Here is a 55742-nt window from a genome sequence, read left to right as displayed (position 1 = left end):
ATCAGAACTGTGTCAAGGAGGGCGTGGAGTTCTTCAACGAGTTCTACGTCCTGGACCAGCTGATCACCGAGGTCGACGGCGTCAAGAAGTCCGCCGGTGTGGTGGCCTACGAGCTGGCGACCGGCGAGATCCACGTCTTCCAGGCGAAGTCCGTGATCTACGCCTCCGGCGGCACCGGCAAGTTCTTCAAGGTGACCTCCAACGCGCACACGCTCACCGGCGACGGCCAGGCGGCCGTGTACCGGCGCGGGCTGCCGCTGGAGGACATGGAGTTCTTCCAGTTCCACCCGACCGGCATCTGGCGCATGGGCATCCTGCTGACGGAGGGCGCCCGCGGTGAGGGCGGCATCCTCCGCAACAAGGACGGCGAGCGCTTCATGGAGAAGTACGCGCCGGTCATGAAGGACCTCGCCTCCCGCGACGTCGTCTCGCGCTCCATCTACACGGAGATCCGCGAGGGCCGCGGCTGCGGTCCCGAGGGCGACCACGTCTACCTGGACCTCACCCACCTCCCGCCGGAGCAGCTGGACGCCAAGCTGCCCGACATCACGGAGTTCGCGCGGACCTACCTCGGTATCGAGCCCTACACGGACCCGATCCCGATCCAGCCGACCGCGCACTACGCCATGGGCGGCATCCCGACCAACGTCGAGGGTGAGGTCCTCGCGGACAACACCACCGTCGTGCCGGGCCTGTACGCGGCCGGCGAGGTGGCCTGCGTGTCGGTGCACGGCGCCAACCGCCTGGGCACCAACTCGCTGCTCGACATCAACGTCTTCGGCCGCCGCGCGGGCATCGCCGCCGCGGAGTACGCCCAGAAGGCGGACTTCGTCGAGCTGCCCGAGGACCCGGAGTCCCTGGTCGTCGAGCAGATCGAGCGGCTGCGCTCGTCCACCGGCACCGAGCGGGTGGCGGCGATCCGCCGCGAGCTGCAGGAGTGCATGGACGCCAACGTCATGGTGTTCCGCACCGAGCAGACGATCAAGACGGCCGTCGAGAAGATCGCCGAGCTGCGCGCCCGCTACAAGAACGTGTCGATCCAGGACAAGGGCCGGCGTTTCAACACCGACCTGCTGGAGGCCGTCGAGCTGGGCAACCTGCTGGACCTGGCCGAGGTGATGGCGGTGTCCGCCCTCGCCCGCAAGGAGTCGCGCGGCGGTCACTACCGCGAGGACTTCCCCAACCGCGACGACGTCAACTTCATGCGCCACACCATGGCGTACCGCGAGGTGGGCGACGACGGCGCCGAGTCCATCCGGCTCGACTACAAGCCGGTCGTCCAGACCCGCTACCAGCCGATGGAGCGTAAGTACTGATGGCTACCCCTGTCATGGAGAAGAACGGCTCGGCCCCCGAGCCCGGGTTCGCCGACTCCCCGTACATCACGGTCACCTTCCGCGTCCGGCGGTTCAACCCGGAGGTCGCGGCCGAGGCGACCTGGGAAGACTTCCAGCTGGAGATCGACCCGAAGGAGCGTGTCCTCGACGCGCTGCACAAGATCAAGTGGGACCTGGACGGAAGCCTGACCTTCCGCCGTTCCTGCGCGCACGGCATCTGCGGCTCGGACGCCATGCGGATCAACGGCAAGAACCGCCTCGCCTGCAAGACGCTGATCAAGGACCTCAGCCCCGAGAAGCCGATCACGGTCGAGCCCATCAAGGGCCTGACGGTCCTCAAGGACCTGGTCGTCGACATGGAGCCGTTCTTCCAGGCGTACCGGGACGTGATGCCCTTCCTGATCACGAAGGACACCAACGAGCCGACGCGTGAGCGCCTCCAGACCGCCGAGGACCGCGAGCGCTTCGACGACACGACCAAGTGCATCCTGTGCGCCGCCTGCACGTCCTCGTGCCCGGTGTTCTGGAACGACGGCCAGTACTTCGGCCCGGCCGCGATCGTCAACGCCCACCGCTTCATCTTCGACTCGCGCGACGAGGCCGGCGAGCAGCGGCTGGAGATCCTGAACGACCGCGACGGCGTCTGGCGCTGCCGCACGACCTTCAACTGCACGGACGCCTGCCCGCGCGGCATCGAGGTCACCAAGGCCATCGCGGAGGTGAAGCGAGCGCTGATCACGCGCCGCTTCTGACGTCCGCACGGCCGTAGGCCGCCGCAGGGCCCCGTTTCCGCTGGAGACGGGGCCCTGCGGCGTTCCTGCGGCCGGACGGCGTAAGCCGGCCGCGGGGTCGGACCGGCAATCAGCCGTTCCGGGCGACGATCGTCCTAGCCTGACGGCATGTCAGATGACGAGTCGTACGAACTGCTCGGGTTCGACAACGTGCTGCTGCCCGTCGGGGACCTCGGTGAGGCCGTCGGGTTCTACGAGCGGGCCGGTTTCCCGGTCGCCTACCGGCTCGACGAGGCCGGGATCGCGCTGCTGAAGGTGGGCGTGGAGACGCCGGGGCTGCTGCTGCGGGTGGAGGAGGAGTTCGGCCGGCAGCCGCCGATGTGGCCCTCCGCGCGGGTGTGGCTGGAGGTGACCGACGCCCGCGTGGCCGCCCGGTCGCTGCGCGAGGCGGGGGTGCCGCCGCTGGACGAGCCGTTCCCCGTGGCCACCGGCTGGACCGTCGAGTTCGCCGACCCGTGGGGCAACGTCATCGGCCTCACCGACTACTCCAAGCGCCCGGAGCTGGGCCGTCGCCCTTGAACGCAACTCTCGCTTGAACGTGTTCAAAAACAGGTCTACAGTCACTCCTGTCAGCGTTTTGAACGCGTTCAAGAAGGGGTGGGGCATGGACCGCACCGTCATCGCCTACGTCATCTACCTGGTCGTCAGCATCGGTCTGACCGTCTGGGTGGCCCGCACGCTCAGCCGCAACGGGCGGGTCTTCCTCGCCGACGTCCTGCACGGCAACGAGAAGCTCGCCGACGCCGTCAACCACCTCCTGGTGGTCGGCTTCTACCTGGTCAACCTCGGCTTCGTCGCCCTCTACCTGAGCGGCGACGACACCATCGCCGACACCCGGGGCATCTTCGAGGCGCTCTCGACCAAGCTGGGCGTGGTGCTGCTGGTGCTCGGCGTGATGCACCTGGGCAACGTGTACGTGCTCAACAAGATCCGGCGGCGCGGCCTGATGGAGCGCGAGCAGCTGCCCCCGGTCCCGCCGCAGGGCTGGGTGGCCCCGACGGCCGGGGCCTGAGCCGATGGCTCCCGCTCCCGGGACGACGGCCGGCGCCCCCGTGCGCCGGCTCACCGTCCTCTACGACGCCGAATGCGCCCTGTGCACGCATGTACGGGACTGGCTGCTGCGCCAGCCCCGCCTGGTGCCGCTGGAGCTGGTCCCGGCCGCGTCGGAGGAGGCGCGCAGGCGCTTCCCCGGGCTCGACCACGGGGCCACCCTGGACGAGGTCACCGCCGTGGGCGACGCCGGGCAGGTCTACCGGGGCGCCGCCGCCTGGGTCGTCGTCCTGTGGGCGCTGCGCCGGTACCGCAGGCTCGCCCACCGGCTCAGCACGCCCAAGGGCGCCCTGCTGGCCCGGGGAGCCGTCCTGGCCGCCGCCAAGTGGCGTGCCGGACAGCGCCAGTGGGGCGGCAACGGGTACCGGCGGGCCGACGGCTGGGTGTACGAGCCGGGCCTCGGGTGGATCTACGCGGGGCCGGGCTGTGCCGACGGCGCCTGCGCCACTGGATAGGCTCTGGACCCGTGCCTGCGACCCACGACGGCGCCGACGACGGTGCCCACCTCAGCAAGTCCGAGCAGACCCGCGCGCTGATCCTGGAGACGGCCATGCGGCTGTTCCAGGAACGCGGCTACGACCGGACCACGATGCGGGCCATCGCCCAGGAGGCCGGTGTCTCCGTCGGCAACGCGTACTACTACTTCGCCGGCAAGGAACACCTGATCCAGGGCTTCTACGACCGGATCGCCGCCGAGCACCGGGCGGCGGTCCGCGAGGTGCTGGCCGAGGAGACCGACCTGGAGGCCCGGCTGGCGGGTGTGCTGAAGGTCTGGCTGGACATCGCCACGCCGTACCACGAGTTCGCGGTGCAGTTCTTCAAGAACGCCGCCGACCCGGACAGCCCGCTCAGTCCCTTCTCACCGGAGTCGGAGCACGCGCGCGTGGAGGCCATCGGCATCCACCGCGCGGTGCTCGCCGGGGCGAAGACCAAGGTGCCCGAGGAGCTGCGGGACATCCTGCCCGAGCTGATGTGGCTCGCCCAGATGGGTCTCGTCCTGTACTGGATCTTCGACCGCACCGAGGGCCGCGAGCGCAGCTACCGCCTCGCCGAGCGCGGCGCCCGGCTCACCGCGCGCGGCGTCGTGCTGGCCCGGTTCCGGGTGCTGCGCCCGCTGGTGCGCGAGGTGCACGAGCTGTTCACTGACTTCCTGCCGGGCATGACGAAGGTGATGCCGGACCCCGCGAAGAAGCCGACGCGGGATTCCGGCACTCAGGCCTGACGGGACGCCAGCTCGATCACCGTGATGTCCGAGGGCGCCCCCACACGCGTAGGCGGGCCCCAGGCGCCCGCGCCGCGGCTGACGTAGAGCTGGGTGTCGCCGTAGCGGTCCAGGCCCGCCAGCGTCGGATTGGCGGCGCCCGCGACGAGGTTGCCGGGCCAGAGCTGGCCGCCGTGGGTGTGGCCGGAGAGCTGGAGGTCGACGCCGTGGTCGACGGCGTCGTGGATCTGCACCGGCTGGTGGGCGAGGAGCACGCAGGCGCGGGAGCGGTCCCGGTCGCCGAGGGCCCTGTCGTAGTCGGGGCCCTGGCCCTCGTCCTCGCCCGCGATGTCGTTCACGCCGGCCAGGTCGAAGTGGGGCAGCTCGGTGCGGGCGTTCTCCAGCGGGAGCAGCCCGAGCCGCCGCACCTCGGCGACCCACTGCTCGGCGCCGGAGAAGTACTCGTGGTTGCCGGTGACGAAGTACGCGCCGTGCCGTGCCTTCAGCCGGGCCAGCGGGGCGGCGGCCGGGCCGAGGTCCTTCACGCTGCCGTCGACCAGGTCGCCGACGACGGCGATCAGGTCGGGCTGCGTGGAGTTGATGGTGTCGACGACCGTCTGCGCGAAGCCCCGGCCGAGCACCGGACCCAGGTGGATGTCGCTGACGACGGCGATGCGGAAACCGTGCGCCGCGCGCGGGAGCTTGGCGAGCGGGACGGTGACCCGCTTCACCTTCGGGCCGCTCAGCACGCCGTACGTGCCGTAGCCGACCGTGCCGACGGCCGCCGCGGCGGCGGCACCCGCGACGACGCGGGAGACGAGCAGGCGGCGGGAGGGGACGGCCAGGGGGCCCGGTGACGTGCTGCCGGCACCGCTGCCCGGCGCTCCGGGCGCCTCGGGCGCCTCACGCGTCCCGGGCACCTCGGGCGTCCCGGGCACCTCGGGCGCCTCGGGCGTCTCGGGCGTCATCGGCGGGGCCGTGCCGGCCGGTATGCGCTTCGGGTCCTCGGCCGGGGCGGCCGACGCCTCCGCGCCCACCGTCCGCCGCGCGGCAGCCCGGCGCTCCAGGACCCACCGCAGCAGCGGCCGGACGACCTCGCCCGCGAGGACCGCGAGCAGCAGGTAGATCGACAGGGCCAGCCACAGGAAGCCCGGCCAGGCGAGGACCCGCTGGAGCCAGAACGGGGCGCCCGCGCGCTCGGCGACCAGCGCGCCGACGGCCAGCAGCCAGCCCCCGGCGATCACCGCCGCGCCGATCCGGCGCACGGGGCCCGGAGCGCTGGTCGTGTCGCGGAACAGGCGCCGCCACATGTACCAGTTGGCCGTCACGAGGACGCCCACCATCAGCAACGCGACCAGCACGAAGACGACCACCATGCCGTCGTATCCCCTCGGTTGTGACGTCCTCGACGCCTATGACGTTCGGCGCAGTGCGCGTACGCCGCGCAACCCGATGACCCCGACGACCGTCCCCAATACGAAGGAGACGATCGCGAGCAGCAGGTGCACCCAGAAGTACGCCGTGGGGTCGCCGTCCTCGAAGGCGAGCCCGCTGCCGTCCTTGACCAGGTTTTTGACGAAAGTGATCCAGATGATCCAGCTCCACACCCCGAAAGCGAGCAGGAACCAGGAGACGGGGCGGCTGAGCTTCATGGTTTCAGTATCGCCGCACGCTGTCCGGATCCGTGCGCGGGGTGGGGAGGGGGCTGGGCCCGACGCGATCACTGGGGGTACGTTTCCGCTCGTGCCCGCTCCCAAGAAGGCCCTCAGGCGATCCCTGACGGTCACCTCCGCCGTCCTGACCGCGCTCGCCCTGCTCTCCCCCGCCGCGCTCGCCGCCCCGAGCCCGTCCACGAGTCCGTCGGCCAGTCCGTCGGCCACTCCGCCGGCGTCGATGTCGATCGTGGGCGGCGCGAGGCTGGGGAAGCCCGGAACGCAGGTGGACCTGGCGGGCGGGGCGCCGGTGCTGCCGAAGGACCTCACGGCCCGTTCCTGGATCGTCGCGGACGCCGAGTCGGGCGACGTGCTGGCCGCGCACAACGCGCACTGGCGGCTGGCCCCGGCGAGCACCCTGAAGATGCTGTTCGCGGACACGCTGCTGCCGAAGTGGCCGAAGACCACGAAGCACAAGGTCGAGGTGTCCGACCTCGCGGGCATCGGCGCCGGGTCCAGCATGGTCGGCGTCAAGGAGGAGGAGACGTACACCGTCCACGACCTGTGGCTCGGGGTCTTCCTGCGCTCCGGCAACGACGCGGTGCACGTGCTGTCCGCGATGAACGACGGTGTCGACAAGACCGTCGCGGACATGAACGCGCACGCCGAGGAGTTGCAGGCCCTCGACACCACCGTGGTCAGCCCCGACGGCTACGACATGCCGGGGCAGGTGTCGTCCGCGTACGACCTGACGCTGTTCGCCCGGTCGGGGTTGCAGAAGAAGGACTTCCGCGAGTATGCGTCGACCGTCCGGGCGAAGTTCCCGGGTGAGACCAAGAAGGACAAGAAGGGGAAGACGACCCGTAAGCCCTTCGAGATCCAGAACACCAACCGGCTGCTGGCCGGCGACTACGACGTCGAGGTCTACCCCGGCATCGCGGGCGTCAAGAACGGCTACACCACCAACGCCGGCAACACCTTCACGGGCGTGGCCGAGCGGGGCGGCAAGGTGCTGCTCGTCACCGTGATGCACCCGGCCAAGGACGAGCACAACGCGGTCTACAAGGAGACCGCCCGCCTCTTCGACTGGGGTTTCGAGGCGGCCGGCAAGGCGCGGCCGGTGGGGCAGCTGGTGGGCCCGAGGAGCGCCGCTCAGGCGAGCCCCTCGGCCGGGGCCTCCGGTGAGGCCGGCGGCACCGGGAAGGGCGCGGCCGGCACGAAGCCGGTGGCGGGCGCCCCGGCCGCGGACGGCTCCGGCGGGGTCGGGATCGCGGCCGGTATCACTGCCGGGGTGCTGGTGCTGCTGGCCGGCGGCGCGTTCCTGATCAACCGGAAGTGGCCGCTGCCGGACCTGGTCCGCCGCCGGACCCGTCCGTGACGTCCTCGTCGCCCGGCTCCCCCAGTTCCTGCTCCTTGCTGCCCGTCGCCGTCCAGGAGGCGCAGAACAGCACCAGCTTGGCGGTGAAGTTGATCCACAGCAGCAGGGCGACGGGCACGCCGAAGGCGCCGTACATGCTCTTCGCGGCGACGCCCTGGATGTAGCCGCTGAGCAGCAGCTTCAGCAGTTCGAAGCCGACCGCGCCGATCAGCGCGGCCACCACCAGGCGGCGGCGCTCGGGGTGGACGCCGGGGAGCAGGGTCAGGACGTAGAGGAGCAGCAGGAAGTCGGCGAGGACGGCGACGGCGAAGGCGGCGACGTAGAGCAGGACGCCGCCGACCCCGCCCTCGGCGAGGCCGATCGTGCGGATGATCCAGCCCACCAACGCCGAGGCGACGGTGGAGATGCCGACGGTGACCAGCAGCGCGCCGCCGAGGCCGACGAGGACGCCCGCGTCCTTGACCCGGTGCAGGATCGGGTTGTCCTCCTCGTCGGGCAGCTCCCACACGGCGCGCAGGCAGCCCCTGGTGGCCTCGACCCAGCCCATGCCGGTGAAGAGCAGCAGGAGGGCGGCGATGAGGCCGACGGTGCCGGCGTTGTCGACGAGGCCCTGGATGTTCAGCTGGTCGGAGATGCCGGGGATCTGCTCGGCGAGCGTGTCCTGGAGCTTGTCCTGCTGCTCCTTGTTCAGCGTGGCGGCGGCGACGGCGGCCGCCAGGCTCAGCAGCGGGAAGAGCGCGACGAAGCTGGTGAAGGTCATGGCGGCGGCCAGCCGGGACCACTTCACCCGGTCGAGGCGTTCGTACGAGCGCCACGCGTGCGTGGTCATCAGGCGCGCGATCCAGGGCCCCACGACGGGGAGCTTCTTCAGCCAGTCCATGATCCGACCCTGCCCCCGCTCGTCCCGTTCCATGATCCCGTCCGGCCGCCCGGTCCGTCGCCGGACCGGAAGACCAGTGTCCTTGTGCCCCAGAAGCGCAGGATCGTGCCCAGGAGCATGCCGACGCCGGCTCCGGAGACCGTGTCGGCGCGCTGCGAGGTGAGACCGAGGCCGTAGTGGCTGACGGCCAGACAGAGCAGCTGCACGGCGGCGCCGGCGGCGTTCACGGCGAGGAACACGGCGCAGGGGCGCAGGCCCCGGGGGCGGCCGAGGTGGCGGTAGGTGCCGAGCGCGTTGCCCGCGTAGGCGACCGAGCAGCCCGCGACGAAGGAGAGGGCCTTGGCGGTGAGCGGGTCGAGTCCGGCCGGGCCGCGCAGGCAGGTGAAGAGGGCGAGGTCGACGGCGTAGGCGAGCAGCCCGGCGGAGGCGAAGCCCAGCAGTTCGCGGCGGTCGGCTACCAATTGGCCACCGCCAGCCCGTACATGGCGAGCCAGACCGCACCGATCAGCGCGAGGGCGCGGTCGCGCAGGACGACGTCCTCGGGTTCGCCGGCGGTGCCGCGGTCGGCGAAGACCGCGTAGCGCAGGACGGCGAGGACGAAGGGGATCACGGAGAGCTGGCGCCAGGGCAGCACGCTGGTGTGCGGGACGCCGCCCTCCTCCATGGCCCACAGGCAGTAGCCGAGTACGGCGGCCCCGGCGGCGAGCTGCCAGACGAAGCGGAGGTAGCCGGTGGTGTACTCGGTGAGCAGCGCGCGCGTGGCGCCGTCCTTTCCGGCCATCCGCACGGCTTCGGAGTAGCGCTTGGCGGCGACCATGAACAGGGCGCCGAAGCCGGTGGTGATGAGGAACCAGCGCGACAGCGGGATGCCGAGCGCGAGTCCGCCGATCATCGCCCGCATCAGGAAGCCGGTGGTGACGACGGCGAGGTCGACGACCAGGACGTGCTTGAGGCTGACGCAGTACGCCAGTTGCATCACCAGGTAGGCGGTGAGCAGGGCCGCGACGGGCGGGGGGCACAGCCAGGCCGCGGCGACGGGCGCGAGGACGCCGAGGACGCCGCCGACGGCGTGGGCGAGCGGGACCGGGACCTGTCCGGCGGCGACCGGGCGGTGCCGTTTGACGGGGTGGGCGCGGTCGGCCTCGGCGTCGCGGGCGTCGTTGACGAGGTAGACGGCGGCGGCGCAGAGGGTGAACAGGACGAAGACCAGCGCGAGCCGGCCCGCGGCGTGGACGGAGAACAGCTCACCGGCGGCGGCCGGGGCGGCGACGACCAGGACGTTCTTGGTCCACTGGCGGGGGCGTGCGGTGCGCAGCAGCCCGGCGAGGACCCCTCCCGGGCGGGGCGGTGCGGGCTCCTGCCCCGGTCCCGGGGAGCGTGGGGTCAGGAGGGCGGTGTCGGTGACGGCCGTGTCGGTCAACGGGTGCCTCCGCGCATCCAGTCGGCGCCGAGACGCGCCGTGAGCGCGCCGAGGGCGGCGCCCGCCGCGACGTCGGTGGGGTAGTGGACGCCGACGACCAGCCGGGAGGCGCACACGGCGGCGGCGAGCGGCCAGGCGGCCCGCACCCCGAGTGCCCCGAAGACGACGGCGGCCGCGGTGGCCGACGTGGCGTGGGAGCTGGGGAAGGAGTGCCGGCCCGCGGTGCGCACCAGCGGGACGACGTGCGCGGGGCGGGGGCGGCGCACGACCCGCTTCACGCCCATGCTGACGACGTGGGCGCCGGCGGTGAGCGCGGTGCCGCGCAGCCAGGCGGTGCGCCGGGGCGCGTCCACGGCGGCCGCGGTGAGGCCCGCCACGAGCCACAGCGCGCCGTGCTCCCCGGCCCAGGACAGGGCGCGCGCCGCGCCCGCGACGCGCGGGTCGCTGCCGCAGGCCCTGAGCGCGGTGACGATCCGGTGGTCCATGTCGTCGAGGTCGTCCATGTGGACTCACTGTCCACGCCCGTGGCACGAGAAGGCGGGCACACCGGGGCGACATACCATTAATCACCCGTTTCAGGGATGCGGTGAATGTTTTGGAACTAATCGTTCACTCAGGAACGGACGGGGCGATACGGTCACCGCCATGTCTGCCGACACCGCTCCCGACGCCGCCCGGGACCCCGACGCCGACTGGGACACCGTCACCGGCTGGGGCCGCACGGCGCCCACCGGGGCGCTCGTCGTCCGTCCCCGGACGTACGAGGAGGCGGCCGTCGCCGTCCGGGACTGCGGGGTGCGCGGCGGCATCGCGCGGGGTCTGGGACGGGCGTACGGGGACGCGGCGCAGAACGCCGGGGGTGCCGTGCTGGACATGACCGCCCTGGACCGGGTGCACGCCGTCGACGTCGCCGGCGGCACCGTGCTGTGCGACGCGGGGGTCTCCCTGCACCGGCTGATGGAGGTGCTGCTGCCGCTGGGCTGGTTCGTGCCGGTGACGCCCGGCACCCGGTACGTGACGGTCGGCGGGGCGATCGGCGCGGACATCCACGGCAAGAACCACCACGTGTCGGGGTCCTTCTCGCGGCACGTGCTCTCCCTAGAGCTGCTCACCGCCGACGGCCGGGTCCGCACCGTCGCGCCGGGCACGCCCCTGTTCGACGCGACCGCGGGCGGCATGGGCCTGACCGGGGTGATCCTCACCGCGACGCTGCGGCTCCAGCCGGTCGGGACGGCGCTGATGTCGGTCGACACCGAGCGCGCCGCCGACCTGGACGACCTGATGGCCCGGCTGACCGCCACCGACCACCGCTACCGCTACTCGGTCGCCTGGATCGACCTCCTCGCACGCGGCCGGGCGACCGGCCGCGCGGTGCTCACCCGGGGCGACCACGCACCGCTGGAGGCACTGGACGCGCTGCCCGCCCGCTCGCGCGCCCGACGCGAGCCGCTGGCCTTCCGCACCTCCCGCCTCCCCGCGCCCCCCGACTTCCTGCCGGGCGGACTGCTCAGCCGGACGACGGTGGGGCTCTTCAACGAACTCTGGTACCGCAAGGCGCCCCGGGAGAGCCGGGGCCGGCTCCAGCGGATCTCCACCTTCTTCCACCCCCTGGACGGCGTCCCGCACTGGAACCGGGTCTACGGCCGGGGCGGCTTCGTGCAGTACCAGTTCGTCGTCGGGCACGGCCGGGAGGAGGCCCTGCGCTCGATCGTGCGGCGGATCTCCGAGCGCCGCTGCCCGTCCTTCCTGGCCGTCCTCAAACGCTTCGGCGAGGCCGACCCGGGCTGGCTCTCCTTCCCCGTGCCCGGCTGGACCCTCGCCCTGGACATCCCGGCGGGCCTGCCCGGCCTCGGCGCGTTCCTGGACGAGCTGGACGAGGAGGTCGCGGACGCGGGCGGCCGGGTCTACCTCGCCAAGGACTCCCGGCTGCGCCCGGACCTGCTCGCCGCGATGTACCCCCGCCTGGACGACTTCCGCGCCCTGCGCGCGGAGCTGGACCCGCGCGGGGTGTTCGTCTCCGACCTGGCCCGCCGCCTCGCCCTCTGACACACCAGCCACCGCACCAGCCACCCCTACCCGTCTGGAGCAGCCGTGAAGGACGCCTTCGGCCTCCCCCAGTCCCTCCTCGTCCTCGGCGGTACGTCCGAGATCGCGCTGGCCACCGCACGCCGTCTGGTGGCCCGCCGCACCCGCACGGTGTGGCTGGCCGGGCGCCCCTCCCCCGCCCTGGACGCGGCCGCCGGGCAGCTGCGGGACCTCGGCGCCGAGGTGCGCACGGTCGCCTTCGACGCGCTGGACCCCGAGGGCCACGAGGCGGCGCTCGGCAAGGTGTTCGCCGAGGGCGACATCGACCTGGTGCTGCTCGCCTTCGGCATCCTGGGCGACCAGGCGCACGACGAGCGCGAGCCGCTGAACGCCGTACGGGTCGCGCAGACCAACTACACCGGCGCGGTCTCGGCCGGGCTGGTCGCCGCCCGCTCCCTCCAGGCGCAGGGGCACGGCTCGCTGGTGGTGCTCTCCTCCGTCGCCGGTGAGCGGGCCCGCCGCGCCAACTTCATCTACGGCTCCAGCAAGGCGGGCCTGGACGCCTTCGCGCAGGGCCTGGGCGACGCGCTGCACGGCACGGGCGTGCACGTCATGGTCGTACGGCCCGGGTTCGTGCGGTCGCGGATGACCGAGGGGATGGAGGAGGCGCCGCTCGCCACGACCCCCGAGGCGGTCGCCACGGCGATCGAGCTGGGGCTGCGGCGGCGCTCGGAGACGGTGTGGGTGCCGGGGGCGCTGCGGGTGGTGATGGCGGCGGTGCGGCATCTGCCGCGGACGGTGTTCCGGCGGCTGCCGGTGTAGGGGGCGGCTACCGCGTCGGCAGGGAGCCGCTCTCCACGCGTCCGGCCTGCGGGGGCACGGTGGCGCTGCCGAAGGGGAACTCGCGCAGCTTGCGCCAGACCGCGTCGGCGCCCTGCTCGTACAGCGCGAAGCCGGTGCAGGGCCACTGGGCCTCGTAGTCGGACAGCTCCTCGTGGGCGCGGTCCATCGCCGCCTCGTCGATGCCGTGCGCCACGGTGACGTGCGGGTGGTACGGGAACTGCAGTTCGCGGGGGACCGGGCCGGACGCGTCGCGCACCCGCTTCTGCAGCCAGGAGCAGGCCGCCGCGCCCTCGACCACCTGGACGAAGACGACGGGCGAGAGCGGGCGGAAGGTGCCGGTGCCGGACAGCCGCATCGGGAAGGGCCGGCCGCGCGCCGCCACCTCCGCGAGGTGCGCCTCGACCGCGGGCAGCGCGGCGCCGTCGACCTCGGTCGGCGGCAGCAGGGTGACGTGCGTGGGGATGCCGTGAGCGGCGGCGTCGCCGAAGCCCGCGCGCAGCTGCTGGAGCTTGCTGCCGTGAGGCTCCGGGACCGCGATCGACACGCCGATCGTTACGGTCCCCACTTCGTCTCCTGTCGTTGTGTGTCCTTCGGCCGGACACCCGGATATCGACTGTACGGCCACCGCCGTGCCGCGGGCAGGCGCAACCGGAGTGATGTGCAGCGCTACGGCGGCACGCCGGGGCGCACGGACGGTGCCCGGTCCGGTGTCCCGGGCGAGGTCGCGGGCGGTGCGGCGGTGGGCGTCGCGGGTCAGTGCTTGGCGGGGAGGAGGCCCAGCCGGTCGTACGCCCGGGCGAGGGTCTCCGCGGCGACGGCCCTGGCCTTCTCCGCGCCCTTGGCGAGGATCGCGTCGAGCGTCTCCGGGTCGTCCAGGTACTGCTGGGTGCGCTCCCGGAACGGGGTGACGAACTCCACGACGACGTCGGCGAGGTCCGTCTTCAGCGCGCCGTAGCCCTTGCCCTCGTACTTCTGCTCCAGCTCGGCGATCTCGGCGCCGGTGAGGGTGGAGTAGATCGACAGGAGGTTGCTGACGCCGGGCTTGTGCTCGCGGTCGAAGCGGACGACGGTGTCGGTGTCGGTGACCGCGCTCTTCACCTTCTTCGCGGTGGCCTTCGGCTCGTCGAGCAGGTTGATCAGGCCCTTCGGGGTGGCCGCCGACTTGCTCATCTTGGCGGTCGGGTCCTGAAGGTCGTAGATCTTCGCCGTCTCCTTGAGGATGTACGCGGTCGGGACGGTGAAGGCGTCGCCGTAGGTCTGGTTGAAGCGGTCCGCGAGGTCGCGGGTCAGCTCCAGGTGCTGGCGCTGGTCCTCGCCCACCGGCACCTGGTCGGCCTGGTAGAGCAGGATGTCGGCGACCATCAGCATCGGGTACGTGAACAGGCCGACGGTGGTGCGGTCGTTGCCCTGCTTGGCGGACTTGTCCTTGAACTGCGTCATCCGGGAGGCCTCGCCGAAGCCGGTGATGCAGTTCATCAGCCAGCCGAGCTGCGCGTGCTCGGGGACGTGGCTCTGCACGAACAGGGTGCAGCGCTCCGGGTCGAGACCGGCCGCGAGGAGCTGGGCGGCGGCGACGCGGGTGTTCTGGCGCAGCTCCTTCGGGTCCTGCGGGACCGTGATCGCGTGCAGGTCGACGACCATGTAGAAGGCGTCGTGGGTGTCCTGCATGTCGACCCACTGGCGGACGGCGCCGAGGTAGTTGCCGAGGTGGAACGAGCCGGAGGTCGGCTGGATACCGGAGAGCACGCGGGGACGATCGTTGGCCATGTTCACCATTCTCTCAGGCTTCGGGGCGCGGTCGGGCACTGGTTCGGTACAGGGGGGCTCCATTTCGTGTCCAGGGGTGTAACAAGGGCGGGAGCGAGTGGGAGGGGGCCCTGTGCGCGGACGGTGGAAGTGGACGGGCGCGGTGGCGGCGGCCGCGGTGTTGTGGTCGACGGGTCCGGCGGGGGCCGTCGCGGCGGACGGTGACGGTGCCCGGGCCGTCGACGAGCCGGACGTGGCCGTGGTCGTGTGGGCGGGTGACGGGCGGACCGCGTCCTGGCACGCGGGCGAGACCGACTTCGACCGGCTGCGCAGCCTGCTCGAGCCGGTCTTCACGGGCACGGAACGGGTCCCGCGGGCCTGGACGGAGGGCCGGCGGCCACCGGTGCGGTTCACCGTGCTGTGGGGGCTGACCGGAGTCGGGGGCTGGCCGCAGACCCAGCGGGCGCCGGGCGGGGACGTGGCGATGCTCCGTCAGGACCAGTTCTTCCTCGCGGAGGACGGCACCCCGTGGGTGCGCTCGGACCTGGCGCCGGACCTGACGGACGACGACATCCGCTGGCACCGGGTACCACGGCGCCCCTACGAGCGGCTGACCGACGAGGGCTTCCTCGCGGCGGACGAGGCGGGCGCCGGAAGGGACGACGGCGGGCCGTCCGGGGTGTGGTGGGCCGCCGCCGGGCTCGGCGCGGGTGTCGCGGGGACGCTGCTGACACGCCGCGCGGCGGACCGGTACCGGTCCGGACCGCCGCGCGGGGAGCCGCGTCAGGAGCTGATCGACCTCTGAGCCTCGCGGCCTGTCAGCCGAGGTCGATCTCCGGGTACAGCGGGAAGCCGGCCACCAGGTCGGTCGCGCGGTGCGAGATCTCGTCGGCGACCTTCGCGTCGAGGACGTGGGAGGCCTTGGAGGGGGCGCCGGACTTCGTGGTGCCGGGCTCGGTGGCGGTGAGGACGCGGTCGATGAGGCCCGCGACCTCGTCCATCTCCGCCGTGCCGAGACCGCGCGTGGTCAGCGCCGGGGTGCCGATGCGGATGCCGGAGGTGTACCAGGCGCCGTTCGGGTCGGCGGGGATGGCGTTGCGGTTGGTGACGATGCCGGAGTCGAGCAGGGCGGCCTCGGCCTGGCGGCCGGTGAGGCCGTAGGAGGACGCCACGTCGATCAGGTTGAGGTGGTTGTCGGTGCCGCCGGTGACCAGGGTGGCGCCGCGCTTGGTCAGGCCCTCGGCGAGGGCGCGGGCGTTGTCCACGATGCGCCGGGCGTAGTCCTGGAACGCCGGCTGCCGGGCCTCGGCGAGGGCGACGGCCTTGGCGGCCATGACGTGCGGGAGCGGGCCGCCGAGGACCATCGGGCAGCCGCGGTCGACCTGGTCCTTGAGGGAGTCGTCGCACAGGACCATGCCGCCGCGCGGGCCGCGCAGCGACTTGTGGGTGGTCGTCGTGACGATCTGGGCGTGCGGGACCGGGTCGAAGTCGCCGGTGAGCACCTTGCCCGCGACCAGGCCGGCGAAGTGGGCCATGTCGACCATGAGGGTCGCGCCGACCTCGTCGGCGATCTCGCGCATGATCCGGAAGTTCACCAGCCGGGGGTACGCGGAGTAGCCCGCGACGATGATCAGCGGCTTGAACTCGCGGGCGGAGGCGCGCAGGGCCTCGTAGTCGATGAGGCCGGTGGCCGGGTCGGTGCCGTAGGAGCGCTGGTCGAACATCTTGCCGGAGATGTTGGGCCGGAAGCCGTGGGTCAGGTGGCCGCCGGCGTCCAGGGACATGCCGAGCATCCGCTGGTTGCCGAAGGCGCGGCGCAGCTCGGCCCAGTCGGCGTCGGTCAGGTCGTTGACCTGGCGGGCGCCGGTCTTCTCCAGGAAGGGCACCTCGACGCGGGCGCCCAGGACGGCCCAGAAGGCGACCAGGTTGGCGTCGATGCCGGAGTGCGGCTGGACGTAGGCGTGGCGGGCGCCGAACAGCTCGCGGGCGTGCTCGGCGGCGAGGGACTCGACGGTGTCGACGTTGCGGCAGCCGGCGTAGAAGCGGCGGCCGATGGTGCCCTCGGCGTACTTGTCGCTGAACCAGTTGCCCATCGCCAGGAGCGTGGCCGGGGAGGCGTAGTTCTCCGAGGCGATCAGCTTGAGCATCTCGCGCTGGTCGGCGACCTCCTGGCCGATGGCGTCCGCGACGCGCGGTTCGACGGTGCGGATCACGTCGAGCGCGGCGCGGTAGGCGGTGGACTCGGGGGAGATTTCTGCGGGCATGGGGACCTCCGGACATTGTGTTCGGCGTGCACAGTACGGACGGCCCAGGCGCACGGCTCTTGGTGTCGCGGGCCGCTCCCCGATGGTTCGTCCCATCCCTGCGCGCCAGTCACGGCCCGTGGTCAGGGTACCGGGTGCGTCGTGCCGGTGCGGGGGGTGTCCGGCATGCGGGAGCGTCCGCGCCCCGCCGCGGAGGACTTCACGGCAGCGCCCGGCGCAGCGCGTCCAGGGCGCCCGTCCAGGCGTGGTCGGGCGGGGTGCCGTAGCCGACGACCAGGGCGTCCCGCGGGGCGACGGTCGTGTGCGGGTGGCGGAACATGGACAGCCCGTGGACCGCGAGTCCGTGCCAGGCGGCGGCCCGTACGACCTGCTGCTCGGTGCCCGGCGGGAGTTGGAGGACGGCGTGCAGTCCGGCGGCGATGCCGGTGACGCCGACGTCGGGGGCGTGCTCGGCGAGGGCGGCGACCAGGGCGTCGCGGCGGCGCCGGTAGCGCAGGCGCGCGGACCGGACGTGCCGGTCGTAGGCGCCCGAGCCGAGGAACTGGGCCAGGGTCAGCTGGTCGAGGACGCCCGGAGTGCGGCTCGCCGGGTCGTCCAGGGCGTCGCCGACCAGCGACGGCGGCAGCACCACCCAGCCCAGGCGCAGCCCGGGGGCGAGGGACTTGCTGGCGGTGCCCAGATACACGACGTGTTCGGGGTCCAGTCCCTGGAGGGCGCCGACGGGCTGGCGGTCGTAGCGGAACTCGCCGTCGTAGTCGTCCTCCAGGACCAGCCCGCCGGTGCGGTGCGCCCAGTCCACCACGGCCGCCCTGCGCTCGGGGTGCAGGGGGACCCCGGTCGGGAACTGGTGGGCGGGGGTGAGGAGCACCGCGCCCGCGTCCCCCAGCGCTCCGGTGTCCGCTCCCCGGCCGTCCACCGGCAGCGGGATGGTGCGCAGGCCGGCCCTGGTGAGCAGGTCGCGGTGGACGTGGAGGCCGTACGCCTCGACGGCCACGGTGTGCACGCCGCGCGCCCGCAGCACGCCGGCCAGCAGCACGAGGCCGTGTGCCACGCCGCCGCACACCAGCAGGTTCTCGGCGCCGGTGCGCACGCCCCGGACCCGGGCGAGGTAGCCGGCCAGCGCGGAGCGCAGCTCGGGCCGGCCGCGGCCGTCGCCGTAGCCGAGGGCGCCGTGGGGCGCGGCGGTGACGGCGCGGCGGGCTGCCCTGAGCCACTCGGTGCGCGGGAAGGAGGAGAGGTCGGGGGTGCCGGGGCGCAGGTCGTAGGCGGGCCGGGCGTGCTCCGCGGGGCGCCGGGCCGGGGCGGGGTGCGCCGGGGCGGCGACGCGTTCGGCGACGCGGGTGCCCGAGCCCTGGCGTGCGGTGAGCCAGCCCTCGGCGACGAGGTCGGCGTAGGCGTCGGCGACGGTGTTGCGGGCGATGCCGAGGTCGGCGGCGAGGCTGCGGGAGGAGGGCAGGCGGGTGCCGGGGGTCAGACGGCCGGTGCGGACGGCCTCGCGCAGGGCGTCGGTCAGACCGCGGCGCAGGCCCGGTCCGGTGGGTTCCAGGTGCAGGTCGACGCCGAGGGTGGCCCATGTTTCCGCCATGGAAATGGACCATACCGCTGGGCTGCTTCCTTCCTAGGGTCGAGGCATGACGACACACACCGATGACACGAGGACGGACGCCCGCGCCACCGAGGTGCCCGTGCGGCTGAACTGGTCCCAGCACGCCCCCGAGGTCTACAAGGCGATGATCCGGCTCGAGACCGCCGCCAGGCGGGGGCTTGACCCGGCGCTGTACGAACTGGTGAAGATCCGCGCCTCGCAGCTCAACCACTGCGCCTTCTGCCTGGACATGCACACCAAGGACGCCCTCGCCGCCGGTGAGAGCGTGGAGCGGATCGTGCAGCTGGCCGCCTGGGAGGAGTCGCGGCACTTCTACACGGAGAAGGAGCTCGCGGCGATCGCGCTGACCGAGGCGGTCACCGTGCTGACCGACGGTTTCGTGCCGGACGAGGTCTACGGGAAGGCCGCCGAGCACTTCGACGAGCCGGAGCTGGCCCAGCTGATCGCCGCGATCACGACGATCAACGCCTGGAACCGTTTCGGCGTGACCTGCCGGATGACGCCGGGCCACTACACGCCCGGTCAGCACGCGTGACGGCACGCACCCGCCTCCTGGACCGGGAGGTCGCGCAGGCGCTGTCCGCGCTGAGCGCGGCGGCCAAGAAGGGGCTCGGCGACCCCGTGCTCGCCGAGCTGGTGATGATCCGGGCCTCGCAGCTCAACCACTGCGCGTTCTGCCTGGACATGCACCTCGCCTCGGCCCGCGAGAACGGCGAGGCCGAGCAGCGGCTGGACCTGCTGGCCGCCTGGGAGGAGGCCGGGGACCTGTTCGACGGGCGGGAGCGGGCCGCGCTCGCGCTGACCGAGGCGGTGACGGTGCTGACCGGGGGCTTCGTGCCGGACGCGGTGTACGAGGAGGCCGCCGCGCACTTCGACGACGGCCGGCTGGCCCACCTCATAGGGCTGATCACCGTCATCAACAGCTGGAACCGGCTGATGGTCGGCCGCAGGATCCCACCAGGGGGTTGGACACCGTGAGTCGTGCCGCAGCGTTCCGCGCCCTGCACCACGGCCGGGCACCCGACGATCCCCTGGTCCTGCCGGGCCCCTGGGACGCGGCGAGCGCGCGGGTGTTCGCGGAGGCCGGGTTCCCGGCGCTCGCGACACCGAGCGCCGGGGTGGCGGCCTCGCTCGGGTACGCGGACGGGTCGACCCCGGCCGACGAGATGTTCGCGGCCGTCGCGCGGATCGTGCGCGCCGTGGACGTGCCCGTGTCGGCGGACGTGGAGGGCGGGTACGGGCTGGCGCCGAAGGAGCTGGTGGAACGGCTCCTCGAGGCGGGCGCCGTGGGCTGCAACCTGGAGGACTCCACCGGCGCGGGGCTCAAGGACCCGGCGGAGCACGCCGAGTGGCTGGCCGGGGTGCGGGAGGCGGCCGGCGACCGGCTGTTCCTGAACGCCCGGATCGACACGTTCGTCCGGGGCGTGGACGCTCCGGAGGCGGCGGTGGAGCGGGCCGCCGCGTACGTCGCCGCGGGCGCCGACTGCGTGTATCCGATCGCCGCCCCGGTCGCCGTACTGCCGCTGCTGCGGGCCGGGATCCGGGGGCCGGTGAACGTGCTCGCGCGTCCCGGGGAGGGCCCCTCGCCCGCCGTACTCGGCGGACTCGGGGCCACCCGGGTCACGTTCGGGCCGGGCCTCCAGCGGCACGCCGAACAGGCGGTGCGGGAGAACGCGGAACGGCTCGCGGCCCGGCTGCCGCGATGAGGGTCAGGGCAGCCACTTCTTCCAGACGGACCGGTGGCTGTCCACCCACTTCTCCGCCGCCACCTGGGGCCGCATCTTCTTCTCGGCGATCATCAGGGAGACCTCGTTCTGGTCCTCGGTCGTCCACTTGAAGTTCTTCAGGAACTCCGCCGCCTCGCCGCCGTTCTTCGCGAAGTCGGCGTTGAGGTACTTCTGCAGCGGGGTGACCGGGTAGGCGCAGTCGACCTTCGCCGGGTCGGCGTCGCAGCCCTCCTCGTACGGCGGCAGCTTCACCTCGGTCATCGGCACCTTCTGCATCAGCCACTGGGGGGTGTACCAGTAGCTGAGGAAGGGCTTCTTCTCCTTGGCGAACTGCTGCATCTGGGTGATCTGGGCGGCCTCGGAGCCGGCGAAGACGACCTGGTAGTCCAGGTTCAGGTTCTTCACCAGGGCCTTGTCGTTGGTGACGTAGGACGGCGAGCCGTCCAGGAGCTGGCCCTTGCCGCCGCTCTCCGCGGTGCGCAGCAGGTCGGCGTACTTGTTGAGGTTCTTCCAGTTCGTGACGTCCGGGTGCTTCTTCGCGAAGTACGTCGGCACGAACCAGCCGATGTGCCCGGTGACGCCGAGGTCGCCGCCGGGGGCGATGGTCTTCTTGTCCTCGACGTAGCGCTGTTCCTGCTCGGGGTGGCCCCAGTCCTCCAGGATGGCGTCGACGCGGCCCTGGCTGAGCGCGTCCCAGGCGGGGACCTCGTCGACCTGGACGGTGTCGACGCGGTAGCCCAGCTCGTGCTCCAGCAGGTACTGGGCGACGGCCACGTTGGCCTGGGCGCCGACCCAGGACTGCACGGACAGGGTGACGGTCTTGGCGCCCTGGGCATTGGCGTACGGGGACGCCTGCTTGGTCATGTCGGCGGCGCCGCAGCCGGTGAGCAGGGTCAGCGCGGCGGCCGAGGCCACGGCGGTGATGACGCGTACACGCATGTCAGGCTCCCTTCTTCGTCGTACGGCGTTCGGTGGGCTGCGTGACGCGGTCGAGCATCAGGCCGAGGCAGACGATCGCGGCGCCCGCGACCAGGCCGGTCGCCAGGTCGCCCTGGGCGAGGCCGAAGACCACCTGGTAGCCGAGCGCTCCACCGCCGACCAGGCCGCCGATGATGACGACGGCGAGGACCAGGACGACGCCCTGGTTGACGGCGAGGAGCAGCGCCGGGCGGGCCAGCGGCAGCTGGACCTGGCGGAGCTGCTGGCCGCCGGTCGCGCCGAGCGAGCGGGCCGACTCCATGGCGGCGGGGTCGACCTGGCGCAGGCCCTGGGCGGTGATGCGGACGACGGCCGGGAGGGCGTAGACGACGGCGGCGGCCACGGCGGGCGCGCGGCCCACGCCGAACAGGGCGACGACCGGGATCAGGTACACGAACTGCGGCATCGTCTGGAAGACGTCCAGCACGGGCCGCAGCAGGCGCTCGACGCGGTCGCTGCGGGCGGCGGCGACACCGGTGGCGAAGCCGATGACCAGGGTCACGGCGACGGCGGCGAGCACCTGCGAGAGCGTGTCGAGAGACGGCTTCCACACGCCGAGCACGCCGATCGCGGCCATCGCGAGGACGGCGGTGAGCGCGGTGCGCCAGGTGCCGATCAGCCAGGCCAGGGCGGCGACGATCAGGAGCACGGACCACCACGGCAGCCACTGGAGGCCGTCGCGGAGCGGGTTGAGCACCCAGCTGGTGAAGTGCGCGGCCCAGTCGGCGGTGCCGCCGACGACGGGGACGCCGGAGTACAGGTGGGCGGTCATCCAGTCGACGGCCCGGTTGACGGGCTCGGCGATGTTCAGCTCCCACCCGTCGGGCCAGTCGAGGAAGCCCGCCAGGCGTCCGGCGAGCGCGACGGCCGCGGCGACGACGAGGGCGTACAGCCAGGTCACCGGGGACTTCCCGGCCTCGCCGAGCCGCTCCCCCGCCGCGCCGGTGACGCGGTCCAGGACGACGGCGAGCAGCACGATCGGGATGCCGGCCGCGAGGGCCGCGCCGACGTCGACCGAGGCGAGCGCCTGGTAGACGCGGTCGCCGAGGCCGCCGGCGCCGATGACGGAGGCGATGACGGCCATGGACAGCGCCATCATGATCGTCTGGTTGACGCCGAGGAGGAGTTCCTTGCGGGCCAGCGGGATACGGGCGGTCAGCAGCCGCTGGCGGGCGGTGGTGCCGAGGGACTCGACGGCCTCCAGGACCTCCTTGTCGGCGCCGCGCAGGCCGAGCGAGGTGAGCCGGGCCATGGGCGGGGCGGCGTAGACGACGGTGGCCAGGACGGCCGCGGGGACGCCGATGCCGAAGACCAGGACGACGGGCAGGAGGTAGGCGAAGGCGGGCAGCACCTGCATGGTGTCGAGCACCGGGCGCAGCACGCGGTCCATCCGGTCGGACAGGCCGGCGGCGAGGCCCAGCAGGGCGCCGACGGCGACGGACGCGAGGACGGCCACGACCATGAGCGCGAGGGTCTGCATGGTCGGCACCCACATGCCGAGCAGGCCGCAGGCCAGGAACGCGGCCGCGGTGCCCGCCGCGAGCTTCACGCCAGCCACCCGCCAGGCGACCAGGGCGCCGATCGCGGTGACCCCGGCCCAGCCGACGGCGAGGAGGGCGAGGTAGACGGCGCGTACGGCGATGACGACGACGTTGCTGACGTGGCCGAAGAAGTAGAGGAACAGGGGGTGGGTGTCGCGGTTGTCGATGATCCAGTCGCTGGCCTTGCCGAGGGGCTCGGAGACGTCGACGGTGAGGGCGGTGGGCCAGGTGGCGCCGGGCCACTGCGTGGCGGCTATGGGGGCGAGGATCGCGGCCAGCGCCGCCAGGGTGAGGAGCTTGCGGGTCGCGGGGTGGGTGAGTATGCCCGGCGGGGCGGCCTTCTGCGAGGTCGGTGCAGTGATCGTTGCCATTACGCCGGCTCCTCGGTGGTGGGCTCGGCGGGGGTCGTCGGCTTGCGGCGCGTCGCCGGTGCCGCTGCGCCCACCCGTGCCGCCCCAGCGGCACGACTGCCCGCAGCTACGTCACTGCCCGCAGCTGGGTCGGTGCCTGCTACCACCGACAGGAGGTCGGTCGCGTCTACCACGCCCAGGCAGCGGCCCTCGGTCATCACTCGGGCCGGGGAGCCTGCCCTTGCCACCGCCTCGATGGCCTCCGAGACCGTGGCGTCCGGGCGGATCGCCGGGCCCGTGCCCGCCTCGTCGGCGTTCGCGGCGGGGCGCATGGCCGTGCGGACGGTGAGGACCTGCTCGCGGGGGACGTCGCGGACGAACTCGCGGACGTAGTCGTCGGCGGGCGAGCCGACGATCTCCTCCGGGGTGCCGAGCTGCACCACGCGGCCGTCGCGCATCAGGGCGATGCGGTCGCCGAGTTTGAGGGCTTCCTGGAGGTCGTGGGTGATGAAGACCATCGTGCGGCCCTCCTCGCGGTGCAGCCGGACGACCTCCTCCTGCATGTCCCGCCGGATCAGCGGGTCCAGCGCGCTGAACGGCTCGTCGAAGAGCAGCACCTCGGGATCGACGGCGAGGGCGCGGGCGAGGCCGACGCGCTGGCGCTGGCCGCCGGAGAGCTGGCCGGGGCGGCGCTGCTCCAGGCCCTCGAGGCCGACCTTGGCGACGACGGCGGCGGCCCGCTCGCGGCGCTCGGCGCGGCCCATGCCCTGGACTTCGAGGCCGTAGGCGACGTTGTCCAGGACGGTGCGGTGCGGGAGCAGGCCGAAGTGCTGGAAGACCATCGCGGCGCGGTGGCGGCGCAGTGCGCGCAGCCGGGTCCGGTCCATCGCGCGGACGTCCTCGCCGTCGATGGCGATGGAGCCGGCCGTCGGCTCGATGAGGCGGGTCAGGCAGCGTACGAGGGTGGACTTGCCGGAGCCGGACAGGCCCATGACGACGAAGACCTCGCCCTTGCGCACGTCGAAGGAGACGTCCGCGACGGCGGCGGTGCAGCCGGTGCGGGAGCGCAGTTCGGCCGGGGACAGGGCGGCGAGGTCCGGGTCGGCGGGAACGCGGTCGGCCTTGGGGCCGAAGACCTTCCACAGGCCGTCGACGGAGAAGACCGGCGGACGCTCGGTCACGGTGTCGGTCGCGGCGGCGGTGGTGGTGTCCTTGTCGGTGGTGCTCATCGGGCGTCACCGCCGATCAGCTCGACGGCGCGCTCGCCGACCATGAGGACCCCGATCATCGGGTTGACGGCGGGCATGGTCGGGAAGACGGAGGCGTCGGCGATGCGGATGCCCTGGAGGCCGCGGACGCGCAGCTCCGGGTCGACGACGGCGCTCTCGTCGGTGGCGGCGCCCATCTTGCAGGTGCCGGCCGGGTGGTAGACGGTGTGGGCGACCTTGCGGGCGTACTCGCTCAGCTCCTCGTCGCCGGTGACGTCCGGGCCGGGGCAGACCTCGCGCTTGAGCCAGCCCGCCAGCGGCTGGGTCTTCGCGACCTCACGGGCGATGCGGATGCCGTCGACGAGGGTGCGGCCGTCGTAGTCGTCCTCGTCGGTGAAGTAGCGGAAGTCCAGGGCGGGCTTCTCGGACGGGTCGGCGCTGGTGAGGTGGAGGCGGCCGCGGGACTTCGGCTTGGGGATGTTCGGGGTCATGGAGACGCCGAACTCGGGGCGCTCGTAGCCCAGTCGCTCCGGGTTGTCCGTGAACGGGATCTGGTAGAAGTGGAACATCAGGTCGGGGCCCGCGTGTTCGGGGTCGCGGCGCACGAACAGACCGGCGTCGGAGTCCATCGCGGAGTTGTCCGGGATGGGGCCGTTGGTCTCCCACACGATCACCGACTCGGGGTGGTCGAGCAGGTTCTCGCCGACGCCGGGCAGGTCGAGCACCACGGGTATGCCGAGGGCCTCCAGCTGGTCCCTGGGGCCGATGCCGGAGTGCAGCAGCAGGCGCGGGGAGTCGACCGCGCCGGCGCTGAGGACGACCTCGTGACGGGCCTTGACCAGGATCTCCTCGCCGTCCTTGGTACGGACGTGGACGCCCTCGGCGCGGGTGCCGTCGAGTTCGAGCCGGTACGCCCAGGTCTCCAGCATCAGCGTGAGGTTGGCGCGCTCGTCCATCACGGGGTGCAGATAGGCCACCGACGCCGAGGAACGCTTGTTGTTCTCGGGGTGGTAGGCGAGGTCGAAGAAGCCGACGCCCTCGGTGAACGGCTTCTTGTTGAAGCCCTCGACGCGGGGGACCTCCAGCGTCTTCTGCGCGGAGTCGACGAAGTCGCGTGCGATGGCGTTCCGGTCCTTCTCGTCGACCGGGACGATGTTGTTCTTCAGGCGGGCGAAGTACGCCTCCATCTGCACCGCGCCCCAGCCCTTGGCGCCGGCGGCCTCCCACTCGTCCCAGTCGGAGGGCAGCGGCTTGAAGGCGATGAGGGTGTTGTGCGAGGAGCAGCCGCCGAGGACGCGGGCGCGGCTGTGCCGGATGTGCGAGTTGCCGCGCGGCTGCTCGGTGGTGGGGTAGTCGTAGTCCAGTTCGCCGCCGAGCAGGCCCATCCAGCGGCGCAGGGTCAGCACGTCGTCGCGGCCGACGTCACTGGGGCCGCCCTCGATGACGGCGACGGTGACGTCCGGGTTCTCGGTGAGCCGGGAGGCGATCACGGAGCCTGCCGTACCGCCGCCGATGACGACGTAGTCGTAGACGTGAGTGGTTTCTGGCATGGGGGTACTCCAGTGGGGCGAGCGGATGATGACGAGGAGGAGTGCGGGGACGCGGTGGGGTCAGCCGGAGAACCAGCGGACGGGCTTGGGCGCGAGGTTCTGGTAGACGTGCTTGCTCTCGCGGTACTCGGCCAGGCCCGCGGGGCCGAGTTCGCGGCCGACGCCGCTCTTGCCGAAGCCGCCCCACTCCGCCTGCGGGAGGTAGGGGTGGAAGTCGTTGATCCACACGGTGCCGTGCCGCAGCCGGCCCGCGACCCGGCGGGCCCGTCCCGCGTCGGCGGTCCAGACGGCACCGGCCAGACCGTACTCGGTGTCGTTGGCGAGGGCTACGGCCTCGTCCTCGGTGCGGAAGGTCTCGACGGTGAGGACCGGTCCGAAGACCTCCTCCCGTACGACGCGCATCTCGCGGTGGCAGTGGTCGAGGACGGTGGGCTCGTAGAAGTAGCCGGACCCGGGCCGCCGGGGGGACGGTTCGGGGCGCTTGCCGCCGCAGCGCAGCTCGGCGCCCTCGGCGAGGGCGGAGGCGACGAAGTCCTCGGTCTTGGCGCGCTGCTGCTCGGAGACGAGCGGGCCGCACTCGACGCCGTCCTCGGTGCCGCGGCCGAGGCGGATCTTCTGGGCGCGGCGGGCGAGTTCGGCGACGAAGCGTTCGCGGACCGACTCCTCGACGATGAGGCGGCCGCCGGCGGAGCAGACCTGGCCGCTGTGGATGAAGGCGGCGTTGAGGGCCTGGTCGACGGCGGTGTCGAAGCCCTCCTCGGTCTCGCAGGCGTCGGCGAAGACCACGTTGGGGTTCTTGCCGCCGAGTTCGAGGGCGACCTTCTTGACGGTGACGGCGGCGGCCTGGGCGACCTTGGTGCCGCTGATCAGGCCGCCGGTGAAGGAGACCAGGTCGACGTCGGGGTGCTCGGCGAGCCGGGCGCCGACGGTGTGTCCGGGCCCGGTGACGATGTTCGCGACGCCGGTGGGGAGGCCGGCCTCGACGAGCAGGTCGATCAGGGCGACGGTGGTCATCGGGGTGATCTCGCTGGGCTTGATCACGAAGGTGTTGCCCGCGGCGAGCGCCGGGGCGATCTTCCAGCTGGCCTGGAGCAGCGGGTAGTTCCAGGGCGTGATCATCGCGCAGACGCCGACCGGCTCGTGCACGACGACGCTGTGGATGTCGGGCGAGCCCGCGTCGACGACGCGGCCGGGGGCCTCGCCGGCGACGAGGTCGGCGAAGTAGCGGAAGGCGTCGGCGACGCAGTCGATGTCGACGCGCCCCTCCTCGACGGTCTTGCCCGCGTCGCGGCTCTCCAGCAGGCCGAGCGTCTCGCGGTCGCGCACGAGGAGGCCGGCGACGCGGCGCAGCAGGGCGGCGCGCTCGGCGACGGGGGTGTGCGGCCAGTCGCCGGCATCGAAGGCGCGGCGGGCGGCGGCCACCGCGAGGTCGGTGTCCTTCTCGTCGCCCTCCGCGACCACGGCGAACGGCGAGGCGTCCGCGGGGTCGAGGATCTCGCGCGTGGCGCCGGAGGACGCCGCGAGCCACTCGCCACCTGCGTGGATGGTGGCGCGTGACCGCAGTTCTCTACTGTCCGCCATGATCGTCAATGCCTTCCGTTCCCTGTCGATCTCCCGTGAGTCACGTGGGTGTCGTCCACGGGACCGGGTGCACCTGCCCTGGTGCCCCCGATGCATGCGGTTCGGGAACCGGAAGTGTGCGGAGTCACGAAACAAAGGGACGAAAGGGTCCTAACGGACCACGCCGGGTGCGTGGGCGGTCACAGGGCGTCCGCGCCGGTCCCGCAGGTCGTGTCCGGCGGGCAGAAGTGGCCGAGGGCCGTGAGCAGCAGCTCCCGCTCGTCGTCGCGGCCGTCCGCGTCGGCCCCGTAGGCGGCGATCGCGTACACCTCGCCGTCGGCGGCCACGAAGCGCTCGTCGACGACGTGCCAGGTGCCGACGTCGGGTTCGCCCTTGATGGAGTCGGCGACGTACTCCAGCCGGGAGCCGGTGAAGTCGCCGTCGTCCAGGTTCTGGAGCGAGAGCTTCCGGAAGCCATCGGCCTTGGGCGTGTCGTCGGAGAGGAACAGCTCGAAGGACGCCTCGGGCGAGGCCTCCTCCACCTGGTACACCTGAAGCCGCAGCTCACCGTCGGAGCTGCGGTAGTTGACCACGTCGATGCCGTACCGGGAGGGCACGGCGTCCCGTACCCAGCCCGCGGGCCGCGCGACGGTGAAGCCCTCCGGGTCGGTGTACGGCTCGTAGCCCCCGGGCAGCGCGGTGGCCGTGCCGGACGGTGATCCGGACACGTCGGTGGGTGTCCCCGGCTCCCCGGTCCGCAGCGTCGAGGTGTCGGAGGCGGAGGGCGGAGCGGTGGGGTCGGAGGCCGTCGGGTCGGAGGCCGTGGGGGACGCGCCCGCCGGGGCGCCGCGGTCGTCCGTGCCGTCGTCGCCCGGGAGAACCAGCGTCAGTACGAGGGCGACGGCGGCCCCGGCCACGGCGGCACCGCCCAGCACGGACCACACCAGCCGGCGGCTGGGCCCGCGGGGGGCCTGCGGCGGCACCGGCGGCGGCCAGGAACCGGTCTGCGGCTCCTCGGGCACGGACCAGCCGTGCGGGGGCGGCGGCACCGGCGCCGGGACGCCCTCCGGGCGGCCGGGGTCCACGCCCGGCACGGGCTCCTCGGGCACGGACCAGCCGCCGTGCGCGGGCGGTGGCACCGGGGCCGAGACGTCCTCCGGGCGGCCGGGGTCCACGCCCGGCGGTGTCCCGGGCGCGGACACCGGCCGGGGCGGTGGCGGCGGGGTGGCCGCGGCGGCGCCGGCCGCGGTGTCCTCCCAGCGCTGGGTCGCCTCGTTCCAGTACCGCTGCTGTCCCCCGCTCATCGGTTCAGAGCCCCAGCAGTCCGGCCACCGTCCCGAAGGACGCGAACAGCGACAGGACGGACTGCGAGTCCTCGATCAGGGTCCGCAGCCGCTGGAGGCGCCCCTCGGGGGCCGTTCCGGTGCGGGTGATCTCCTCCTCGGTGTCCGCGAGCGCCGTGTCCAGCTCGTCGGTCCGCTCGGTGCGCTGGATGCGCGCCAGATCGGCCCGCAGCTCACGCACGGCCTTCAGCAGTTCCTCGGCGGCCCGGTCGCTCGGGGCCGCGGTGCCGTAGTGGCTCGTGACGTTCGCGCTGTCGCCCACGGCGAAGGTCGCCCCCTGGGCGTTGCCGATGTGGACGGTCGGCTCATTCTGCGCCATTGCTTCCGGATCCCTTCTGCGGCGCGGGGCCGCCGGTCGTGGACGAGACGTTCGACTTGTCGCCGACGGCGAAGGTCGCCCCTTCGGCGTTGCCGATGTAGGTGCTGCCGTTGCTGAGGTTGACGATCTTCTGCACGAACTCGCCGGTCTCGAACCCGGCGTCGCCCAGGGCCAGCCGCACGCCGTGGCTCACGCGGTCCTGGATGCTCCTGAGGTACCGGCTCACGTCCATCTCCTGGAAGGTGGACCCGGCGGGCGCCGCGGCCAGCTCCCGCACGGAGACGGCGGGGCCCGCGGGGAGCGCGCCGGCGTGTCCGCCGGTCAGCAGCCGCCAGCCGTACACCAGACCCCGGCCGAGCGTGACCAGGGAGCGGCCCACGGAGCCGGGCACCAGGACGGCGGCGCCGGCCGCCCTGCCCAGCACGTTGTTGTTGCGGAACCGGTGGGAGACGCGGTCGGCGTCCTTGAAGTCCCCGCGCACCGGCGTCAGCACATGGGGCGCGATCTCCAGCATGAGCATGCGGCCCTGGGTGTGCAGGCGCACGAAGACCGTGACGACCAGCTCCTCCTCCCAGCCGCCGACCCTGATCCGCAGGAAGTGCCGCCGCTTCTCGGCACCCTCCTCCACGGCACTCGCACGGTGCTGCTCGAACGTCTCCGGGCCGTACGGCGCCTGGTCCCGGTCGAGCAGACCCTCCACCGGGAGGAACACGCACTCGTCGAGCTCCAGCCGGCGGAGCCGGTCGCGCACCCCGGCGCCGGCGTACTCGGAGGGCAGGCGCAGCTGTTCGATCAGGGGCCGGACGCGGTCCAGGATGGCGCGGTTGCTGAGGGGCTGCTGCTTCTTCTCGTCGTCCGGCCGCAGCTCCACGGCCAGCACCCAGGTGTCGTACGCCGCGCCCGCTCCGCAGAACGGGTGCTTCTCGTCGTACATGATCAGTGGCGCGTGCTGCTCCAGCCGGATGCGTCCCATCAGCCGCTGGAACCGCGCGCCGTCGCCCTTCTCCGCCGGGTCCGAGGAGGCGTCCGGGAAGCGCTGCGGGGAGAGCTCGGAGGCGAGCGCGCGGGCGAACTGGCCGCGCTGCCCGGCCACGCACAGCCCGATGAGGACGAGGACGCCGATCCCGAACCAGGCCTGCCACACCTCGATCAGACCGCTGCCCCCGGACGGGACCAGCACGTCGGTGACGTCCGGCAGGTCGGATCCGTCGGAGCCGTAGTCGCCGTAGTAGCGGTCCGACGAACCGGACGAGAAGTCGTCGTCCGAGCCGTCGCCGAACGCGTAGGCGATCAGGTAGAACGTGAAGAGGGCGAACTGGGCGCGTCCCCACCAGCGGGCCAGGAAGGCCGCGACGCGCCGGTAGAGGGGCGGCCGCTCGGCGCGGCCCTTGATCCAGGGGGCCAGGGCGAGCAACAGGCTGGGCCAGAAGAGGAAGGCGAGCAGCCCGCCGCTGAGCGGGATCCCCACCACCCACAGGCCGGTGACGGCCGCGGCCCACAGCAGCTCCTGCCGACGGGCCCGCAGGGCGTGCGCGAGGACCCGGGCCGCGTCGAAGCCGGGCGACGGCGCGACGATCCGCTGCTCGTCGAGGTACAGCTCGTCGATGACGCGGTCCCGGTAGCCGGGGTCGAGGTAGGCACCCGCGCACAGCAGCCGGGTGGCCTCACTGGCGTACGGCGGGACCGGCGGGGGTTCCTGCGGTGGGCCCCCGTGGGGCTGCTGCTGTGGTTGCTGCGGCACGTAGGCGGTGCTCACGCCGATCCCCCGATGCGCGTGTAAGCCGTCGCCGGTGACGGACGACGTGACGGGGCATCAGCATAGGGGAGGCGCGGGGCCGGCGGGCCCGGAACGTCAACAGCGGGCCCGGGGAACGCACCGGTCCCCGGGCCGCCGTGGCGGGCCCGGGGACCGGTGCTGCGCGTGGGTGCGCAGGGTGTACGCGGGGGCGCGTGGTGCGCGTGGTGCGCCGCGCCGAGCGTCAGAGGAGGCCGAGACCGCGGACCGCCTCGCGCTCCTCCGACAGCTCCTTGACGGAGGCGTCGATGCGGGCGCGGGAGAACTCGTTGATGTCCAGGCCCTGGACGATCTCGTACGTGCCGTTCTTCGTGGTGACCGGGAAGGACGAGATAATGCCCTCGGGGACGCCGTAGGAGCCGTCCGACGGGATGCCCATGGAGGTCCAGTCGCCCTCGGCGGTGCCGTTGACCCAGGTGTGCACGTGGTCGATGGCGGCGTTGGCGGCGGAGGCGGCCGACGAGGCGCCGCGGGCCTCGATGATGGCCGCGCCGCGCTTGGCGACGGTCGGGATGAAGTCCTCGGCCAGCCACTTCTCGTCGTTCACGGCCTCGGCGGCGTTCTTGCCGGCGACGGTGGCGTGGAAGATGTCCGGGTACTGGGTGGCGGAGTGGTTGCCCCAGATGGTCAGGCGCTTGATGTCGGCGACCGTCGAGCCCGTCTTCTTCGCGAGCTGGGTCAGCGCGCGGTTGTGGTCCAGACGGGTCATCGCGGTGAAGCGCTCGGCCGGTACGTCCGGGGCGGCGGCCTGGGCGATCAGGGCGTTGGTGTTGGCCGGGTTGCCGACGACGAGGACCTTGATGTCGTCCGCGGCGTGGTCGTTGATGGCCTTGCCCTGCGGCTTGAAGATGCCGCCGTTGGCCTCGAGGAGGTCACCGCGCTCCATGCCCTTGGTGCGGGGGCGGGCGCCGACGAGGAGGGCGACGTTGGAGCCGTCGAAGGCCACGTTCGGGTCGTCGGTGATCTCGATGCCCTGGAGGAGCGGGAACGCGCAGTCGTCCAGTTCCATCGCGGTGCCCTCGGCGGCCTTGAGCGCCGGAGTGATCTCCAGGAGGCGCAGCTTGACCGGCACGTCCGCGCCGAGCAGCTGGCCGGAGGCGATGCGGAAGAGCAGGGCGTAACCGATCTGGCCGGCCGCGCCGGTGACGGTGACGTTCACGGGAGTGCGAGTCATGGCGTTCTCCGTATGACAGCTGGCGGTGGGGCGTCCCGGCCCCGGGCGTTTGATCGATCTCTTGGTATCAAGAGATCCATCCAGCCGTCAGGCTATCGCGCCCGTGGTGTCCGGCACGTCCGGGTCGGTGTGGCCCGGCCCACAGGACGGCGGTGTCAGGGCGGAGAACGCATAAGAAAAAGAGGCGGCCGCCCGTCCGGGAGAGGGGGGACGAAGGCGACCGCCGCTCGGGGATACCGTTGCCGGACTCCCGTGGGGGTACTTCTCGCGTGCCCGTGACGCCGCGGGGCATGCCTGTCGCGGGCGAACTTTCTCGGTCCGCCGGCTCGCGCCCCTTCGCGCCCCCCTCGTGCCGCTACTTCGTGCAGCCCTGCGTGCCGCTACTTCGTGCAGCCCTGCGTGCCGGAGGCCAGCGTCGCGCACGCGGTGGCGTCGGCCGCGGAGTCCACGGCGACCATCGCGGTGTACGCGGCGGTGGCTCCGGGGGTGCCGACCGTCGCCCGCTGCTCGTTCGCACCGCCGGCGTTCACCTGGACCTCGTCGCCCTGTGCGGCCTGGGTGACGCGGGCCCACGCGGCGCCGCAGACCTTGCTGTACCGGACCTCCACGGCGGCCGTGCCGACGACGGCGGTCGCACCGGTGGTCACCAGGTCGCCGCCGCAGCCCATGACCTCCGGGTCCTTGCCGGTGCAGGCGTCGCCGCTGCACTTCACGCCCGGCGGCAGCTTCGGTTCGCTGCTCACGGTCGGCGACGGGGAGGGTTTGGTGCCCTCGTCCTTCTTGCCGCCGCCGTCGTTCAGGAGGAAGAAGGCGCCCGCGATCACGACGAGTACGCCGACGACGCCCGCGACGAGCGTGGTCGTCCGCTTGGTGCCGCCGCCCCGGTTGCTGCCGCCGCCCCGGGGCCGGCCGGACGAAGGGGGGCGACCGGACGAAGCGGGGCGGCCGCCGTGCGGAGGTTCGCCGTAGCCGCCGGCAGGGCCGGTGGCCGGGGCGAGCACGCTCGTCTCGTCGAACCCGGCCGGGCTCGCCGCCTCCCCGGTGCCGGTCCGGGGCCGGGCGCGGGCCGCGCGGTCACCGGTCGGCGCGGGCCCCCGGTATCCGGCGAGCCCCCACGAGTTGCCGTCGGTCGCTCCGCCGGCGGACGGGGTGGAGGAGGTGCCGGGGCCCGCGCCGCCCCGGACCGCGCCGAGGACGGAGTCGGGGCTGTCGGCGGCGGTGGGCTGCGCCGGGACCGTCGGGGGCAGCGTGGGCGACACACCGGCCGGCCCGGCGACTCCGGGTGCCGCCGAGCCGCCGCCGTGGCGGCCGCTCCGGCCCCTGCCGTTCCCGCCGCCGCTCCCCTCGCCGTTGCCCGACCGGGCCTTGGAGGTGCCCGACTTGGCGGCGGGCGTGCCCAGTTCGCCGAGCGCGGCGCGCGCCTGGGAGATCCGGATGGCCTCCATGGTCATGTCGTGGCGCATCTCCGAGCGGCTCCAGGCGCGCTCGGCCAGCTCCCACATGGTGGTGAGGTGCATCGGATTGGTGCCCGTGACCTCGGCCAGGGCCACGATGGCTCCCTTGGGCGCCAGCAGGCGGCCGTTCAGATAGCGCTCCCAGGACGTCTTGCTGTAGCCCGTGGCGTCGGCCACCGACGCGACGCTCAACTCGCTGCGGTCCACGAGCCGGCGCAGCTGGCTGGTGAACTCCCTGATCTGCGGATCGAGTTCATCCGGCAAGGCCTTCCAACGAGGCACTGCTTCCCCCTCTTCCCCCGGTGACGTGCTGGTCGTTCCCCCGCTGGTCCCCGCGCGCGACGTCCTGCGCGCGATACCCGGTTCTGGCTACCCACAGGGATGCGCCCGCTCAGGATCTCAGTTCCCGGGGTGGGGGCGCACAGGAGCACAGAGGCCGCGAGCGTGCACCGTCGCACGCCCACCGACCCGTGGTCCAGTGTCCCACCGGCGCCGCACCATCCTGCACGGAACCCCCGAGAACGCGCCGCGTAGCGGAGTAGCGGAACGGTCACTTCCGTGCCACAGCGCCCTGACAGGCGTTGAACAGGGCGTTCTCCGTGCAGGAGGGTTGGTCGCGGCGACGGCCCGTCCTTCCACGGGGGTGAGGACGGGCCGTCGTGCCGGGAAGCCGCTCGGGCCGGACGTGAAAAACGCCTAGCTGACGGTGAAGTGCAGGGTGTCCTTGAGGAACGGGATCTCCAGCACCGGCTTCGGCTGGGCCATCAGCGACAGCAGGACGATGGAGAGGCCGAGGACGCCGTAGGTCGTGATGTCCGTGAAGCGCGAGCGCACGGCGAGCATGCCGACGTCGGGCACCACCCAGCGCAGCGCGGCGCCCGCCAGCAGCGCGGCGCCGATCAGCAGCGTCCCCCAGCGGAACACGTCCAGTGCGGTCAGCAGCAGGCCGAGTCCGACCAGCAGCACCACCGCGAGCACCGGCCACTGCCGGGCGGGCGCCGGGGCGTCGCCGGCCGCGGCCCGGCCGCCGCCCTCGGGACGGGCGGTGTCCCGGGTGAAGAGCGGGAACCGGCGCGTGACACGGCGGGGCCGCCCCTTGGCGTCGGGCGCGCTGACGGGGTCGCGGACGGTGATGTCGTCCGGGTGCCCGGCGGTTGCCGAGTGGCCGGCGGTCGCCGAGTGGCCGGCGTCCGCGGAGGTCTCCGGGGCCTCGGAGACCTGCGAGGCCGCAGGGCTCTTCGGGGCCGTCGATTCGCCCGCGGTCTCCGCGGCCTGCGAGGTCTCCGGGGCGGCGGCGTGCTTCGAGTCCGCCGAGCGGGCCGCGGCTCCGGCGTTCCGCTCGGCCTTCGAGCGGGCCGGGGCACCGGCGCTCTCTGCGGCCTTGCCGGAGACGGCCCGCTTGCCCGATCCGGCCCGCTTGCCCGAGGCAGCCGGGCCGCCCGGGGTCCGTGCGGGCTCCGCTTCCTGCGTGCTCCCCTCGCCGCCCGGCCGCTCGGGGGAGTTCGTGTCCTCAGCCGGCACTGCGCTCCGCCGCCTCCACCACGTTGACGAGCAGCTGGGCCCGCGTCATGGGGCCGACGCCGCCGGGGTTCGGGGAGATCCAGGCGGCCACCTCGGCCACGCCGGGGTGGACGTCGCCCATGATCTTGCCCTCGGCGTTGCGCGAGACGCCGACGTCGAGGACGGCCGCGCCCGGCTTGACGTCCTCGGGACGGACCAGGTGCGGGGAGCCGGCCGCGGCGATGACGATGTCCGCGCGCTTGAGGTGGGCGGCCAGGTCCCGGGTGCCGGTGTGGCACTGGGTCACGGTGGCGTTCTCGCTGCGCCGGGTGAGCAGCAGCGGCATCGGGCGGCCGATGGTCACACCGCGGCCGACGACCACGACCTCGGCGCCCTTGATCTCGACGCCGTAGCGGCGCAGGAGGGTGAGGATGCCGTTGGGGGTGCAGGGCAGCGGCGCCGGCTCGTTCAGGACGAGGCGGCCCAGGTTCATCGGGTGCAGGCCGTCCGCGTCCTTGTCCGGGTCCATCAGTTCGAGGATGCGGTTCTCGTCGATGCCGCGGGGCAGCGGCAGCTGGACGATGTAGCCGGTGCAGGCCGGGTCCTCGTTCAGCTCGCGGACGACCGCCTCGATCTCCTCCTGGGTGGCCGTGGCCGGCAGTTCGCGCTGGATGGAGGCGATGCCGACCTGGGCGCAGTCGCGGTGCTTGCCGGCGACGTACTTCTGGCTGCCCGGGTCGTCGCCGACCAGGACGGTGCCGAGACCCGGTGTGACACCCCTCTCCTTCAGCGCCGCCACGCGGGCGGTCAGTTCGGACTTGATCGCGGCTGCGGTGGCCTTGCCATCGAGAATCTGGGCGGTCATACCCCCATCCTCGCGGATGACCGGCCCCCGGTTCCAATCAGGTCGGCATGCGGGCACCTCACGGGGACCTTCCGGACTCCGCCGGACACTTCCGGCCGTGTCCGCTCATGATCGACGGTGTTGCACTTGCACAACACCTTGCGGGCGGGCTGGACAAGTAAGAGTTCGGTCAAGAACGATTGGACGGCACAGTGCCGCGGGGCCGTACCGGGGGGACGAACCGCTTACGAAGAATCTCCTCCGAGTCGCGCCGCGCGTCGTCCCCGCACTTGACAGCTACGGAGGAAGACCCGCCATGAGTTTCGGCGATCCGAACAACCCCTACGGCCCGCCGCAGGGCGGCCAGCAGCCGAACTACGGCTACCCCCAGCAGCAGCCGCAGCAGGGCCAGCCCGGCTACGGATACCCGCAGGCACCGCCGGTGCAGCAGCCCTACGGTGCCGCTCCCACGACCATGCCCGGTACGGTCAACACCGCCCGGGTGCTGCTCTGGATCATGGTGGGCTTCCAGGTCATCGGCACGGCGCTGTTCGGCATCTCGGCCACGGCCATCGACCAGGCCAAGGACGACGCCGCGTTCGAGGAGCTCGCCGACTACCCGACCGGTGTCCTGTGGGGCTTCATGGTGCTGGCGCTGGTCTGGGGCATCTGGGCGGCGTTCCTGGCCGCAAAGTTCAACTCGGGCGGCAACGGTCTGCGCGTGACCGCGCTGGTCTTCGGCATCCTCACCGCCATCCTGGCCCTCTACCCCTTCACCATCGCGGGCATCGTCCACCTGGTGTTCGGCATCCTGATAGCCGTGTTCGTCGGCAACTCGAAGGGCGCGGCCTGGTTCAAGCGACCCCGCTACTGAGGGGCGCGGAGCGCTTTCTCGCCAATCATGCATCCGGGCCGTGTCTCACCCGTACGAGGGGGGCACGGCCCTGGTGCGTCGCCCTAGTCTGGCGTGGGTAGCCGTCAGGCACGGGGAGACGCACCTTGTACAGCATCATCGTGGTACCTCCGCCGACCACGGGGGACGAGAACACCCGCACCCAGTACCGGCTCGCGCCCGGCGACCGGCTCGTCTTCGGGCGGTCCGTGCCCGAGGGCGGCCTGCTGATCGGGCACGACGGGGTGTCCCGCAGAGCCGGTGAGATCACGGCGCACGGCACCTTCTGGACCGTGAGCAACCTCTCCGCCCACCAGACGTACGTGGTGGAGAACCCGGAGGGCGCGGGCGAGCACATCAAGGTGGCGCCGGGCCGCCTCGACGCCCCGGTGCCGTTCGAGTTCTCGAGGATCGTGCTGCCCGCCGCCGGGGACCTGCTGCCTCTCGAGGTGTGGGCGCCGCGCCACGACTATCTGCGCGGCGAGGACGGCACCGACGGCGAGCCGACCGCCCCGGCCTTCTCCGTCGACCGCACCAAGCGGTACTTCGCGGTGCTGGCCGCGCTGTGCGAGCCGCGGCTGCGCGGGGCACCGCACGCGCCGCTGCCGACCATGGACCAGGTCGTGGAGCGGCTCCGCCCGGCCTGGCCGGCCGCCTCGCGCACGTCGGTGCAGTGGAACATCGACTACCTCGCCGTGAAGCTGCGGCTGAAGCCGGGTCCGGAGACCGCCGAGCCCGGTCCCCGGCTGAACGGCAAGAAGGAGTCGCTGGTCTCGCTGGCGCTCCGCTTCGACCTGGTCCGCGAGGACGACCTGGTGGTCCTCGCCGCACCGTCCGGACAGGCGCTGCGATGACCGAGCCGTACGCCGTCCCGGTGCCCAGGGGGTACCGGGTGGGCGTCTGGGAGGTCCGCGAGCCGATCGCGACCGGCGCCTTCGGCAGCGTGTACGAGGCACGCCGCACCGGCGGGGACGACGGCCCGAGGGCCTCGCCGACGCGGCCCGGCGGGGACGGTACGGGGCACCGCCCCGGCCGCCCCGGCCGCCCCGGCACGGCAGGCACGGCAGGCACGGCAGGCACGGCAGGCACCGACGGCACCGGCACCGGCAACCCGAGCCGCGCGCACACTGACACGGCCCACCCGGCCGAGGACGGCACGGACGCCCCGGGGAACACGGGCGGGGACGGCATGCCCCGCCGCCCGGGGCGCCCCGGCGCGGACGGCAGCGGCGGTGCGGGCGGGGAGGTCCCCGACACCGTCGCGCTGAAGTTCCTGCCCACCGGCACCGGCACCCCGCGGCAGCTGTCCCACCTGCGGGACCTGGTCGAGCGCGAGGTCGAGCTGTTGCGCCGGCTGCGGCGGCCCCGGCTGATCCGGATGTACGAGACCCTCACCGTCGACGACCCCGGCCGGCCCCGGCTCGACGGCGCCACCGTGCTCGTCCTGGAGCGCGCCGAGGGTTCGCTGTCCGCCCTGCTCTCCGCCACGCCCCGCCCGCCGGCCGGTCCCGCGCTGCTCGCGCAGGTCTGCGAGGGCCTGCACCAGCTGCACCGGGCGGGCTGGGTGCACGGCGACCTCAAACCGGCCAACGTGCTGCTGATGAAGGACGGTTCGGCCCGGCTCGCCGACTTCAACATGGCCGCCGAACTGGAGGGCACCCACGCCTACACACCGGCGTTCTCCACCCCCGACTACACGCCGCCCGAGCTGCTGTGGGCCGAGATCGGCGAGCGGGGCCGCCGGATCCGCCCCTCCGCCGACGTGTGGGCCTTCGGTGTCCTGGCCCACCTGCTGCTCACGGGGTCGTTCCCGCTGCCCGGCGGCACCCCGACGGCCCGTCGCGACGCCGCGATCGCCTACGCACGCGGCACCCATGAGCTGCGCCTGTCCCCCGAACTGCCGTCGGCGTGGCGGGAGATCGTGGGGGCGTGCCTGACCCGTACGCACGCCGACCGCATCGGCACCGACGCGCTGCTGCGGCGGGTGACGAGCGTGACGGGCGGCGCGAGCGGCCTGGGGAGGTTCTCGGTCCGGCGGCCCCGTGCACGCCCCCGGCGCAGGGTCCTCGGCGCCGCGGCCGCGGGGCTGGTCGCCCTCGCCGCGCTCGGCTACGGCGTCGTCCGCCGGGCCGACGACGGCCGGGAGCCCGTCACGGGCCCGCGCCCCGGCGGCACCGCGAGCGTCGCCGCCGCCTCCTACGGCGCGTCCGAACTGCGCACCGACCGGGGCGTGCCGCCCGCCTACCGCCTGCTGATCGTGGAGACGGCGCACGACTGCGGCCACAAGGAAGTCAGCCCGGCCCTGATCGCGGCCATACTGAAGGTGGAGAGCGACTTCGACCCGGACCTCGCCGACCCGGCCAAGGACGAGTACGGCATCGCCCGCTGGACCCCGAGCGTGCTGCGCTGGTGGATGAACGAGGACGGCACCCCGGGTGAGACCGTGCCCCAGCCGCCGTTCCCGCCCGCCGAGTCCGTTCCGGCGATGGGGCGTTACCTGTGCTGGATCACGCCCCGCCTCGACGCCGGCCTGCGGGGCGACCGCAGGGTGCTGATCGCCGTGTCCTACCGGACGTCGTACAAGAAGGTGAACGACGCGGGCGGGGTTCCCCCGAAGTACCGCGACTACGCCGACCGCGTCGCTCACCACCTCAAGGAGTACACGCCCCGGGGCGGGAAGTGACCCTGGGAGTTCCGAGGTTCCGCACGGCCGGTGACCGGGGGCACGGTGTGAGCACACCGCTTCGGCGGTACGACACACCGACGCTCACGGGGGACAACGATGAACATCCTCAAGCCCGCAGCACTCCTCCTCGCGGCCACGGCGCTGGCCGCCGGCTCCACGGTCGCGGCCACGGCGGCCGACGCCCCGGACGGCACCCGGGTGACCGGCCTCCAGCAGAGGGCCGGCCAGGTGCTGGCCGACAACCCGAAGCCCCTGCGCGTGACCGCCGACGCGGTCGAGTACCAGGGCCTGACCGTGACGGACGCGCCGAAGAACCTGGGCGCCCGGGACCTGGCCTGCGGCTACGGCCACCTGTGCATGATCGTCAACGGCACGAAATTCGACTTCTACAAGTGCCAGACCTGGAACCTGACCAACTGGACCGGCGACGGGCCGTTCACGAACAACCAGACACCGGGCACGGTCGCCAAGTTCTTCAACCGGGACGGCAGCGTCCGCTGGACGTCGACGGCCTACGAGGCGGGCAGGGCGGACTGGGACCCGATCTGGTCGCTGCGCCCCTGCTGATCCGCTCGCCCGGGCGCGCCCTCACGGCGGCCCCCGGTCACCTCCACGGAGGGGCCGGGGGCCGCCGTTTTGCCATCCGGACGTCACGACCCGCCGAGGCGTCCGAATACTTAGGCTGCCCTCACCCGCTCCCCGTACGCTGCCCCTTGTTGGACTGGGGAAAGTTGACCCCGAGGGAATCGGGGGAGGGGGACGACTCCATGTACAGCGTCATCGTCGTGCCGCCGTCGTGCGGCAGCGTCATCGAGCAACTGAGGATCGGCACCGGGGAACGCGTCGAGTTCGGCCGGGCGGAGTCCGGCAGGGGCGGACTCACCATCGCGCACGAGGGCGTGCCGCGGGTCGCCGGGGAGATCGCGGCACACCGGACCTTCTGGCTGCTGAGCAATCTCAGCGAGGACCAGACCTACGTGGTGGAGAACCCGGAGGGGGCGGGCGAGCACATCAAGGTCGCGCCGGGCCGGGTGGAGGCACCGGTGCCGTTCGAGCTGTCGCGCGTGACCCTGCCCGCGGCGGGGGACCTGCTCAGTTTCGACGTGTGGGCGCCGCGCCACGTCTTCCGCAGCGTCGAGCGCGGAGGTCTCGAAGGGACGGGCACCGTACCGGCGTTCGCCCTGGACCGCACCAAACGGTACTTCGCGGTGCTGGCCGCCCTGTGCGAGCGGCGCCTGCGCGGTGAGCCCCGGGCGCCGCTGCCCGCGGTCGAGGAGATCGTGGAGCGGCTGCGGCCGAGCTGGCCCAAGGTCAGCCGCTCCGCCGTGTACTGGAACATCGACTACCTCGCCGTGAAGCTGCGGCTGAGGCCGGGCCCGGAGACGGCGGAGGCGGGCCGCCGCACCCACGGCAAGAAGGAGTCGCTGGCCTCCCTCGCGCTCCGCTTCGACCTGGTCCGCGAGGACGACCTCGTGGTGCTCGCGCCGGTCCCGAGCGGGGCGAAGCGGTGACCGGGCGGCCGTACGCGGTCCCGGTGCCGAAGGGGTACCGGGTCGGGCCGTGGGAGGTGCGTGAGCCGGTCGCCTCCGGCGCGTTCGCCACCGTCTACGAGGGGGTGCGCGACGCGTCCGCCGGCGCGGGCCGTACCTCCGACGCCGACGAGCCGCCGCGGCGGGCGGCGCTGAAGTTCCTGCCCACCGGCACCCGCACCCCGCGCCAGCTGCACCATCTACGCGACCTGGCCGAACGCGAGGTGCACCTGCTACGACGGCTGCGCGCGCCCCGGCTGATCCGGATGTACGACACGCTGACGGTCGACGACCCCGGCCGTCCGGAGCTGGACGGCGCGACCGTCCTGGTGCTGGAGCGGGCCGAGGGCTCCCTGGACGCCGTACTGGCCCGGACTCCGGTGCCGGAGTGCGGGCCCGCCCTGCTCGCGCAGATCTGCGAGGGCCTGCACCAGCTGCACCACGCGGGCTGGGTGCACGGCGACCTGAAACCGGCCAACGTACTGCTGATGGCGGACGGTTCGGCCCGGCTGGCCGACTTCAACATGGCCGCCGAACTCGAGGGCACCCACGCCTACACGCCGGCCTTCGCCACCCCGGACTACACGCCGCCCGAACGCCTGTGGCCCGAGGTCGACGAGCGCGGCACCCGGATCCGTCCGTCGGCCGACGTGTGGGCCTTCGGCGTCCTCGCGCACGTCGTCCTGACCGGCGCCTTCCCGCTGCCCGGCGGCACCGCGGAGGCCCGCTCCGACGCGGCGATGCGCTACGCCCGCGGCCGTGAGGAACTGCGGCTGTCCCCCGTCCTGTCCGAGACCTGGCGGGACATCCTGCGGGACTGCCTGGCCCCCACCCACGCGGAACGCGCCACGGACACCGCCGCGTTGCTGCGCCGGGTGGAGGAGGCGACGGGCGCCTCCCGGTCGGCCCGGCTGCCGAGGCTGCGCCCCCGGCGGTGGCGGCGTCCCATCCTGTCGGCGGCCGTCGCGGCGGCGGTCGCGGGTGCGATCACCCTCGCCTACACCACCCCCTGGGAGCCGCAACCGGCCGCCGCCGCACCGCCCACCTGCGAGAAGCCCGTGGTGTACGAGGACGCCACACACGGCCCCGGCTACATGGCCGGTCACAGCGGCACCTGGGACTTCACGATCAAGCGGGGAGACGGCGGCAGCCAGGTCAGAGAGCTCCAGTGCCTGCTCCGTCACCTCCACGGCATCGAGGAGGTGGGCGAGGTGGACGGCGACTTCGGCCCGAAGACACAGGGCGCGGTCGTCATCTTCCAGAAGCGGGCGGGCCTGGACGCGGACGGCATGGTCGGACCGGCCACCTGGCGTGCGCTGCGCAGCGCGGCCGAGTCCTGAACCGCCCTACGACCGCCCTACCGCGCAGGTTTACCGCGTAAGTACACCGGCGGTTTGACGCCCGGCGGGGGTGGCCTCTCGTAGCTTCGTTCGCGGCACCTCACGTCCCGAGCGAAGCTACTTCCCGAAAGGTGTGACCGGCATGTCCTTACGCAAGCGTCTCGCTCTGACCGTATCGGTGACGGCCCTGGTCGGCGGCGTCCTGTCCGTGCCCGCGGCCGCCGCCGCGCCCGCACCCGAGACCGTCGCCGGGTCCTCGGCGACCGCGCTCGGCCCCTGCAACTACAGCGGCTCCCACCCCGTACTCAGCAGGGGCAGCACCGGCTCGGCGGTGCGCCACGCCCAGTGCCTGCTGAACCGGGTCTGGGGCTACTCGGCCGTGGACATCGACGGGATCTTCGGTGAGGTGACCGAGACCGCGGTGACCATCATGCAGGTCCGGTGCCGCATCGCGGACGACGGGATCATCGGCCCGAACACCTGGGCCTGCCTGCACCCCTGACCCGGTCTCGGAGAGACGACGAAGAGGGCCCCGGCGCCGTGGGGAACACCGGCGCCGGGGCCCTCCGGGCGCTCGGGGGGACAGCGCCTGGGACGCGCCCGGGGCCGGCGGGGAGGCGGACCCTGCAACTCTTCAGGTACCGCGCTCCGCCCAACGCCGCCAGAGTGGTCATCGCTTCCCCGCCACGGGGGACGGGGAAGCGGACGACGGGGGGCGTGATGACGAGGCGGACTCTCGCCACGAAGTGCGCGGCGGCGCTGCTCATCGGCGCCGCGGCGACGGGCTGCGGCACCGCGGCCACCGCCGGGCCGGCCAGGACCACGGCGAGTGCGGACCCGGGCGAGGGCCGTGAACTGTCCGACGCCGAGCGGATCCTGGTCCAGCGCGCCGAGCAGGAGCTGGTCAAGGAGTGCATGGAGGAGGCGGGCTTCGAGTACTGGGTGGGGCCGCTGCCGACCGTGGACGAACTCCGGGGCGGGGGCTATGTGCTGACCGACCCGGCCTGGGCGAAGCGGCACGGCTACGGCAGCCGGCTCCAGGAGAAGCTCCAGGACGTCCAGCGCGACGACCCCAATCACGCGTACGCCAACGCGCTCCCGCAGAAGGAACGCGTCCGCTACGACAGGACGCTCGAAGGCGGGCCGTCGAGCGGCATGCTGACGGCGGAGCTGCCCGGCGGCGGCACCGTCCGGACCCCCGCCGAAAGCTGCCAGGCCGACGCCAAGGACCGGCTCTACGGCGACTTCTCGACCTGGTTCCGGGCCGAGAAGACGGCCACGAACCTGTCTTCCCTCTACGTGCCGGCGCTGCTCGGGGACCAGCGTTTCACGAGCGCTCTCGGCCGTTGGGCGGCCTGCATGCGCGAGGCGGGCCACCCCTACGCCGATCCCGAGGAGATCCGCGCGAAACTGCCGGACCTCACCGCGGGGATGGGCCCCGACGAGGCCTACGCGACCGAGGTCGGCCTGGCGGTGGCCGAGGCCACCTGCGCCGTGGAGACGGGCCTGGCCGACACGGCGCGCGAACTCGAGGACGAGTACCGGGAGAAGGAGCTCGACCGGTACGGCGAGGACGTCGCCGCCTACGCACGCATGAGCGTCGCCGCCCTCGCCCGGGCCGAGAAGATCACCGGCTCGACGGCCTGACCCGTCCCGTCCCGCCCGCCCGGCACCGGGCGCCGTCCCGCACGCCCGCACCGGGCGATCCGAACTTCCGCGGCCCACGGTCGCGGGAAATCCAGCACCGACTGACAAGGAGACCCGCACCATGCGCAAGATCCTCGCCGCAGCAGCGACCCTCGGCCTCGCCGGCCTCGGAGCGATCGTCCCCGCGACCGGCGCCCAGGCCGCCACGGCCTGCGACAACGCGTGGCACAACGCCCGCTCCGGCTACTTCTACGCGTACAGCGGCTACAACTGCAGCGGCTACATCGGCAGCACCGACAGCTGGGACTCGGACTACGGCAACAGCAGCGGGCCCTTCCAGGGCGGTGACACCAACACGGCGTCCTCCATCCTGCACAAGGGCACCTCGGGCATGGCCGTCCAGGTCTTCAACGGCACCGGGCAGGACTGGGGCGGCGGCCACACCTGCATCGCGAAGTCCGAGTACTACATGTCCAGCCTGGCCGGGCACACGTTCACGAGCGGCGCCGGCGTGAACAACGGCATCAGCTCGCACCGGTGGGTGTGGAACTCGTCCTGCGGGAAGTTCCTGAACTCCTGACCGACGGCCACCGGCACGGCCTGCCCGTGCACCGGCTCCGGTCCGGCCCCGTGGCCCGCTCCTTCCGGCGGGCCACGGGCCGCCCCGGAACCCCGTCCGCCCGTTCCGCGCAAGACAAGGAGCGACCATGCGAACGACCATGCGCAGGATTCCCGCCGCGTTCGCCACGCTCGCCCTCGCGGTGCTCGGCGCCGCCGTCCCGGCGACCGGTGCCCACGCGTCCACGGCGTCCACGGCGTCCACGGCGTCCACGGCGTCCAGTGTCGCCACCGCGTCCCCGACCGCCACGGCTTCCGAGGCCTGCGAGAAGGCGTGGCACAACGCCCGCAACGGCTACCTCTACCTCTACAGCGGCTTCGACTGCAGCGGCCACCTCGCGGCGACCGCGACCGACGCCCCGGACTGGGGCGACTCCTCCGGTTCCGTGCACGGCGTCGCCGTGGGCACGGTGAGGTCTCTGCTCTTCAAGGCGAGCTCCGGACTGGCCGTCGAGCTGTACGCGGGGCCCGACTACACCGGATCCCACGTGTGCCTGACCCGTTCGGAGTCCTACCTGACCGAGCTCGGCGGGGCGGAGTTCCCCGACGGCACTCCGCTGGACGCCGCTCGTTCCCACCGGTGGACGTGGGTCTCGGCCTGCGACGTCCGCTTCCTGGACTGACGTCCCGTCACTGGACGGACAGCCCGTGCGCCGAACAGCCCGTGCCCCGGGCCGGTCGTGACGACCGGCCCGGGGCACGGGTGCGTGCAGATGCGGTGCGTCTGCGTCAGTGGAAGAAGTGCCGCGTCCCCGTGAAGTACATCGTCACGCCGGCCTTCTTCGCCGCCTCGACGACCAGTTCGTCGCGGACCGAACCGCCGGGCTGGACCACGGCCTTCACACCGGCCGCGGTGAGGATCTCCAGGCCGTCCGGGAAGGGGAAGAAGGCGTCGGAGGCCGCGTACGCCCCCTGCGCCCGCTCGGCGCCGGCCCGCTCCACCGCGAGCTTCGCGGAGTCGACCCGGTTGACCTGGCCCATGCCGACGCCGACCGAGGCGCCGTCCTTGGCGAGGAGGATCGCGTTGGACTTGACGGCCCGGCACGCCTTCCAGGCGAAGGCCAGCCCGGCCAGCTCCGCCTCGGACAGCGCCTCGCCGGTCGCGAGGGTCCAGGTGGCCGGGTCGTCGCCCTCGGCCTGGAGGCGGTCGGTGACCTGGAGGAGGGCGCCGCCGTCGATCGGCTTGACCTCGACCGGGGCGGCGGGCGCCTCGGGGGCGCGCAGCACGCGGATGTTCTTCTTCTTGGTGAGGGCTTCGAGGGCGCCGTCCTCGTAGTCCGGCGCGACGACGACCTCGGTGAAGATCTCGGCGACCTGCTCGGCCATCTCCTTGGAGACCGGGCGGTTGACCGCGATCACGCCGCCGAACGCGGACAGCGGGTCGCAGGCGTGCGCCTTGCGGTGCGCCTCGGCGACGTCCGCGCCGACCGCGATGCCGCATGGGTTGGCGTGCTTGATGATCGCGACGCAGGGCTCGGCGTGGTCGTACGCGGCACGGCGGGCGGCGTCCGTGTCCGTGTAGTTGTTGTACGACATCTCCTTGCCGTGCAGCTGCTCGGCCTGGGCCAGGCCGCCGCCCTCGGGGGAGGTGTAGAGCGCGGCCGGCTGGTGCGGGTTCTCGCCGTAGCGCAGGGTGTGGGCGCGCTCGTACGTCGCACCCAGGAAGTCGGGGAAGCCCGACTCGTCGACCGGGGCGTACTCGGCGGCGAACCAGGAGGCGACGGCCACGTCGTACGCGGCGGTGTGCTGGAAGGCCTCGGCGGCCAGGCGCTTGCGGGCGGCCAGGTCGAAGCCGCCGTCCTTGACCGCGGAGAGCACGTCGGCGTACCGGGCGGGGCTGGTGACGACCGCGACGGAGGGGTGGTTCTTGGCGGCGGCGCGCACCATGGAGGGGCCGCCGATGTCGATCTGCTCGACGCACTCGTCCGGGGTGGCGCCCGAGGCGACGGTCTCGCGGAACGGGTAGAGGTTCACCACGACCAGGTCGAACGGTGCCACGCCCAGCTCGTCGAGCTGCTGCCGGTGGCTCTCCAGACGCAGGTCGGCGAGGATGCCGGCGTGCACCTTGGGGTGCAGGGTCTTGACGCGGCCGTCCAGGCACTCGGGGAAGCCGGTCAGCTCCTCGACCTTGGTGACGGGGACGCCGGCGGCGGCGATCCGCCCGGCGGTGGACCCGGTGGAGACGAGTTCGACGCCCGCCTCGTGCAGCCCGCGGGCGAGCTCCTCGAGCCCGGTCTTGTCGTAGACGCTGACGAGCGCCCGTCGGATGGCCCGCTTGTTGCTCTCGGCGGTGGCGGTGGCGGTCACTGGATAACTACCTTTCGTCCCTCAATGCGATAGCCGTTGCGGGCGAGCCGCCCCACGACATCGACGAGCAGCTTTCGCTCGACTTCCTTGATGCGCTCGTGCAGAGCGACACCTTCGTCTTCGTAGTCCTCGTCCCGGACCTCCACCACGCCCTGCGCGATGATCGGCCCGGTGTCGACGCCGTCGTCGACGAAGTGGACGGTGCAGCCGGTGACCCTGGCGCCGTACGCGAGCGCGTCCCGCACACCGTGGGCTCCCGGGAAACTGGGGAGGAGGGCGGGATGGGTGTTGACGAACCGCCCGCCGAACCGCGCGAGGAACTCCTTCCCCACGATCTTCATGAACCCGGCCGAGACGACGAGGTCCGGTTCGTGGGCGGCGACGGCCTCGGCGAGCGCCGCGTCCCACTCCTCGCGGGTCCCGTAGTCCTTGACCTTGCGGACGAAGGTGGGCACCCCGGACCGCTCGGCGCGGGCGAGGCCCTCGATCCCGTCGCGGTCGGCGCCGACGGCCACGATCTCGGCCCCGTAGGCCGCGACGCCGGTGGCGGCGATCTCGTCGAGGAGCGCCTGGAGGTTGGTGCCGGATCCGGAGACCAGTACGACGAGGCGCCTGGCTCGCCGGTCCACGGGCTTGGCGGCCACGGTGGGGGCCTTTCTCGGGAAAGCGAATCTCTTTGTACGGTCGTACGAATGCTTCGCGTCCCTGGATACGGGGAAGTCTACGAAGCGGCCGACCGTCAGCAACGATACCGGCACACCGGACGGCCCCCTCGGGACGGGGGCGTGACCGGAAGGTAGCGTCTGCGTGGAGCCGGAGCGGGAACGACGCCCGCGCGTCACGCGTTCACCAGACGTACCGACGGGTTCGTCCGCTCCATCGGCCCGCCCGTTCCACCAGCCGCCCGTCCATCGTCGCCAAGGGGAAGACGCTCAGTTGATGCCGGACCGCAGCCTGCGACTGCTCACACTCCCCCAGCAGTCGGCGCAGCCAGGGGAGGGCAGCACCGTGTTGCTGCGGGAGCGCCCCTCGTCGCCGCCCGACTCGCCCTCGGACCGGAGGAACGGCGGCGGGCAGGACGGCGCCACCGACAAGGACAACCCCTTCGCCCCGCCCGCCGAGGGCACGCCGGACCGCCCCTGGCAGCCCCGGCACCCGTCGGGCGACGGCGACTCCCAGGGCGACGACGCGCGTTCCCCCTGGGGCGGGCAGTGGAGCGACCGGCAGCCCGGCCGCTCCCCCGGCGGCTTCGGCGAGCGGCCCGGCGGTTCGGGCGGCAGCCCCGAGGGGTCGGGCGGCGGCTCCGGCCCGCGCTGGGACCCGACGGACCCCGCCCAGCGGCGTGCCCGCTACGCCCTGCTGAGCGGCATGTGGGCCCTGTTCTTCGCCCTCTTCACCTGGCCGTACGTGGCCCTGCTGCTCGGCGCCCTGGCCCTGTACTGGGGCATCAGCGCGCTGCGTACCAAGCCCCGCGCCGCCTCCGACCCGGACACCCCGGCCCCGCCCGCCGAGCAGACCGGCCGACCGCAGCGCACCGCCGCGATCAGCGGCCTGGTCACGTCGTCCCTGGCCATCGTCATGGTCGCCGCGTCCTTCGGCGCCCAGTTGATCTACAGCGACTACTACACCTGCCGCGAGGACGCCCTGACCCACGCGGCGGAGCAGTCCTGCGAGCGCCACCTGCCGGAACAACTGCACGACATCCTGGGCTCGGGCGACTGAGCCCCATCAGCCCGTCCGGCGTTTGAGGACGAGGCCGTCCAGGCCGAAAGCGGGGGTCTGGGGGCGGCAGCCCCCAGGGACGGGAAAGGGAAGGGGCGGCGGGGGCGAAGAAGGCCGCAGACACCCGCCGCACCCGCCCACACCCCCGTCACCACGTCACCCCGTCACCCCCCACCACGAGGCGACTCCTCAGCCCCGTCAACCGGCAGAAGGTCGTACGCGACCCCGCCATCGTCGTCGCCGTACAACCCGAACGGCACCGCACCCTCGTCCACGCCGCCCCCGCCCTCCGCGCCCTCCGCGTCCTTCGCCGTCCGCCTCCGCCACCGCCCCGCGAAGAGCGCGGAGCGCACGGCAGACCCAGCGGGCCCCGAGGACCCGGAGGGCCCCGAGGACCCCGAGGACCCCGAGGGCAGGACCCGCCGGGACGGCACCACACCCTCCCCGCCCCCCTCCTCCCGCGCGGCAGCGCCCCGGCACCGCCACCCCCGCGCCACCACGGCCACCGGCACCGCCACCACCCCGATCCACCCCAGCGTCGCGCCCCCGGCCTGCCACCACACCGGCCCGAAGCGGGCCAGCGCGGCGCTCCCGAGCGGCCCGCCGGCGAACGCGGCCAGCAGGGCGACGAGGACCGCGCACAGGACGGCCGCCACGACCGCGGCACCAGCGGTCCGCCGCCACGACCAGGCCCCGGCCGCCCCGGCCTCTCCCGCCTCTCCGGCCGCCGCCCCCACCGTGGCGGCCCGCGCCGTGAACCAGCCCACCACCACGCCCGCCACCAACGGCACCGCCCCGGCCGCCCAGTGCAGCGCCGTACCGGGACCCGCGTCCGGCACCGCCGCCAGCAGCGGGAACGGCGGCAGCAGCGGTGCCGGGGCGGACGAGAGGGGGGCCACGACATGCCCGGCGCCGAGCACGAAGCCGGGGCCGAGGGCGTACACCGCCGCCCACACCGCCGCGTTCGGCACCAGCGTCAGACAGAGCAGCAGCACGGCGAACCGCCCCGACCACCCCTCGGTCAGCCGCAGGAACGCCTCCCCCGCGGCGGCCCCGTGCCACACCAGCGACACCGCGAGCAGCAGCGCACCGCCTCCGACGAGCACCGCCGCACCGGCGCCCGCGGCGCGCGTCGCGGCGCCCAGGCGCGCGTCCGGCTCCACCATCAGCTCGCGCAGTTTCCGGGGCAGCACACGCAGCGCCCGCCCCACCGGCCCGCCCGGCCGGCCGAACGCCGTCCACACACCGGCGCCCGCCGCGCCCATGGCGACCAGCGGCAGACACACCGCCGCCCACCACCACGAGGGGCGCAGCGCGCCGCCCTGCGCGTACAGGACGACGGGCGCGGCGACGGCGAGATAGCCCAGGACGACTCCGGTCCAGGCCACGCGCGCGGAGACCGGCGGTGGCCCGGCGTCCGGGGCGCCCGCCAGCCACGCCGGGCGCCCGCGGGCCCCCGGCTTCGGAGCCGCCCCGACGGCCACGCCCACCCCGTCCCCGGGGTCCGTGGCGTCCCGGGCGGCGCGGTGCAGCAGCCACACCGGCAGGAGGACGAACAGCAGCGGGGTGACGCCGACGGGCGCGGGGGTGCCGGAGAGCGTGTCGGCACGCACCAGTTCGGCCCCGTGCGCCAGTACCCACAGCGCCGCGGCGACGTGGAGGGCGCCGCCCGACCCGCTGTCGGGGTACGGCGAACTGATCCACAGCAGCGTCACGAGCGCGGCGCACGACGCCAGTCCCAGCAGCGCGGCGAACACGCCCCCCAGGAGCCCGGCGGCCAGGCCGGGCGACCGGTCGCGCCACCGGGTGCGTAGTTGGGAGAGCGGGGCTGAACGGGCGGTCGTCTGGATCACGCCCGTCATGCTCCCAACGACACGCGCTTTCCCGGCGTAACGGGCGAAGCCCCGCTGTGTCGCTCAATATATGTTTATGTACTTTTTCGTACGAAGGGGTGTCCTGTGACCCGCCGCCCCGCGCCCCCGCTCCCTCCCCCCAAGGCCCGCCGACACCTGCGGGAGACGGCCGCACTGACACAGACTCAGCTCGCGTCACGGGTGGGTGTCACCCCGGGGACGGTGCGTGCGTGGGAGAGCGGCCGCACGACTCCGCGGGGCCGGAAACGGGACGCGTACGCGAAGCTGCTGAAGACGCTGGCCGACGAAGAGACGGCACGTCGGACGACACAGACCTCGCACCCCGAACCGGCACCGGAAGCGGACTCGGCACCGGAACCGACCTCGGGATCCGAATCGGCCCCGGCGCGGAAGCCGCTGCCGCACGAGCCCGACCCCGTCCCGGAATCCGCCCCGGGCTCCGCCCCGGAATCCGTCCCGGAGTCCACCCTGGAACCCGCCCCGGAACCCGAGCCGGGCCCCGAGCCGGTCCCCGAGGCCCGGCCCGCACCCGTCCCGCTGACGCCCGCTCAGGCCTTCGACGCCCTGTACGAGTTCGGCGCCCCCGCCCTCGTACGGCAGACCTACCTGCTGACCGGCCGTCGTGAGCAGGCCCGCGAGGCGGTGGAACGGGCCTTCCAGGCGGCCTGGGAGCACTGGCCCGAGGTGGCCCGCGACCGGGACCCGGTGGGCTGGGTGCGGGCGACGGCGTACGAGTACGCGCTCTCGCCCTGGCAACGGTTGCGCCCACGCCACCGGCGCCCCGAGCCCCCGCCCGCCGACCCGGGCGACCGCACCCTGCTGAACACCCTGCTCAGACTCCCCCCGAGACACCGCCGCACGCTCGTGCTGTACGACGGTGTGGGCCTGGACCTGCCCGAGACGGCGGCGGAGACGGAGGCGAGCACTCCGACGGCGGCGAACCGCCTGCTGCGCGCCCGCGAGGCCGTCGCCGGCCGGCTGCCCGCGCTGGCCGACCCGCAGGTGCTGCACCGGCGGCTGGCCGAACTGGCGTCGAACGAACGGCTGGGCGCGGCACGGCCCCACGCCGTACGCGGGGACGGCGAACGCCGGGCGCGGTTCTGGACCCGGGCCGCGATCGCGTTCACGGCCGCCCTCGTCGGAACCACGGCCCTGACCGTGCGCACCGCGCCCACGCACTACGAGCCGCCCGTGTCCCCCGGACAGGCGGTGCGCGGCGTACCGCCGAGGGCGGCTCAGGGCTCCCTGTCGGACGAGGAGCTGGAACTGCGGCACAAACTGCGGGAGCAGTTGCAGCACGGGCCGGAACGGCTCAGCCCGAGGCTCGAATGACCCGGCTCGCACGAGGGAGCCCGGTGCCCACCGGAACGCCGAGTGGCCCGCCCCCTGCGAACAGGGTGCGGGCCACTCGGTGCGGCACGGGCGCTCGGCCCGCGTGCCTGGCAGGTGTCAGCCGGCCAGGATGGCGCGGGCGAGCTTCGCCGTCTCGGTCGGGGTCTTGCCGACCTTGACGCCGGCGGCCTCCAGGGCCTCCTTCTTCGCCTGGGCGGTGCCGGACGAACCGGAGACGATGGCGCCGGCGTGGCCCATGGTCTTGCCCTCGGGCGCGGTGAAGCCCGCGACGTAGCCGACGACCGGCTTGGTCACGTTCTTCGAGATGTACTCGGCCGCACGCTCCTCGGCGTCGCCGCCGATCTCGCCGATCATCACGATCAGGTCGGTGTCGGGGTCGGCCTCGAACGCGGCGAGCGCGTCGATGTGCGTGGTGCCGATGATCGGGTCGCCACCGATGCCAACGGCGGTCGAGAAGCCGATGTCACGCAGCTCGTACATCATCTGGTACGTCAGCGTGCCGGACTTCGAGACCAGGCCGATGCGGCCCGGCTTCGTGATGTCGCCCGGGATGATGCCGACGTTGGACTGGCCCGGGGTGATGATGCCGGGGCAGTTCGGGCCGATGATCCGGGTCTTGTTGCCCTTCTTGCCGGCGTACGACCAGAAGGCGGCCGAGTCGTGCACGGCGATGCCCTCGGTGATGACGACGGCCAGCGGGATCTCGGCGTCGATGGCCTCGACGACGGCGTCCTTGGTGAACTTCTCCGGCACGAAGATGACGGAGACGTTGGCGCCGGTCTTCTCGATGGCCTCCTTGACGGTGCCGAAGACCGGTACCTCGTTGCCGTCGAAGTCCACGGAGGTGCCCGCCTTGCGCGGGTTCACGCCGCCCACGACCTCGGTGCCGTCACCCAGCATGAGCTTGGTGTGCTTCATGCCGGTGGCACCGGTCATGCCCTGGACGATGACCTTGCTGTCCTTGTTGAGCCAGATAGCCATGGTGTGTTGGTGTCCTCGTCCTGAGTGCTTACTTGGCGGCGGCGTGAGCCAGCTCGGCGGCCTTGTCGGCCGCGCCGTCCATGGTGTCGACGCGCTGGACCAGCGGGTGGTTGGCGTCGGTGAGGATCTTGCGGCCCAGCTCGGCGTTGTTGCCGTCGAGACGGACGACGAGCGGCTTCTCGACCTTCTCGCCGCGGTCCTCCAGGAGCTTCAGCGCCTGGACGATGCCGTTGGCGACCTCGTCGCAGGCGGTGATGCCGCCGAAGACGTTGACGAACACGGAACGGACGTCCGGGTCGCCGAGGATGATCTCCAGGCCGTTCGCCATGACCTGGGCGGAGGCGCCGCCACCGATGTCCAGGAAGTTGGCGGGCTTGACGTTGCCGTGCGCCTCACCGGCGTAGGCGACGACGTCCAGGGTGCTCATGACGAGCCCGGCGCCGTTGCCGATGATGCCGACCTCGCCGTCGAGCTTGACGTAGTTGAGGTTCTTCTCCTTGGCGGCGGCCTCGAGCGGGTTGGCCGCGGCCTTGTCGTGGAGGGCCTCGAAGTCGGGGTGACGGAACTCGGCGTTGTCGTCCAGCGACACCTTGCCGTCCAGGGCGATGACGTCGCCGGAGACGACCTTGGCCAGCGGGTTGACCTCGACCAGGAGGGCGTCCTCCTTGATGAAGGTGTCCCACAGCTTGACCAGGATGTCGGCGACCTTGTCGGCGACCTCGGCCGGGAACTTCGCGGCCTCGACGATCTCGCGCGCCTTCTCGGGCGTCACACCGTCGATCGCGTCGATCGGGGTCTTGGCGACGGCCTCCGGACGGGTGGCCGCCACCTCCTCGATCTCCACGCCGCCCTCGACGGAGGCGATGGAGAGGAAGGTGCGGTTGGCACGGTCGAGGAGGAAGGAGACGTAGTACTCCTCGACGATCTCGGGGGCGGTCTCGGCGATCATCACCTTGTGGACCGTGTGGCCCTTGATGTCCATGCCGAGGATGTCCGTCGCGCGGGCGACGGCCTCGTCCGCCGAGGCGGCGAGCTTCACGCCGCCGGCCTTGCCACGGCCACCGACCTTCACCTGAGCCTTGACGACGGACTTGCCGCCCAGACCCTCGGTGATCGCGCGCGCCGCCTCAGGCGTGTCGATGACTTCACCGGCCAGCACCGGTACATCGTGCTTGGCGAAGAGGTCCCTCGCCTGGTACTCGAACAGGTCCACGCGCTTCCGTCCCTATCAGTGATCTCGCGGTTCGTTGGATGCGTGGGCGTGCCGCGAAGGGCAACGTGACGTCCGCTGTGAGTCACAAGGGGGGCGCACACGGTGTCCGAGCGCGCGGCATGTCCGTCTCGCAGGTTATCGCCGCATGCGGAGGGTCTCTAAATCGTGGGTCACACCTGAGCGGTGATGCCTGTCACATGATGCCGCGCTCACTGGCACCGGGTGCCGGGCGTGAGCGTCGTGCGGGGCGCCTCGCGTCGCTGGTGAGGGGCCTCACCGGGCTGGGGTTGACCCGGTGAGGCCCGTGGCGCCCCCGGCGGGCCGCACGGGTGCGGTCCACCGGGGTGCGGTCCGGCTGCTCCCCACCCCAATGGGGACCAGCCGGACCGGACCGCGGGGTTTCGGCCGGACGGAGGCCGACGGCTTTCGGCCGTCCGGGGCCTGCCGCCCCGCGGGGTCTGTGTCTGCCGCGGCGACGAGGCCACGTGATGCCGGTGCCGAGCGCCCGGTGCCGGGCACCGGACGCCCCGCACCGGGTGGGGGCGGGAGTGTCCGGTGCGCCGGGGCGGGGTACGGCGGCGCGGCGGTTCGTCCGCGGCGGCGGGTACGACTGATGCGGCGCGCTCGGGGCGTGGCTGGAGGCCCGGCGGGTGCCGGGCGGGTGCGCGGCAGATGCGCGGCCGGGGCGTGGCGAGAGCGCGGCGGCGGAGGGCCGTTCTAGGCGGGGGAGACGGGAATGTCCCGGTACGGCTCCCGGACGCCGGCCGCGTCGGCCCGCTCCGGGGCGCCGGGCACGATCCGGAAGGTGATCCGGTGCAGCGAGGTGACCGCGCGGACGTCCCCGTGACGCGACGTTCCCTGGTCGGCACCGGACACGGTGCCGAGCGACCCGTCGGCCCCGGTGGGCGAGGGGCGGCCGGGCGCGTACCCGGTGTGCGCGACACCGGCCGGGTGGGGGCGCGCGTGCGCGGCGGGCACCGTCCGGAGGCGGGGCTCCGGCCCGTAGCCGACGACGCGTGCCGGGATTCCCGATCCTTCTGCGACTCGGGCGTCGGCGGCACCGGCCTCGTCGGGGCCGGTGTCGTCCGCCACCGTCGCCTCCGTCGCCTCCGACGCCTCCGACGCCTCCGTCGCGGGCTCGGGGCGCGGGCCGGGGGCTGCCGATCCCGAACGACCGGAGGGATCGGCCCGGTCGGCCCGGTCGGTCCGGTCGGCCGGGTTCGTCAGGTCGGTCGGATCCGTCAGGTCGGTCAGGTCGGTGAACTCGGCCAAGTCGGCCAAGTCGGCCAGGTCCGGGACATCGGTGAGGTCCGGCACGTCGGTCGGGTCCGAGGGCTCCGCCGGGTCCGTCGGGCCGGACGGGTCCGGGAGCACCTGCACCGGCGGCACCTCCGCCGTCACGACCGCGCCGAGCCCTTCGACCCGCTCGGTCACCGTCTCCACCCCGTCACCGACCGGTCGCACGAGCCGGTCCTCAACGACGTGGACGGCCTTCTCGGCGAGGGGAGGGAGCCCCGGAGACACGGACACGGCGTCGGGGCGCGACCCCGGAACGGCTTCGGCGCCCTGCTCCTGCACCTGTCTCTGCGGCTGGGTCTGTCGCTGCGGCTGCGGCTGCGGCTGCGCGGGGACGTCGAGGACCCGGGCGACCGTGTCCGCCAAGGTGTCCGGAGCCCCGTCAGCCGCCTGCGCCCGCCCTCCGCAGAGCAGACCGAGCAGGAACAACCCGCCCACCAGCAGCGCCACGTGCAACGCACGCCGCCCGGCCGCCGTGCGCAGGACGCGCAGAGCGGCACCCGGCAGTACTGCTGACCGGATCAAGGGGCGGAGATCCCTCCCGTGCGGCGGAACTGGGGCCACGCGTCGAACAACGCATCGACACGCCGCGCGATACTCGCACGGACATCCGCAGTTCGTGCAAGCCCCCTTCACACCGATGGGGAGTCATATCCGTTTTGACCGCGGGAATCGGGACACCCCGGATCGCCGTGGCGTCACCCGGCGTCCGGTATCGGCAGGGGCCGCCGCTCGAGCGCCGCCGCCA

Annotated in this window: 54 protein-coding genes and 1 riboswitch (2 of these 55 cut by a window edge); of the genes, 25 read left to right on the top strand and 29 right to left on the bottom strand. The window is 73.1% G+C overall.

Annotated elements, in window-relative coordinates:
• From sdhA to Sco07f_RS16400, 6 genes are all read left to right on the top strand, one after another.
• Positions 1-1316, top strand: partial view of a succinate dehydrogenase flavoprotein subunit gene (sdhA, locus tag Sco07f_RS16425; RefSeq protein ID WP_087789761.1) — the 3' portion only. Its footprint begins 439 nt before the window's first position; 1316 of the gene's 1755 nt are visible here — the last part of the coding sequence; the start codon falls outside the window, past its left edge; the stop codon is at positions 1314-1316.
• Entirely contained in the window at positions 1316-2089 is a 774-nt protein-coding gene (locus Sco07f_RS16420) for a succinate dehydrogenase iron-sulfur subunit (RefSeq protein ID WP_108988238.1), read from the top strand. Before sdhA ends, Sco07f_RS16420 begins: the two co-directional genes overlap by 1 nt.
• Positions 2090-2236: 147 nt before the next feature.
• The gene (locus tag Sco07f_RS16415; protein WP_007444150.1) at positions 2237-2647 is read left to right on the top strand and encodes a VOC family protein; all 411 of its coding nucleotides are present in this window, start codon (positions 2237-2239) and stop codon (positions 2645-2647) included.
• Positions 2648-2732: 85 nt separating this feature from the next.
• Positions 2733-3140 (top strand): hypothetical protein, encoded by a 408-nt coding sequence (locus Sco07f_RS16410; protein ID WP_007444148.1) that lies wholly within the window; start codon positions 2733-2735, stop codon positions 3138-3140.
• Between the two features lie 4 nt (positions 3141-3144).
• Positions 3145-3633: a thiol-disulfide oxidoreductase DCC family protein gene (locus tag Sco07f_RS16405; RefSeq protein WP_087789762.1), complete on the top strand. Its 489-nt coding sequence runs from the start codon at positions 3145-3147 to the stop codon at positions 3631-3633.
• Between the two features lie 11 nt (positions 3634-3644).
• Positions 3645-4400 (top strand): TetR/AcrR family transcriptional regulator, encoded by a 756-nt coding sequence (locus tag Sco07f_RS16400; protein ID WP_087789763.1) that lies wholly within the window; start codon positions 3645-3647, stop codon positions 4398-4400.
• On the opposite strand, the gene Sco07f_RS16395 is transcribed toward Sco07f_RS16400, so the two are convergent.
• Both Sco07f_RS16395 and Sco07f_RS16390 read right to left on the bottom strand, forming a co-directional pair.
• On the bottom strand, positions 4391-5755 hold the full coding sequence (locus tag Sco07f_RS16395) for a metallophosphoesterase (protein ID WP_108988237.1): 1365 nt from the start codon (positions 5753-5755) through the stop codon (positions 4391-4393). The genes Sco07f_RS16400 and Sco07f_RS16395 overlap by 10 nt on opposite strands.
• Positions 5756-5791: 36 nt before the next feature.
• Positions 5792-6031, bottom strand: a complete 240-nt coding sequence (locus Sco07f_RS16390; RefSeq protein WP_003974124.1) for an SCO4848 family membrane protein — start codon at positions 6029-6031, stop codon at positions 5792-5794.
• 91 nt (positions 6032-6122) lie between these two features.
• On the opposite strand from Sco07f_RS16390, the gene Sco07f_RS16385 reads away from it, so the two are divergent.
• Positions 6123-7409, top strand: a complete 1287-nt coding sequence (locus Sco07f_RS16385) for a D-alanyl-D-alanine carboxypeptidase family protein (protein ID WP_042825032.1) — start codon at positions 6123-6125, stop codon at positions 7407-7409.
• Here the strand turns inward: Sco07f_RS16385 and Sco07f_RS16380 are convergent.
• From Sco07f_RS16380 to Sco07f_RS16365, 4 genes are read right to left on the bottom strand one after another with little or no spacing between them, the layout of a single operon-like run.
• On the bottom strand, positions 7357-8289 hold the full coding sequence (locus Sco07f_RS16380) for a YihY/virulence factor BrkB family protein (RefSeq protein ID WP_237557516.1): 933 nt from the start codon (positions 8287-8289) through the stop codon (positions 7357-7359). The genes Sco07f_RS16385 and Sco07f_RS16380 overlap by 53 nt on opposite strands.
• Complete coding sequence (locus tag Sco07f_RS16375) at positions 8277-8750, bottom strand: GtrA family protein (RefSeq protein WP_042825030.1); 474 nt, start codon at positions 8748-8750, stop codon at positions 8277-8279. The genes Sco07f_RS16380 and Sco07f_RS16375 overlap by 13 nt, the downstream gene beginning before the upstream one ends.
• Positions 8744-9709 (bottom strand): decaprenyl-phosphate phosphoribosyltransferase, encoded by a 966-nt coding sequence (locus Sco07f_RS16370; RefSeq protein ID WP_054099285.1) that lies wholly within the window; start codon positions 9707-9709, stop codon positions 8744-8746. Before Sco07f_RS16370 ends, Sco07f_RS16375 begins: the two co-directional genes overlap by 7 nt.
• Positions 9706-10212 (bottom strand): phosphatase PAP2 family protein, encoded by a 507-nt coding sequence (locus Sco07f_RS16365; protein WP_108988236.1) that lies wholly within the window; start codon positions 10210-10212, stop codon positions 9706-9708. The genes Sco07f_RS16370 and Sco07f_RS16365 overlap by 4 nt, the downstream gene beginning before the upstream one ends.
• Positions 10213-10354: 142 nt before the next feature.
• Between Sco07f_RS16365 and dprE1 the strand changes: the two genes are divergently transcribed.
• Complete coding sequence (gene dprE1 / locus Sco07f_RS16360; protein ID WP_108988235.1) at positions 10355-11755, top strand: decaprenylphosphoryl-beta-D-ribose oxidase; 1401 nt, start codon at positions 10355-10357, stop codon at positions 11753-11755.
• Positions 11756-11800: 45 nt separating this feature from the next.
• Complete coding sequence (gene dprE2, locus Sco07f_RS16355; protein WP_007444115.1) at positions 11801-12556, top strand: decaprenylphospho-beta-D-erythro-pentofuranosid-2-ulose 2-reductase; 756 nt, start codon at positions 11801-11803, stop codon at positions 12554-12556.
• Positions 12557-12563: 7 nt separating this feature from the next.
• Here the strand turns inward: dprE2 and Sco07f_RS16350 are convergent, their stop codons facing one another.
• On the bottom strand, positions 12564-13142 hold the full coding sequence (locus Sco07f_RS16350) for a 2'-5' RNA ligase family protein (protein ID WP_087789770.1): 579 nt from the start codon (positions 13140-13142) through the stop codon (positions 12564-12566).
• A 188-nt stretch (positions 13143-13330) separates the two neighbouring features.
• Positions 13331-14344: a tryptophan--tRNA ligase gene (gene trpS / locus Sco07f_RS16345; RefSeq protein WP_167468118.1), complete on the bottom strand. Its 1014-nt coding sequence runs from the start codon at positions 14342-14344 to the stop codon at positions 13331-13333.
• 112 nt (positions 14345-14456) lie between these two features.
• Between trpS and Sco07f_RS16340 the strand changes: the two genes are divergently transcribed.
• Positions 14457-15128 (top strand): hypothetical protein, encoded by a 672-nt coding sequence (locus Sco07f_RS16340; RefSeq protein WP_007444114.1) that lies wholly within the window; start codon positions 14457-14459, stop codon positions 15126-15128.
• A 13-nt stretch (positions 15129-15141) separates the two neighbouring features.
• Here Sco07f_RS16340 and Sco07f_RS16335 read toward each other — a convergent pair whose 3' ends face one another.
• Entirely contained in the window at positions 15142-16587 is a 1446-nt protein-coding gene (locus Sco07f_RS16335; RefSeq protein WP_007444117.1) for a glycine hydroxymethyltransferase, read from the bottom strand.
• A gap of 35 nt (positions 16588-16622) precedes the next feature.
• A riboswitch (ZMP/ZTP riboswitch) is annotated at positions 16623-16710 on the bottom strand.
• A 76-nt stretch (positions 16711-16786) separates the two neighbouring features.
• Positions 16787-18172, bottom strand: a complete 1386-nt coding sequence (pdxR, locus tag Sco07f_RS16330) for a MocR-like pyridoxine biosynthesis transcription factor PdxR (protein WP_108988234.1) — start codon at positions 18170-18172, stop codon at positions 16787-16789.
• A gap of 46 nt (positions 18173-18218) precedes the next feature.
• On the opposite strand from pdxR, the gene Sco07f_RS16325 reads away from it, so the two are divergent.
• The 3 genes from Sco07f_RS16325 to Sco07f_RS16315 are packed head-to-tail and all read left to right on the top strand — an operon-like array spanning position 18219 to position 19899.
• Positions 18219-18728, top strand: a complete 510-nt coding sequence (locus Sco07f_RS16325; protein WP_007444127.1) for a carboxymuconolactone decarboxylase family protein — start codon at positions 18219-18221, stop codon at positions 18726-18728.
• Positions 18725-19171, top strand: a complete 447-nt coding sequence (locus tag Sco07f_RS16320; protein ID WP_007444126.1) for a carboxymuconolactone decarboxylase family protein — start codon at positions 18725-18727, stop codon at positions 19169-19171. Before Sco07f_RS16325 ends, Sco07f_RS16320 begins: the two co-directional genes overlap by 4 nt.
• Positions 19168-19899, top strand: coding sequence for an isocitrate lyase/PEP mutase family protein (locus Sco07f_RS16315; protein ID WP_108988356.1), 732 nt, complete (start codon positions 19168-19170; stop codon positions 19897-19899). Before Sco07f_RS16320 ends, Sco07f_RS16315 begins: the two co-directional genes overlap by 4 nt.
• A 3-nt stretch (positions 19900-19902) precedes the next feature.
• Here Sco07f_RS16315 and Sco07f_RS16310 read toward each other — a convergent pair whose 3' ends face one another.
• From Sco07f_RS16310 to Sco07f_RS16250, 12 genes are all read right to left on the bottom strand, one after another.
• Positions 19903-20859 carry an ABC transporter substrate-binding protein gene (locus Sco07f_RS16310; protein ID WP_007444133.1) on the bottom strand — a complete coding sequence of 319 codons (957 nt, stop codon included), beginning with the start codon at positions 20857-20859 and terminating at the stop codon, positions 19903-19905.
• A 1-nt stretch (position 20860) separates the two neighbouring features.
• Positions 20861-22810 carry an ABC transporter permease gene (locus Sco07f_RS16305; protein ID WP_108988233.1) on the bottom strand — a complete coding sequence of 650 codons (1950 nt, stop codon included), beginning with the start codon at positions 22808-22810 and terminating at the stop codon, positions 20861-20863.
• Entirely contained in the window at positions 22810-24018 is a 1209-nt protein-coding gene (locus Sco07f_RS16300) for a quaternary amine ABC transporter ATP-binding protein (RefSeq protein WP_108988232.1), read from the bottom strand. Before Sco07f_RS16300 ends, Sco07f_RS16305 begins: the two co-directional genes overlap by 1 nt.
• A complete protein-coding gene (locus Sco07f_RS16295) occupies positions 24015-25547 on the bottom strand; it encodes a GMC family oxidoreductase (protein WP_007444130.1) in 1533 nt (510 codons plus the stop codon). The genes Sco07f_RS16300 and Sco07f_RS16295 overlap by 4 nt, the downstream gene beginning before the upstream one ends.
• Positions 25548-25607: 60 nt before the next feature.
• The gene (locus tag Sco07f_RS16290; protein WP_007444128.1) at positions 25608-27128 is read right to left on the bottom strand and encodes an aldehyde dehydrogenase family protein; all 1521 of its coding nucleotides are present in this window, start codon (positions 27126-27128) and stop codon (positions 25608-25610) included.
• Between the two features lie 179 nt (positions 27129-27307).
• Entirely contained in the window at positions 27308-28411 is a 1104-nt protein-coding gene (locus Sco07f_RS41095) for a serine/threonine kinase C-terminal domain-containing protein (protein WP_280524565.1), read from the bottom strand.
• A 4-nt stretch (positions 28412-28415) separates the two neighbouring features.
• Positions 28416-28769 (bottom strand): hypothetical protein, encoded by a 354-nt coding sequence (locus tag Sco07f_RS16280; protein WP_054099293.1) that lies wholly within the window; start codon positions 28767-28769, stop codon positions 28416-28418.
• Positions 28756-30525: an AbeC-like domain-containing protein gene (locus Sco07f_RS16275; RefSeq protein WP_108988231.1), complete on the bottom strand. Its 1770-nt coding sequence runs from the start codon at positions 30523-30525 to the stop codon at positions 28756-28758. The genes Sco07f_RS16280 and Sco07f_RS16275 overlap by 14 nt, the downstream gene beginning before the upstream one ends.
• 223 nt (positions 30526-30748) lie before the next feature.
• Positions 30749-31738 (bottom strand): malate dehydrogenase, encoded by a 990-nt coding sequence (locus Sco07f_RS16270; protein WP_007444106.1) that lies wholly within the window; start codon positions 31736-31738, stop codon positions 30749-30751.
• 380 nt (positions 31739-32118) lie between these two features.
• On the bottom strand, positions 32119-33456 hold the full coding sequence (locus Sco07f_RS16265) for a helix-turn-helix domain-containing protein (protein ID WP_244942063.1): 1338 nt from the start codon (positions 33454-33456) through the stop codon (positions 32119-32121).
• A 432-nt stretch (positions 33457-33888) separates the two neighbouring features.
• Positions 33889-34326: a DUF3017 domain-containing protein gene (locus tag Sco07f_RS16260; protein ID WP_054099338.1), complete on the bottom strand. Its 438-nt coding sequence runs from the start codon at positions 34324-34326 to the stop codon at positions 33889-33891.
• Positions 34327-34702: 376 nt separating this feature from the next.
• Positions 34703-35557, bottom strand: a complete 855-nt coding sequence (locus tag Sco07f_RS16250; RefSeq protein ID WP_003974148.1) for a bifunctional methylenetetrahydrofolate dehydrogenase/methenyltetrahydrofolate cyclohydrolase — start codon at positions 35555-35557, stop codon at positions 34703-34705.
• 295 nt (positions 35558-35852) lie between these two features.
• On the opposite strand from Sco07f_RS16250, the gene Sco07f_RS16240 reads away from it, so the two are divergent.
• From Sco07f_RS16240 to Sco07f_RS16195, 10 genes are all read left to right on the top strand, one after another.
• Positions 35853-36410 (top strand): hypothetical protein, encoded by a 558-nt coding sequence (locus tag Sco07f_RS16240; RefSeq protein ID WP_087789780.1) that lies wholly within the window; start codon positions 35853-35855, stop codon positions 36408-36410.
• Between the two features lie 125 nt (positions 36411-36535).
• Complete coding sequence (locus Sco07f_RS16235; RefSeq protein WP_007444098.1) at positions 36536-37282, top strand: FHA domain-containing protein; 747 nt, start codon at positions 36536-36538, stop codon at positions 37280-37282.
• Positions 37279-39111 carry a serine/threonine protein kinase gene (locus tag Sco07f_RS16230; protein ID WP_108988229.1) on the top strand — a complete coding sequence of 611 codons (1833 nt, stop codon included), beginning with the start codon at positions 37279-37281 and terminating at the stop codon, positions 39109-39111. Before Sco07f_RS16235 ends, Sco07f_RS16230 begins: the two co-directional genes overlap by 4 nt.
• Before the next feature lie 99 nt (positions 39112-39210).
• Positions 39211-39681, top strand: coding sequence for a hypothetical protein (locus Sco07f_RS16225; RefSeq protein WP_087789782.1), 471 nt, complete (start codon positions 39211-39213; stop codon positions 39679-39681).
• Positions 39682-39881: 200 nt separating this feature from the next.
• A complete protein-coding gene (locus Sco07f_RS16220) occupies positions 39882-40625 on the top strand; it encodes a hypothetical protein (protein ID WP_087789783.1) in 744 nt (247 codons plus the stop codon).
• Positions 40622-41983, top strand: a complete 1362-nt coding sequence (locus Sco07f_RS16215; RefSeq protein WP_108988228.1) for a protein kinase domain-containing protein — start codon at positions 40622-40624, stop codon at positions 41981-41983. Before Sco07f_RS16220 ends, Sco07f_RS16215 begins: the two co-directional genes overlap by 4 nt.
• Before the next feature lie 142 nt (positions 41984-42125).
• Positions 42126-42485, top strand: coding sequence for a peptidoglycan-binding domain-containing protein (locus Sco07f_RS16210; protein ID WP_007444059.1), 360 nt, complete (start codon positions 42126-42128; stop codon positions 42483-42485).
• A gap of 218 nt (positions 42486-42703) precedes the next feature.
• Positions 42704-43630, top strand: a complete 927-nt coding sequence (locus Sco07f_RS16205; RefSeq protein WP_108988227.1) for a hypothetical protein — start codon at positions 42704-42706, stop codon at positions 43628-43630.
• Positions 43631-43751: 121 nt separating this feature from the next.
• Entirely contained in the window at positions 43752-44210 is a 459-nt protein-coding gene (locus tag Sco07f_RS16200; RefSeq protein WP_007444057.1) for a hypothetical protein, read from the top strand.
• A gap of 127 nt (positions 44211-44337) precedes the next feature.
• The gene (locus Sco07f_RS16195) at positions 44338-44871 is read left to right on the top strand and encodes a hypothetical protein (protein WP_159106951.1); all 534 of its coding nucleotides are present in this window, start codon (positions 44338-44340) and stop codon (positions 44869-44871) included.
• A 106-nt stretch (positions 44872-44977) separates the two neighbouring features.
• Here the strand turns inward: Sco07f_RS16195 and purH are convergent, their stop codons facing one another.
• The gene (gene purH / locus Sco07f_RS16190) at positions 44978-46555 is read right to left on the bottom strand and encodes a bifunctional phosphoribosylaminoimidazolecarboxamide formyltransferase/IMP cyclohydrolase (RefSeq protein WP_108988225.1); all 1578 of its coding nucleotides are present in this window, start codon (positions 46553-46555) and stop codon (positions 44978-44980) included.
• Positions 46552-47199 carry a phosphoribosylglycinamide formyltransferase gene (purN, locus tag Sco07f_RS16185; protein ID WP_042825000.1) on the bottom strand — a complete coding sequence of 216 codons (648 nt, stop codon included), beginning with the start codon at positions 47197-47199 and terminating at the stop codon, positions 46552-46554. The genes purH and purN overlap by 4 nt, the downstream gene beginning before the upstream one ends.
• 295 nt (positions 47200-47494) lie before the next feature.
• Between purN and Sco07f_RS16180 the strand changes: the two genes are divergently transcribed.
• Entirely contained in the window at positions 47495-48277 is a 783-nt protein-coding gene (locus tag Sco07f_RS16180) for a hypothetical protein (RefSeq protein WP_108988224.1), read from the top strand.
• A 164-nt stretch (positions 48278-48441) separates the two neighbouring features.
• Here Sco07f_RS16180 and Sco07f_RS16175 read toward each other — a convergent pair whose 3' ends face one another.
• Complete coding sequence (locus tag Sco07f_RS16175) at positions 48442-50139, bottom strand: cell division protein PerM (protein ID WP_108988223.1); 1698 nt, start codon at positions 50137-50139, stop codon at positions 48442-48444.
• Between the two features lie 96 nt (positions 50140-50235).
• Between Sco07f_RS16175 and Sco07f_RS16170 the strand changes: the two genes are divergently transcribed.
• Complete coding sequence (locus Sco07f_RS16170; RefSeq protein WP_108988222.1) at positions 50236-51483, top strand: helix-turn-helix domain-containing protein; 1248 nt, start codon at positions 50236-50238, stop codon at positions 51481-51483.
• A gap of 117 nt (positions 51484-51600) precedes the next feature.
• Here the strand turns inward: Sco07f_RS16170 and sucD are convergent, their stop codons facing one another.
• The 4 genes from sucD to Sco07f_RS16145 all read right to left on the bottom strand — a co-directional run.
• Positions 51601-52485 (bottom strand): succinate--CoA ligase subunit alpha, encoded by an 885-nt coding sequence (gene sucD, locus Sco07f_RS16165; protein WP_007444052.1) that lies wholly within the window; start codon positions 52483-52485, stop codon positions 51601-51603.
• Positions 52486-52513: 28 nt separating this feature from the next.
• Positions 52514-53698: an ADP-forming succinate--CoA ligase subunit beta gene (gene sucC, locus Sco07f_RS16160; RefSeq protein WP_007444050.1), complete on the bottom strand. Its 1185-nt coding sequence runs from the start codon at positions 53696-53698 to the stop codon at positions 52514-52516.
• A 717-nt stretch (positions 53699-54415) separates the two neighbouring features.
• Complete coding sequence (locus tag Sco07f_RS16150; protein ID WP_108988221.1) at positions 54416-55519, bottom strand: hypothetical protein; 1104 nt, start codon at positions 55517-55519, stop codon at positions 54416-54418.
• Positions 55520-55692: 173 nt separating this feature from the next.
• Positions 55693-55742: the 3' end of a vWA domain-containing protein gene (locus tag Sco07f_RS16145; protein ID WP_167468117.1), read on the bottom strand. 1150 nt of this gene lie beyond the right edge of the window; 50 of the gene's 1200 nt are visible here — the last part of the coding sequence; its start codon lies off the right edge, out of view; its stop codon occupies positions 55693-55695.

Origin of the sequence: Streptomyces coelicoflavus, assembly GCF_003112555.1 — a bacterium.
Lineage (GTDB): Bacteria > Actinomycetota > Actinomycetes > Streptomycetales > Streptomycetaceae > Streptomyces > Streptomyces coelicoflavus.
The sequence above is the reverse complement of the archived record's forward strand: the minus strand, read 5'-3'. Positions and strand labels throughout refer to the sequence as shown.

What these genes read in the sequence shown, in the direction of transcription:
- Sco07f_RS16405 (WP_087789762.1), top strand. Translation starts at nt 3,145, where the DNA reads ATGGCTCCCGCTCCCGGGACGACGGCCGGCGCCCCCGTGCGCCGGCTC.
- Sco07f_RS16305 (WP_108988233.1), bottom strand. Translation starts at nt 22,810, where the DNA reads ATGGCAACGATCACTGCACCGACCTCGCAGAAGGCCGCCCCGCCGGGC.
- Sco07f_RS16415 (WP_007444150.1), top strand. Translation starts at nt 2,237, where the DNA reads ATGTCAGATGACGAGTCGTACGAACTGCTCGGGTTCGACAACGTGCTG.
- Sco07f_RS16195 (WP_159106951.1), top strand. Translation starts at nt 44,338, where the DNA reads ATGCGAACGACCATGCGCAGGATTCCCGCCGCGTTCGCCACGCTCGCC.
- dprE1 (WP_108988235.1), top strand. Translation starts at nt 10,355, where the DNA reads ATGTCTGCCGACACCGCTCCCGACGCCGCCCGGGACCCCGACGCCGAC.
- Sco07f_RS41095 (WP_280524565.1), bottom strand. Translation starts at nt 28,411, where the DNA reads ATGAGCGGGGGACAGCAGCGGTACTGGAACGAGGCGACCCAGCGCTGG.
- Sco07f_RS16390 (WP_003974124.1), bottom strand. Translation starts at nt 6,031, where the DNA reads ATGAAGCTCAGCCGCCCCGTCTCCTGGTTCCTGCTCGCTTTCGGGGTG.
- Sco07f_RS16205 (WP_108988227.1), top strand. Translation starts at nt 42,704, where the DNA reads ATGACGAGGCGGACTCTCGCCACGAAGTGCGCGGCGGCGCTGCTCATC.
- sucD (WP_007444052.1), bottom strand. Translation starts at nt 52,485, where the DNA reads ATGGCTATCTGGCTCAACAAGGACAGCAAGGTCATCGTCCAGGGCATG.
- Sco07f_RS16230 (WP_108988229.1), top strand. Translation starts at nt 37,279, where the DNA reads ATGACCGAGCCGTACGCCGTCCCGGTGCCCAGGGGGTACCGGGTGGGC.
- Sco07f_RS16270 (WP_007444106.1), bottom strand. Translation starts at nt 31,738, where the DNA reads ATGACTCGCACTCCCGTGAACGTCACCGTCACCGGCGCGGCCGGCCAG.
- Sco07f_RS16220 (WP_087789783.1), top strand. Translation starts at nt 39,882, where the DNA reads ATGTACAGCGTCATCGTCGTGCCGCCGTCGTGCGGCAGCGTCATCGAG.
- Sco07f_RS16295 (WP_007444130.1), bottom strand. Translation starts at nt 25,547, where the DNA reads ATGCCAGAAACCACTCACGTCTACGACTACGTCGTCATCGGCGGCGGT.
- Sco07f_RS16290 (WP_007444128.1), bottom strand. Translation starts at nt 27,128, where the DNA reads ATGGCGGACAGTAGAGAACTGCGGTCACGCGCCACCATCCACGCAGGT.
- Sco07f_RS16210 (WP_007444059.1), top strand. Translation starts at nt 42,126, where the DNA reads ATGTCCTTACGCAAGCGTCTCGCTCTGACCGTATCGGTGACGGCCCTG.
- Sco07f_RS16300 (WP_108988232.1), bottom strand. Translation starts at nt 24,018, where the DNA reads ATGAGCACCACCGACAAGGACACCACCACCGCCGCCGCGACCGACACC.
- trpS (WP_167468118.1), bottom strand. Translation starts at nt 14,344, where the DNA reads ATGGCCAACGATCGTCCCCGCGTGCTCTCCGGTATCCAGCCGACCTCC.
- pdxR (WP_108988234.1), bottom strand. Translation starts at nt 18,172, where the DNA reads ATGGCGGAAACATGGGCCACCCTCGGCGTCGACCTGCACCTGGAACCC.
- Sco07f_RS16225 (WP_087789782.1), top strand. Translation starts at nt 39,211, where the DNA reads ATGAACATCCTCAAGCCCGCAGCACTCCTCCTCGCGGCCACGGCGCTG.
- Sco07f_RS16200 (WP_007444057.1), top strand. Translation starts at nt 43,752, where the DNA reads ATGCGCAAGATCCTCGCCGCAGCAGCGACCCTCGGCCTCGCCGGCCTC.
- Sco07f_RS16310 (WP_007444133.1), bottom strand. Translation starts at nt 20,859, where the DNA reads ATGCGTGTACGCGTCATCACCGCCGTGGCCTCGGCCGCCGCGCTGACC.
- Sco07f_RS16280 (WP_054099293.1), bottom strand. Translation starts at nt 28,769, where the DNA reads ATGGCGCAGAATGAGCCGACCGTCCACATCGGCAACGCCCAGGGGGCG.
- Sco07f_RS16365 (WP_108988236.1), bottom strand. Translation starts at nt 10,212, where the DNA reads ATGGACGACCTCGACGACATGGACCACCGGATCGTCACCGCGCTCAGG.
- Sco07f_RS16420 (WP_108988238.1), top strand. Translation starts at nt 1,316, where the DNA reads ATGGCTACCCCTGTCATGGAGAAGAACGGCTCGGCCCCCGAGCCCGGG.
- Sco07f_RS16175 (WP_108988223.1), bottom strand. Translation starts at nt 50,139, where the DNA reads ATGACGGGCGTGATCCAGACGACCGCCCGTTCAGCCCCGCTCTCCCAA.
- Sco07f_RS16410 (WP_007444148.1), top strand. Translation starts at nt 2,733, where the DNA reads ATGGACCGCACCGTCATCGCCTACGTCATCTACCTGGTCGTCAGCATC.
- Sco07f_RS16335 (WP_007444117.1), bottom strand. Translation starts at nt 16,587, where the DNA reads ATGCCCGCAGAAATCTCCCCCGAGTCCACCGCCTACCGCGCCGCGCTC.
- Sco07f_RS16380 (WP_237557516.1), bottom strand. Translation starts at nt 8,289, where the DNA reads ATGGACTGGCTGAAGAAGCTCCCCGTCGTGGGGCCCTGGATCGCGCGC.
- Sco07f_RS16325 (WP_007444127.1), top strand. Translation starts at nt 18,219, where the DNA reads ATGACGACACACACCGATGACACGAGGACGGACGCCCGCGCCACCGAG.
- Sco07f_RS16180 (WP_108988224.1), top strand. Translation starts at nt 47,495, where the DNA reads ATGCCGGACCGCAGCCTGCGACTGCTCACACTCCCCCAGCAGTCGGCG.
- Sco07f_RS16240 (WP_087789780.1), top strand. Translation starts at nt 35,853, where the DNA reads ATGAGTTTCGGCGATCCGAACAACCCCTACGGCCCGCCGCAGGGCGGC.
- Sco07f_RS16395 (WP_108988237.1), bottom strand. Translation starts at nt 5,755, where the DNA reads ATGGTGGTCGTCTTCGTGCTGGTCGCGTTGCTGATGGTGGGCGTCCTC.
- Sco07f_RS16250 (WP_003974148.1), bottom strand. Translation starts at nt 35,557, where the DNA reads ATGACCGCCCAGATTCTCGATGGCAAGGCCACCGCAGCCGCGATCAAG.